Source organism: Nocardia sp. NPDC057227 (assembly GCF_042669725.1).
GTDB lineage: Bacteria > Actinomycetota > Actinomycetes > Mycobacteriales > Mycobacteriaceae > Nocardia > Nocardia asteroides_A.
On sequence record NZ_JBHUXA010000003.1, the window covers coordinates 166,755 to 223,668 of the forward strand.

The following is a 56,914-nucleotide window of genomic DNA, read 5'->3' on the forward strand; positions in this document are numbered from 1 at the left end:
TGGCGTGGTCGCCGGAGAGCAGGATCGGCGGCACTTCGAGATCGCGCCAGATCACCGGCCGGGTGTAGCTGGGGCCCTCGAGCAGTCCGTCGGAGAAGGAATCCTCACGGTGCGACTGCTGGTTGCCGAGCACGCCGGGCAGCAGCCGGACCACCGCCTCGACCATGACCAGGACGGCGGCCTCGCCGCCGATGAGCACGTAGTCCCCGATGCTCACCTCCTCGACCCGCACCCGGCGGGCGGCATCGTCGAAGACCCGCTGGTCGATGCCCTCGTACCGGCCGCAGGCGAACACCAGGTGCCGCTCGGCCGCCCAGCGCTCCGCGGTGGCCTGGGTGAACGGCACGCCCGCCGGGGTCGGCACCACCAGCAGCGCGTCGTCGGGGCAGACCTCGTCCAGCGCGACACCCCACACGGAGGGCTTCATGACCATGCCGGGACCGCCGCCGTACGGCGAGTCGTCCACCGACCGGTGCACATCGTGCGTCCAGTGCCGCAGGTCGTGCACATCGATGGCGATCAGCCCGCGGTCGATGGCCTTGCCGAGCAGCGCGGCGCGCAGCGGCTCCAGGTACTCCGGGAAGATCGTCAGCACATCCAGTTTCACGACGGCCTCATTCCGGATCGAGCAACCCCTCGGGCGGGTCGATCACCACGACACCTTCGGCCACCGAGACGGTCGGCACGATGGCGGTGACGAAGGGGATCAGCAGCTCCCTGCCGTCCTCGGCGCGCACCGAGAGCAGCTCGCCCGCGGCGGAGTGCAGCACCTCGGTGACGGTGCCGACGGCGGTGCCGTCGGTGAGCCGCACCGCGAGCCCCTCGAGTTCGTGGTCGTAGAACTCGTCCGGGTCATCGCCTGGCGGCAGATCGGCGCTGTCCACCAGGAACAGCGTGCCGCGCAGGGCGTCCGCCGCGTCGCGACCGTCCACCTCGCGCAGCCGCACGAGCAGCCGGCCCGAGTGTTCGCGGGCCGACTCCACGGTGAACTCCGTACCACCGGTGCGCGCCCGTGGCGGCCGTCCGAGCAGGACGGTGCCCGGCGCGAACCGGGAGTCCGGATCGTCGGTGCGGATCTCCACGACGAGTTCGCCGCGCACACCGTGCGACTTGGCGACCCGTCCGACGACGAGTTCCATCTAGGCGTCGGTGTCGACCACGTCGACCCGGATGCCGCGGCCGCCGATGCCGGCGACCAGGGTGCGCAGCGCGGTGGCGGTGCGGCCGCCGCGGCCGATGACCTTGCCCAGGTCGTCCGGGTGGACGTGCACCTCGACGGTGCGGCCGCGCCTGCCGGTGATCAGCTCGACCCGGACGTCGTCGGGATTGGCGACGATGCCGCGCACCAGGTGCTCGACGGCATCGGCGACAACGACGCTCATTACTCGGCGGCTTCGGTCGACTCGGCCGCAGCGTCGTCGGCCTTCTTGGCCTTCTTCTTCGGCGTGGTGGCCTCGCCGGAAGACTCGCCGTCGGCGGCGGCCAGCGCGGCGTTGAAGAGGTCGAGCTTGCTCGGCTTCGCGGCCTTGACCTTCAGGGTGCCCTCGGTGCCCGGCAGGCCCTTGAACTTCTGCCAGTCGCCGGTGATCTCCAGCAGCCGCTGCACCTGCTCGGTCGGCTGGGCGCCGACGCCGAGCCAGTACGCCACGCGCTCCGCGTCGATCTGGATCAGCGAGGGCTCTTCCTTCGGGTGGTACGTGCCGATCGACTCGATGGCCCGGCCGTCGCGGCGGGTGCGGGCGTCGGCGACGACCACGCGGTACTGCGGGTTGCGGATCTTGCCCAGGCGGGTGAGTCTGATGCGAACAGCCATGGCTGTGAATTCTGCCTTTCGGTGGTGGCCGCCGCGGGGGCGGCCGAATGGTCACTGCGCGATTCAGCGACCCCGCACGGTCTGCGGGTCCGGTTTCGCGCTCGAAGTGTGTGACCGCCGCGCGGTACGGAACCGGAGACGGGCTGACACGCGTCCAGAAGGACGGTGGATCATTGTGCCAGACGGGTGCGGCCCGCCCGAAATCGGCTCGGTCAGCCCCGCCGGTAGCGCAGCAGCACCACGCCGGAGCGGAAGGCCCGCGACTCGGCGAGCCGCAGCGGCGGCACCCCGGTGGCGTCCGCGAAGAGCCGGGCGCCGGTACCGACCACCACCGGATAGACGAAGAGCCGGTACTCGTCCACCAGGTCGGCGGCGATCAGCGCGTGGCAGAGCCGGATGCTGCCGGTGAGCACGATGTCGCGGCCCGGCCTGGCCTTGATCCCGGCGATCTCCTCGGTGAGCGGACCGCGCAGGATCTCCGAGTTCGTCCAGCCCGGCTCGGTGAGGGTCCGGGAGACCACGTATTTGGTGACGGTGTTCAGGTGTTCGGTGACGCCGGTGGTGTCGCCGGTCCGGGCGGGCCAGTAGCTCCGCATGTCCTCGAAGGTCTGCCTGCCGAAGAGCACCGCGTCCGAGGCGGCGGCCTGCTCCAGCAGCGCGGCGTTGAGGTCGGCGGTGGCCGCCGGGTCGGCATCTGCCCCGGAGAACCAGTCGGCGGCTTCGATCACTCCGTCGACGGTGATGTTCTGGGTCACGACGAGTTCGCGCACGGCTTTCCTTCCGATCGGTGGTGCTTCCACCGATAGCGACGAAGCGGCGGCGCGGAATTCAGCGGTGCGCGGTCACCGGGTCACGGCGCGGGTAGGGCCTGCCGCGCAGGACCACCGCGCGCGGTGCGGTCAGCGCAGCGGGGTCGGTGCGCGGGTCCCGGTCGTAGAGCACGAAGTCGGCGGGGGCGCCCTCCTCGAGCACCGGGCGGCCGAGCCAGCGGCGGGCGTCCCAGGAGGCGGCGCCGAGCGCGTCGTGCGCGGAGAGCCCGGCACCGGCGAGCGCGCCGATCTCGTCGGCGATCCGGCCGTGCCGGATCGAGCCGCCCGCGTCGGTGCCCGCGTAGATCGGCACCCCGGCCTCGTGTGCGCGGCCGACGGTGTCGCGCACCCGGCGGTGCAGGTCGCGCATGTGCGCGGCGTAGACCGGAAACCTGCCCGCGCCGTCGGCGATCCCGGGGAAGGTGTCGATATTGACCAGCGTGGGCACCAGCGCGGTGCCGTGCTCGACCATCAGCGCGACGGTGTCGTCGGTGAGGCCGGTGCCGTGCTCCAGGCAGTCGATCCCGGCGGTGATCAGCCCGGGCAGCGCGTCCTCGCCGAACACGTGCGCGGTGACCCTGGCGCCGTTGGCGTGCGCGGCGTCGATCGCCTCCCGCAGCACCGCGTCGCTCCACAGCGGGCGCAGATCGCCGACCGAGCGGTCGATCCAGTCGCCGACGATCTTCACCCAGCCGTCGCCGAACCTGGCCTGCTCGGCGACGATCTCCGGCAGGTCGCGCTCGTCGTCCAGCTCGATGCCGAGCTCGCGGATGTAGCGCTTGGGCCGGGCGATGTGCCTGCCCGCCCTGATGATCCGCGGCAGCTCCTCGTGCTCGTCGACGAACCGGGTGTCGATCGGCGAACCGGCGTCGCGCAGCAGCAGCGCTCCCGCCTCCCGCTCGGTGACGGCCTGCTCGATCGCGCCGTCCCGGTCCTCGTGGCCGCCGCCGTACCGGATGCCGACGTGGCAGTGCGCGTCCACCAGCCCCGGCACGATCCAGCCGTCGCGCGCGAAGGTCTCGGCACCGGGCACGGGCTCATAGGTGACCAGGCCCTCGTGCACCCAGATGTCGCGCACCTCGGCCTCGGGCAGCACCACGCCGCGCAGATGCACCGCCGACCTCCTTCGCCCCGGACGGGAGAGCCGCTACTGCTTGGGGAACTTCAGCTTCGAGAGGTCGAAACCCTCCAGCCCGGGCGGCAGCTGGTCCAGGCCGGCGGGCATGTTGGAGATGTCGGGCATGCCGGGCGGAAGGCCGGGCATGCCGGGGAACCCGCCGCGCACCTTGGGCGGGGTCGGCCCGCGGCCGCCCTTCTTCCCCTTCTTGCCCTTGCGGTTGTTCCGCCGGTTGGCGCCGGGCATGCCCATCTGCCTGCCCATGGCCGCCATCATTTTCCTGGCCTCGAAGAACCGGTCGACCAGCTGGTTCACGTCGGAGACCTGGACGCCGGAGCCGTTCGCGATGCGCAGCCTGCGCGAGGCGTTGATGATCTTCGGTTCGGCGCGCTCGGCCGGGGTCATGCCGCGGATGATGGCCTGCACCCGGTCCAGCTGCTTGTCGTCGACGGCGGCGAGCGCGTCCTTCATCTGGCCTGCGCCGGGGAGCATGCCGAGCAGGTTGCCGATCGGCCCCATCTTGCGGATGGCGAGCATCTGCTCGAGGAAGTCCTCCAGCGTGAGCTCGCCGCTACCGATCTTGCGCGCCGCATCCTCGGCCTGCTGCTGGTCGTAGACCTGCTCGGCCTGCTCGATGAGGGTGAGCACGTCGCCCATGCCGAGAATGCGGCTGGCCATTCGGTCGGGGTGGAAGACGTCGAAGTCCTCCAGTTTCTCGCCGGTGGAGGCGAACATGATCGGCGCGCCGGTGACGTTGCGGACCGAGAGCGCGGCGCCGCCGCGGGCGTCGCCGTCCAGCTTCGTCAGCACGACGCCGGTGAAGCCGACGCCGTCGCGGAACGCCTCGGCGGTGTTCACCGCGTCCTGGCCGATCATGGCGTCGAGGACGAAGAGCACCTCGTCCGGCTGCACGGCATCGCGGATGCCTGCGGCCTGCTGCATCAGTTCGGCGTCGATGCCGAGCCGGCCTGCGGTGTCGACGATGACCACGTCGTACTGCTTGGCCCGCGCCTCCGCGATGCCGGACTCGGCGACCTGCACCGGGTCGGCGGCGGAGACGCCGAGCTGGTTCTCCCCGCCGAGGCCGGTGCCGGGGTGCGGCGCGAAGACCGGGACGCCCGCGCGCTCGCCGACCACCTGGAGCTGGGTGACCGCGCCGGGGCGCTGCAGATCGCAGGCGACGAGCAGCGGCTGATGGCCCTGGCCGCGCAGCCATTTCGCGAGCTTGCCCGCGAGCGTGGTCTTACCGGCGCCCTGCAGGCCGGCCAGCATGATCACGGTGGGCGGGTTCTTGGCCAGCGCGAGCCTGCGGGTCTCGCCGCCGAGAATGCCGACGAGCTCCTCGTTGACGATCTTGACGACCTGCTGCGCCGGGTTCAGCGCCCCCGACACCTCGGCGCCGTTGGCGCGCTCCTTGATCCGGGCGATGAAACCGCGCACCACCGGAAGCGCGACGTCGGCCTCCAGCAGCGCCAGCCGGATCTCGCGCGCGGTGGCGTCGATGTCGGCCGGTGACAGCCGCCCCTTGCCGCGCAGATCCTTGAGGGCACCTGTCAGCCGGTCGGACAGTGATTCGAACACCGATCGCGCTCCTGGACTCGGGGGGACGACATTTCCCGTCCAGGGTAATCGGCTGACGCGGCGCGGCACGCGGCGGTCGGGAAGTCGACCGCCGCCGCCTCAGCGCCGCGGCCGCGGGCGGGGCCGCTGCGTGCCGTAGTCGTGGTTCTCCACGGCGACGAGGAACACCGCCTCGCGGCCGGTGAGGCCGAGTTCGGCCGCGGCCGCGTCGAGTTCGCCCGCGCCGTCGGCGCCGCCGGTCGCCACCGCCGAGGCGATGGTCATGGCGGTGACGGCCTGCGGTGCGCTGAGGGTGCGGCCGGGCAGCCAGGACACCACCCAGCTCCCGTTGCCGACGCAGCGAGCGATGTGCCTGGTCTCGTCGCTGGTCATCAGCGACGCGGAAACCACCTCCAGCGCCAACGGACCCACCTCTCATCGACGTTTCCGGTCAGCCGATAGTAATCTGCGTCACATTCGATGCGGAAGGCGAATCGCGTCGGACGATCAGCCGACAGCCGAATCCCCCGCCTCCTCCGGCTTCTTCGGGGCGGGCTGCGGCACCACCTCCAGCACGCTCCGCTCCAGCGCCGCCCTGCGCTCCGGCGTGTCCCCGGCGCCGAGATCGAGGCAGAAGGTGTCGACGACCGCCGACCCGAGGGTCACCACCTTGGCCCAGCGCACCGAGGCCGCGGCCTCCGCGAGGACCGCCGCCAGCCGGGTGAGCAGCCCGAGCCGATCCTCGGCGCGCAGCTCCAGGATCACCCGGCCCTCCGACGCCTCCGACCAGAGCACCCGTGGCTGCGCCTGCGCGTACGGGCCGGGGCCAGGCCCGTCGGCGTCGCGCTCCCGCTTGGCCAGCACCGCGCCCGGGTCGAGGTCGCCCGCGATGGCCCGGATGAGTTCCTGGCGCAGCAACCCGGCGTCCGGCGGGCCGCCGAAGCGCGGGGTCACCACGAAGGTGTCGACGGCCGAGGCCCCCTCCACCCCGAGCGCGGCCGAGAGCACCCGCAGCGAGTGCAGCGCGAGCACCCCGGCGGCGTCCGAGAGCAGCCCGGGAGAATCCGGGGCGATCACCGTGACGGTGTAGGTGTGCTTGCCGTCGCCCGGTTGCAGCTCCACGTGTACCCCGCCCGCCGCGGCCTTGGCCAGCAGCTCCGGCGCGATCGGCTCCGGGGCGGGCAGTTCGTCGCCGCGCATGACGGTCCGGCAGCGCCGCACCAGGTCACCGATCAGCGAGGCCTTCCAGTCGCCCCAGACACCGGGGCCGGTGGCCAGCGAGTCCGCCTCGGCCAGGGTGTGCAGCAGCTCCAGCAGCTGGACGTCGCCGTCCAGCGCCGTCACCACGTGCTCGACGGTGGCCGGGTCGGCCAGGTCCCTGCGGGTCGCCGTGTCCGGCAGCAGCAGGTGGTGCCGGACGATGGCGCTGAGCGTGCGCACATCCGACGGCCAGAGCCCGAGCCTGCGCCCGATGTGCGTGGCCAGCTCGGCGCCGACGACGCTGTGGTCGCCCGCGCGGCCCTTGCCGATGTCGTGCAGCAGCGCGCCGAGCGCGAGCAGGTCCGGCCTGGCCACCCTGGTGCTGCCCGCGCCCGCGTAGGCGACGGTCTCCATGAGGTGCCGGTCCACGGTCCAGGTGTGGATGGCGTCCCGCGGCGGCAGGTCGCGCACCGCGCCCCACTCCGGCAGCAGCCTGCCCCAGAGCCCGGTGCGGTCGAGCGCCTCGATCACGCCGATGGCGTTGCGGCCCGCGCCGAGCAGCACGAGCAGGTCGTTCAGCGCGTCCTTCGGCCAGGGCTCGCGCAGCTCCGGCGCGTCCTCGGAAAGCCGATTCAGCGTGGTGGCCGACATCGGCAGCCCGGTGACGGCCGAGGACGCCGCCACCCGCAGGATCAGCCCAGGGTCGCGCTGCGGCCTAGCGTCGCGGGCGAGCACCACCTCGCCCGCGTGCTCGACGACGCCCTCGTCGATCGGGCGGCGCACCGGCATCCGGCGCAGCCGGGCCAGGCCGCGGCGGGGCAGCGCGTTGGCCGCGGTGCGCAGCCCGACGTCGACCGAGTAGCTCACCGTCCGCGCCGAATCGCTGAGCGTCCTGGCCAGGTCGAAGCGGTCGCCGATGCGCAGCGCGGCACCGATCTCGTCGGCGTCCTGCGCGCGCAGCTGGTCGCGGGCGCGGCCGGCCACCCGGTGCAGCTCGGTGCGCACGTCGAGCATTCTGCGGTGCGCGTGCTTCAGCCCGCCGCCGGGCACGTCGGGGCCGAGGCCGGGCATGGCGTCGGTGAGCTGGGCGATGGCGAGCGCGTCGAGCAGCTGGATGTCGCGCAGCCCGCCGCGGCCGTTCTTCAGGTCGGGCTCGGCCCGGTGCGCGATCTCGCCGCTGCGCTGCCAGCGCGTGCGGGTCTGCGCGATCAGGTCGTCGAAGCGGGTTCTGATGCTGGTGCGCCACTCCCTGCGCACCCCGCCGATCAGCAGATTGCTCAGGTCGGCGTCGCCGACGATGTGCCTGGCCTCCAGCATGCCGAGCGCGGCCGGGATGTCGTCGGCGGCGACCCGCAGCGCCTGCGGCACCGTGCGCACGCTGTGGTCCAGCTTGATGTGTGCGTCCCAGAGCGGGTACCAGAGCTGGTCGGCCACCTCGGCCACCCGGGCCGGGTCCACGTCGTCGTGCAGCAGCACCAGGTCGAGGTCCGAGTAGGGCAGCATCTCGCGCCGCCCGAGCCCGCCGACGGCGACCAGCGCCAGCCCGCTGTCCGGCCCGATGCCAAGTTCGGCGCCCTTGCCGGTGAGCCAGAGTTCGAACAGGTCGACCAGCGCCGACCGCAGTGATTCCGCGTCCAGCCGCGGATTGCGCGGATGGCCCCCCTCGAGCAGCTGTGCCCGTGCCCGGACCAGATCGGCAGCCCCGTTGTTCTGATTGTTGCCCATAGTCACCGCCCGTTCCACGCGCGCGACCCCGCTCCGGCCGGTGCTCCGGCCGGAGCGGGGCCGCCGCTCTCTCGTGCTGGATCCGGGGCCGGTCCGTCCACCGGCCCCGGGGTACTACAGTGCGTCGCTGCCGCGTTCGCCGGTGCGCACCCGCACCACGGTCTCGACCGGGGTCACCCAGACCTTGCCGTCACCGATCTTGCCGGTGCGCGCGGCCTCGACGATCACCTCGACGACCTTGTCCACCGAGGTGTCGTCGACGACCACCTCGACGCGCACCTTCGGCACGAAGTCCACCGAGTACTCGGCGCCGCGGTAGACCTCGGTGTGACCCTTCTGCCTGCCGTAGCCCTGCACTTCGCTCACGGTCATGCCGAGGATCCCGGCCTGCTCGAGTGCGCCCTTCACGTCCTCGAGGGTGAACGGTTTGACGATGGCGGTGATCAGTTTCATGCGTCATGCCTCCTTGACGGTGGTACGTGCCGTGCCACCCACAGCAGCGAAATCGTATGCGCTTTCCGCGTGCTCGGACTCGTCCGCGCCGAGCGCCTCGTCCTCCTCGGACACCCGGAGGCCGATGGTGAACTTGATGGCGAAGGCGATGATCGCGGTCGCGACCACCGAGTAGGCCAGCACCGCGAAGGCGCCGACGGCCTGCAGCTTCAGCTGCTCCAGACCACCACCGTAGAACAGCCCGGAGACCGCCGCCGGTGCTTCCGGCGCGGCGACCAGCCCGACGAGCAGGGTGCCGACCAGGCCACCGACGAGGTGCACGCCGACCACGTCGAGCGAATCGTCGAAGCCGAAGCGGAACTTCAGCCCGACGGCGAGGGCGCAGAGCACACCCGCCACGACGCCGATCACCAGCGCACCGACGGTGTTCACCGAGGAACAGGACGGGGTGATGGCGACCAGACCGGCCACGATGCCCGAGGCGGCGCCCAGCGAGGTGGGCTTGCCGTCGCGGATCTTCTCCACCAGGAGCCAGGCGAGCATGGCGGCGGCGGTGGCGATGGTGGTGGTCAGGAAGGTGGCGCCGGCGATGCCGTTGGCGCCGAGCGCGGAGCCGGCGTTGAAGCCGTACCAGCCGAACCACAGCAGCCCGGCGCCGAGCATGACGAACGGCAGGTTGTGCGGGCGGAACGGGGTCTTGGGCCAGCCCCTGCGCTTGCCGAGGACGATCGCGAGCACGAGGCCGGCCGCACCGGCGTTGATGTGCACCGCGGTGCCGCCGGCGAAGTCGATGGCCTTGAGGTTGTTGGCGATCCAGCCGCCCTGCTCGCCGGTGTAGCCGTCGAACGCGAAGACCCAGTGCGCCACCGGGAAGTAGACGACGGTGGCCCAGATGCCTGCGAAGACCAGCCAGGACCCGAACTTGATGCGGTCGGCAACCGCACCCGAGATGAGGGCGACGGTGATGATCGCGAACATCAGCTGGAAGGCGACGAACACCGAGAGCGGGATGGTGCCGAACAGCGGGATACCCGCGGGCGCCTCCGGGTCGGTGGAGGCGAGGTACTCACCGCCGAAGACCTTGGCCAGTCCGAAGTACTGGGTCGGGTCGCCGATCAGGTTTCCCTTGTCCTCGCCGAAGGCGACGGAGAAGCCGTACAGCGCCCAGAGGATCGTGATGAGCCCCATGGCGCTGATGCTCATCATGATCATGTTCAGCACGTTCTTGGCGCGGACCATGCCGCCGTAGAAGAACGCGAGTCCTGGCGTCATCAGCAAGACGAACGCTGCGGCAGCCAGCATCCATGCGGTGTCACCGGCGTCCGGCGCGCCTATCGTGGGAAAATCCACCTTGATGTCCTCCTCATCTCGGGCCCGGCCGACTTCGGCATCAGGACCTGGGAAGAAGAATCCTCACCTGGTGTTTCATCCGGCGATCCACTGTGTTTCACCTACGTGAACGGGTACGCCGGTTGTGTTGCGGCCACGTTTCGTCCGGCCCACAGCGGCCATTCCGGCCGCTGTGGGATCGCCCACGGGGTGATTTCCTCAGCCGAGCAGCGCGTCGACGAAGGCGCCCGGCTCGAACGGGGCGAGGTCGTCCGCGCCCTCGCCGAGGCCGACCAGCTTCACCGGGACGCCGAGCTCGTGCTGCACCTGGAAGACGATGCCGCCCTTCGCGGTGCCGTCCAGCTTGGTGAGCACGACGCCGGTGATCTCGACGACCTCGGCGAAGACCCGCGCCTGCGCCAGGCCGTTCTGGCCGACGGTGGCATCGAGCACCAGCAGCACCTCGTCGACGGCGGCCTTCTTCTCCACCACCCGCTTGACCTTGCCGAGCTCGTCCATCAGCCCGGTCTTGGTGTGCAGCCTGCCCGCGGTGTCCACCAGGACGGCGTCGACGCCGCGCTCGATGCCGACGGTCACGGCGTCGAAGGCCACCGAGGCCGGGTCCGCGCCCTCGCGGCCGCGCACGGTGTCGGCGCCGACCCGCTCGCCCCAGGTCTGCAGCTGGTCGGCGGCGGCGGCGCGGAAGGTGTCGGCCGCGCCGAGCAGCACCCGGCGGCCGTCCGCGACCAGGACCCGGGCCAGCTTGCCGGTGGTGGTCGTCTTGCCGGTGCCGTTCACGCCGACCACGAGCAGGATCGACGGGTGGTCGTCGTGCGGGAGCGCGTGCACCGCGCGGTCCAGCTCCGGGCGCAGCGCCTCGACCAGGACGGTGCGCAGCACCGCGCGGGCCTCGTCGGCGCTGCGCACACTGCGCGCCGCCAGCTCCTCGCGCAGCCGCCGCACGATCACCGCGGTGCTCGCGGTGCCGAGGTCGGCGAGGACGAGGGTGTCCTCGATCTCCTCCCAGGAGTCCTCGTCCAGGTCGCCGCCGCCGAGCAGGCCGAGGAGGCTCTTGCCCATGGCGTTCTGGGAGCGGGACAGGCGGCCGCGGAGGCGGATCAGGCGACCGGAGGTCGGGGCTATGTCCTCGGCGGCGGAGGTGCCCGCGGCGGGGGCCGTGCCCGGCACCGGAGTGGACGGTGCGGTGTCGGCGGTCGACGGGGCCGTCGGGCCGGCGCCCGGCGCGGCCGGGGCAGTGGCCGTGCCGTCCGGAGTGGTGCCCGCGGCGGGCGGGGTGTCTTCGGACGGGGCCGCGGCAGTATCGGCTGTGGTGTCGGCGGGGGCGGCCTGGCCCGCGTCGGGGATGTCCGTTTCGGTCGGTGCGGTAGCGGTGGGATCGCCGGGGTGGGTGACCGTTTCGGACGGCTCCACGTCCGCGTCCGGGAGCCGGACCTCGGTGATCCCGCGCCGGTGCGCGTCGCGCGGGACGGCGGCGTCGTCGCCGACGTGCGGCTGCCCCTCGGTGTCGGTGCGGTCGCGCAGCACCGGCTCCGGTTCCGCGGTGGCGGCACCGCCCCTGCTGAAGCTGAACCCGCCAGCGGCGGTATAACCGCCGGAGCGGTCGGTCAGCTCCTTCTCCTCCGCCGGCGCGGTCAGCGACACCCGGCGGCGCTTGGACAGGACGTAGCCCGCGACCAACACCACCAGCACGACGGCGGCGATCACGGCGATCAGAATCCAGGCTTCGGCACTCACACCGGACATCCTTGCAGAGCCCGGCTGAGCCGCTGGTCAGGGTGCCCGCGAGCCCGCAGACCGGCCATCGAGATTTCTTGTCCTGCGGAACTTCTCGGCAGAGGCCAATAGGATCGGCGGCGTGACCGATCGAAACGTGCTTGGGGGGCCGCTGGAAGAGTGCGGCACCGATCCTCTCACCGGCTTCTACCGTGACGGCTGCTGCAGCACCGGGCCGGAGGATCTCGGCAGCCACACCGTGTGCACCGTCGCGACCGCGGAGTTCCTGGAACACCAGGCCTCCATCGGCAACGACCTGAGCACCCCGCGCCCGGAGAACAACTTCCCCGGCCTGCAGCCGGGCGACCGCTGGTGCGTCGTCGCGGTGCGCTGGCTGCACGCGCACGAGGACGGGGTGGCCGCGCCGGTGGTGCTGGCCGCCACCCACGAGAACGCGCTCGAGGTGATCTCCATGGAGATCCTGCGGAAGTACGCGGTCGACGTCCCGGACGACGTCAGCGACCTGCTCTAGCTCGAGACCGCCGGTGCCGCCCGCTCTCCCCCGGAACGCCGTACTCGGTCACCGTTCCGGAGGGCCTGCCGCGCGCCTGCGGCGGTGCGCCCGCTGCCTGCACGCGGGCGAGCAGTACCGCGCCGGGCGCCCGGTCGCGGGCCGGTGGACCGGCTGCGCGCAGACCGGGCAGGCGGATTCCGGCGCTGCGCTCGGCCCGGTTTCGTCACCCGGTTTCGTCTCGGTGGCGTACAGCGCGTCGAGGATCACGCGGGCGGGCCGGGATATCCCGGGCTCCCGTTGCATCCGCTGCACCGCGATGGCGCCGGTGACGACGGCGAGCGCGTCGGCGGCGTCCAGGTCGGCGCGGACCGCGCCCTGCCGCTGCGCCGCGGCCAGCAGGTCGCCGAACTCGCGCTGGAAGCGGGCGCCCGCGCTGTGCACCAGCGCCTTCGGCCAGCCGTCGTCGGACTGCACCTGCTCGCAGAGCTCCTGCGCCCGCGGGGTGGTGAGCACCAGCTCCCGGCAGACCGCGAAGAAGGCGGCGCCCGGGTCGGCGGCGGTTGCGTGTTTGGCCGCGACCGCGGCGAGGTGGTCGATGCGCTGGTGCACGACGGCCTCGACCAGGTCCGACTTGGCCGGGAAGTGCCGGTAGACGGTCCCCGCACCGACGCCGGCGGCGCGGGCGATCTCGGTCAGCGAGACGCCGGTGCCGCGCTCGGCGAAGGCGCGGCGGGCGGCCGCGAGGACCAGGGCGCGGTTGCGCCTGGCATCGGCCCTTGTGCGTTCGGCGGCCACTTTCGTCACGGCCTTTCGTTCCGGGGGCTGGGCGGGGTTCGGCCCGAATTCTAACCTCGGAAACGGGTCGACCGACCCGATTCCGGGGCGTTCGGCGCCCCCGCAGAGAAGGGCCGTCATGGCTGAACACTCCGATTCCGTGCTCGTCGTCGGCGCCACCGGGCAGCAGGGCGGCGCGACCGCGCGCGGGCTGCTCGCCGCCGGGGTTCCGGTGCGGGCGCTGGTGCGCGATCCCGCCGCGCCCGCCGCCGTCGCGCTGGCCGCCGCGGGCGCGGCGCTGGTCACGGGCGATCTCGACGATCCGCCGAGCCTGGCGGCCGCGGTGGCCGGGGCACGGGCGGTATTCCTGATCCCGCCTTCGGTTTTCGGCGCGGGCGGCTGGGACTCCGCTCGGGAGGCCGAGCGCGGGCGCGCGGTGGTCGACGCGGCGCGCAGGGGCGGGGTCGAGCAGATCGTGTTCAGCGGGGTCGCCCGGACGCCGGGGCACGATTCCCGCGATCTCGACGGCAAGACCGCGATCGAGGAGGCGGTGGCGGAGTCCGGGCTGCGGTACACGCTGCTGCGGCCGGTGCGCTTCATGGAGAACTACCTGCTGCGCGCGTTCGTGGTCGACGGGATCGTGGACGGCGTGAACCGGCACATCTTCCCGGCCGACGAGCCGCTGTCCATGATCGCGCTCGCCGATATCGCCGACTTCGCGGTGCTCGCGCTCACCGACCCGGCGCGCTTCGACGGGCAGGCGCTGCAGCTCGCGGGTGACGCGCCGACGCCGCGCGCCGCGGCCGACGCGATCTCCGCCGCCACCGGGGACGCGGTGCGATATCACGAACTCTCCGAAGCCGAGGCGGACGCCATCGCCCCGATGATCGGCGACGCCTGGCGCGCCGTCCGCCGCACCGGCGGCTGGCGCGCCGACCTCCCAGCGCTGCGCACCCTGCACCCCGGCCTCCGCGACCTGCGGACCTGGCTCAGCACCGGCGGCGCTGCCGCCATCAGCGCTCTCGGCGCGGACACCACGGCGGCGCCATCCACCCTGTAGGCACCGGCGCGGGCGCATACACCCCGCGGCGGCGGTGCGCCCCATGGAGGAGGCAGACGCCTCTCCTACCCCCAGCGGAGGCGGACGCCTCTTCTCCCTCGCGGAGGCGGACCCCTCTCCTACCCCGCGGGGCGGACGCCTCTCCTACCCCGCGGGAGCGGGGGCCAGGTTCTCGCCGCGCAACCGCTGCGAGATCACCTGGGTGATGCCGTCCCCGCGCATGCTGACGCCGTAGAGCGCGTCGGCGATCTCCATGGTCGGCTTCTGGTGCGTGATGACGATCAGCTGACTCTTCTCCCGCAGCTGCTCGAAGAGGCCGATGAGGCGGCGCAGGTTGGTGTCGTCGAGCGCCGCCTCGACCTCGTCCATGACGTAGAACGGCGACGGCCGCGCCCGGAAGATGGCGACCAGCAGCGCCACCGCGGTCAGCGACTTCTCGCCGCCGGAGAGCAGCGAGAGCCGCTTGACCTTCTTGCCCGGCGGCCGCGCCTCCACCTCGATCCCGGTGGTGAGCATGTTCGAGGGATCGGTGAGCACCAGCCGCCCCTCGCCGCCGGGGAAGAGCCGCGCGAAGACCCCGACGAACTCGCGCTCCACGTCGGCGTACGCCTCGGCGAAGACCTGCAGGATCCGCGCGTCCACCTCGGCGACCACGTCGAGCAGGTCCTGCCTGGCGTTCTTGACGTCCTCGAGTTGGGTGGCGAGGAAGTTGTAGCGCTCCTCCAGCGCGGCGAACTCCTCCAGCGCGAGCGGGTTCACCTTGCCGAGCGTGCCGAGGTCCTTCTCCGCCCGGCGCGCCCTGCGCTCCTGGGAGGCGCGGTCGTAGGGCATGGGCTGCGGCGGGGTCACCGCCTCGCCGCGCTCCCGCGCCTGCTCGTACTCGTGCAGCTCCAGCTCGGACGGGGGCAGCGGGACGTCGGGGCCGTACTCGGCGACGAGGTCGTCCAGCGCGATCCCGAACTGCTCGGCGATGGTCGACTCGACCTGCTCGATCCGCAGCGCGGCCTCGGCCTTGGCGACCTCGTCCCGGTGCACCGCGTCGGTGAGCTGGGTGAGCTGCGCGGTGAGCGCCCGCACCCGCTCCTTGACCCGCTCCACCTCGGCGGCGACCTCGGTGCGGCGGCGCACCAGCTCGTCGCGCCTGGCGGCGGCCCGCGCCACCACCCGCTCCAGCTCGCCCGCGACCTGCGCGCCGGACTCCGCGACGGCGGCGGCCACCGCGGCGGCCTTGCGCCTGGCGGCCTGCGCGCGCTCGGCCCGCGCCCGCGCCTCCCGCTCGGCCCGCGCCGCGCGGCGCAGCGAATCCGCCTTGCCGTGCACCGACTGCGCGCGCTCCTCGGCGGTGCGCACGGCGAGCCGCGCCTCCACCTCCATGGTCCTCGCCTCGGCGAGCTCGGCAGCGGCCTCCTCGCGCTCCCGACCTGCGGCCTCGGTGCCCGCCGCACCGTAGCCGTCGGCGTCGATCCTGGCCTGCTCGAGTTCGGCGTTGCGCAGCCGGTCCTCCAGCTCGGCGAGGGTCGCCAGGCTCTGCTCGCGGCCGGTCTCGGCGGCGGCGCGCTGGTCGTAGAGGCGGGCGCTCTCCTTCTCGGCGGTGCGGGTGGTCTCGCCGAGCCTGGCCAGCCGCTCGTACACCGCGACCAGCGCCTGGTCCGATTCGTGCAGCGCGAGCAGGGTGTGGTCGACCGCCTGCCTGCGGTCGGTCTGCTCGTCGAGCGCGCCCGCGAGCGCGGCCTCCAGCTCGGCGGCGCGGCGCTGGGCCGCGGTGAGTTCGGCGGCGGCGGCGTCGATCTCGGCCTGGATCTCCAGCCTGCTCGGCGCGCGCTCGGAGCCGCCGAGCACCCAGCCGGTGCCTGCCAGGTCGCCGTCCCTGGTGACGATGCGCAGCTCGGGGCGGGTGCCGAGGAGCGCGGTGGCGGCGGCGAGGTCGTCGACGACGGCGACCGTCGCGGTCAGCGCGAGCACCGCGGGGGCCAGCTCGTCCGGGTACTCGACCACGGCGGAGAGCGCGGTGGCGCCTGCGGGCAGCGCGGCGGGGGCGACCGCCCGCCCCCCGGTGTGGAACACCAGCCCGACCCGGCCGCCGTCGGCCCCCTTGATGGCGCGCAGCGCGTCGTAGGCGGCGGTCTCGGAGCGGGCGGCAGTGGCGTCGGCGAGCGGGCCGAGCACCGCGGCCACCGCGGCCTCGAAGCCGGGCCGCACCCGCAGCACCCCGGAGAGCGGCCCGAGCAGCCCGGCCGGGCTGTGCTCGGCGAGCCAGGCGGTGCCGTCCTTGCGGGTCAGGTTCATGCCGAGCGCCTCGATGCGGGCGCTCAGCGAGGCCACCCGCTTGGTGGCGTCGCGATCGTCCTGCCGCAGCTCGGCCACGCGGGCATCGGCCAGCTCCAGCGCCGCGACGGCGTGCTCGTGCTGGGCGTCCAGCCCGGCCTCGCCCGCGTCCAGCTCGGCGAGCTCGGCCTGGACGTCGTCGAACTCGGCGCGGGCGGTGTCGGCGCGCCTGCCCGCCTCGGTGATCGCGCCGGAGATCCGGGTGATCTCGGTGTCCGCGGACTGCGTCTTGTGCCGCAGCGTCTCGACCTGTCCGGCGAGCCGGGCCAGCCCCTCGCGGCGGTCGGCGATGGCGCGCACCGCGGCGAGGTGCGCCTGCTCGGCGGCCTTGGCGGCCTGCTCGCGCTCGGCCAGCGCGTCGCGCGCGGCCTCCAGCGTCTCCATCGTCATCTCGACGGTCTCGCGCAGCTCGGCCTCCTCGGCCGCCACCCGGTCGGCCTCGGCCTCCAGCTGCTCCGGGTCGCGGCCGGTACCCGCCTGGGTGGCGGTGTCCAGGTGCCTGGCCCGGTCGCCCGCGATCCGGATGGTGGCGTTGACCCGCTCGGCAAGCGCGGAGAGCTGGAACCAGGTCTGCGCGGCCGCCTCGGAGCTCGGGGTCAGCTCGGCGAGCTGGTGCTCCTGCCCGGCCAGCGCGGCGCCCGCGGCGCCCAGCTCGGCCTGCACGGTGATCTGCTGCTCGCGGGCGTAGGCCTCCTTGCTCTGCCTGCCCGCGAGCTCGCCGCGCCTGGTCACGAGGTCGTCGGCGGCGAGCCGGAGCCGGGCGTCGCGCAGGTCGGCCTGCACGGTGGCGGCGCGGCGGGCCACCTCGGCCTGCCTGCCGAGCGGCTTGAGCTGGCGGCGCAGCTCGGAGGTGAGGTCGGTGAGGCGGGCCAGGTTGGCCTGCATCGCCTCGAGCTTGCGGACCGCCTTCTCCTTGCGCTTGCGGTGCTTGAGCACGCCCGCGGCCTCCTCCACGAAGGAGCGGCGGTCCTCCGGCCGCGATTCGAGGATGGCGGCGAGCTGCCCCTGGCCGACGATGACGTGCATCTCCCGGCCGATGCCGGAGTCGCTGAGCAGTTCCTGGACGTCCATCAGCCGGCAGGTGGAGCCGTTGATCTCGTACTCGCCCGCGCCGTCCCGGAACATCCGCCTGGTGATCGAGACCTCGGCGTAGTCGATCGGCAGCGCGCCGTCGGAGTTGTCGATGGTCAGCGTGACCTCGGCGCGGCCGAGCGCGGCCCGGCCCTGGGTGCCTGCGAAGATCACGTCCTGCATCTTGCCGCCGCGCAGCGCCTTGGCGCCCTGCTCGCCCATCACCCAGGTCAGCGCGTCCACCACGTTCGACTTGCCGGAGCCGTTCGGGCCGACCACGCAGGTGATGCCCGGCTCGAAGCGCAGCGTCGTCGCGGACGCGAAGGATTTGAAGCCCTTCAACGTCAAGCTCTTCAGGTGCACGGCCGGGACCTTTCCGTGGATGAGGCGGGTTTGCTCCGACGACAGCGAGGGGGCGCGGCGAGCAGCCATCGTATCCGCCGCCGGTGACCTCGGTCGCAGGCATCGCTGCGTGCCGGGGCCACCGGTTCACCACAACACCGGTGTGCCCGGCATTAGCCGACGTCACAGCGGTGCTCGCGGGGCTGCCGCGGGGCGGGGATCGCGCCTACGATCCACCTGATCCCGCCTTCTCCCGTCAGGAGCATCGACCCGTGCCTGCGCTGTCGTCCCGCCACGGCACCGCGTTCCGGTTGCTGCGGGTCGGCGCGCTGATCGTCGCCTGCCTGGTGTTCCTCTGGGGGTGCGAGGTGAGCCGCAGTTCGACGCTCGGGGACGTGCCGGAGTACCTGGTGCTCGCCGGGCTGGCCGCGGTGGTCGGGTTCGCCGCCGCCTGGTTCGAGATCCGGGCGGTCCGGGCCGCGCGGCGCACGGTGACCATGGACGACGGGCGGTGGCGGGTGGTCGCGCGGGTCGGCGGCGACGGTGCGCTGGTCTTCGTCGGGCACGACGAGGAGCCGGAGGATTCGGACGACCCCGAGGACGCGCCTTCCGGCTGGGTCTGGACCTTCCCCGCGGACTCGATCGACGCGGTGCGCACTGTGCTCCACACCGCCTGCTTCCCCGGTGAGGACCCGCTCGAGCTGGCCGAACTCGAGCTCCTCGACCTGCTCGGCGAGGCGGCGGTGGTACTCGACCCGGTCGCGCGGGCCGACCCGGGGGCGTGGTTGCACGGGCACGGGGTGCGCGGGGAGCGGCACGAGTGGGGAGTGGATCCGACGCAGACCACGCGCACGCTGCCGATCGTCGGCACACCGCTCGCCGGGCCGGTGCGGAAGGGTGCCGAGCGGCGGGCGGCCGGAGCGCGCAAGCCGGAGCGTCCGTCGGACGAGGCCCGGCACAAGTCCGCCGAGAGCGCGTCCTCGCCGCGTCCGGGGCGCACGAAGGACGGCTCCGCCAAGGGCGCGTCCTCGCCACGTCCCGGGCGCGCGACGGACGGCTCCGCCGGTGCGGTGTCCGAGCGGCATCGGCGCGACGCCGCAGCCGGATCGGACCGGTCGCGCGGCGAGCAGCGGGGAAAGCCTGATCGCGGTGCGCCGTCCGCGGCGGATCGCTGGGATGCGGCGCGGGCTCGGCGCGACACCGAACGTTCGGGTCGGGGGCAACCCGCCGTCCCGGAACGTGCCACCGAGCGGCGGGGAAGCGGACGCGCCGGTCGGGCCGGCCAGAGCGCCGCGGCCGCGCGTTCGGCACAGGACGGCGAAGCCGCGGGTGCGCGGCGCTCGAGCGGGGCCGCACCCCGGCCCGATCACCCGCAGCCTGCGCGCGGACGACAGCCGGTTCCGGTGGAGGACCAGCAGTACAGCGGGCCGATCCGGCGCCGCGGGGTCGGCAGGCAGCAGCGCGAGGACCCGGACAGCTGGTGGGAGACGGCCGACGGCCCGACCGACCGCACCTACCGGGAACCACCCCCGCCCCGCCTCTCGAACCCGCGCAGGCGCGCGGACGAGTGATCAGCCGAGCGCCCGCGCCCCGGCCCCGGAGCGGCAGCCCCGCCCCTCGAACCCGGTGACCACGCGGAACGCGAGCACCGCACCCCACGGCCCGATCACCCAGACCGGCCAGAAGTAGGTGAACTCGCCGACTCCGAGCGAGATCGCCGCCCAGATCACCAGGACGAGCAGGCTCACCCCGGCCCAGCTCGCGAACTCGATCTGCTGCCAGAGCGGCAGCCCCCGCACCCCGCGCCCGCGCGGCTTCGGCTGCGCGGCAGCGGAATCGGCGAGCCGCGGCAGGTCGGCGAGTACCGGGGCGAGGTCGTCGCGGAACCGGGTGGCGTAGACCCGGGCGACCCGCTCGTCGTACTCGCCCAGATCCAGCCGCCCGTCCGCGAGATGCCTGCCGAGCAGCGTCACCACCGCGTCCCGCTCGGCATCGGAGGCGCGGGTACCGGTGGCGATGTCCATGCTCGAGTCCTCTCGGCGGGGAGGGGACTCGGCATCACCCTCCACTGTGGAATAACACCATAATGGTTCTTCCACAGTGGAATGTCAAGGACTCAGAGGATCGCGAACGCCACCACGAGCCCGAGCGCGAAGTGCGCGGCGGCGACGACCAGCACCGCCGGGGTGTACGCCTCGGAGTGCAGCGCCGCGCCGATATCGATGCCGAGCGCCTTCTCGATCACCCGCACCGAGACCACCTGCGCGATGATCCCCACCAGCCCGAAGATCAGCGAGGCGATGAGCCCCTCCAGCAGCTTGCCGGACGCCGCGAAGATCGCGAGCACCACGATGAACGCCATGCTCAGCATGCCCGCCGCCGTCACGACGATGGCGTTCGGCTTGCCCTCGAGCACCAGCTGGCGCAGGTGCCCGGGGGTGGTGAGGTCGATGGCGTAGAAGCCGACGAGCATGAGCACCAGGCCAACGAGGGCGTAGAGCAGGATCGCGCCCACCCCTTCGCCGAGCGAACTCCAGTAGCCCGATTCGAGGGCGACAGCGGCGGTCATCGTGGTCCTTCCGAGGGGTTGATCAGTCGTCGGTGGGGATGCGGTGCGGAACGAAGGCGGAGCCGTCGTCGGTGATCATGCCTGCGGTCTCGCGGATGCCGAGCCCGGCCGAGCTGTCGCCGACGATCCAGGCGCCGAGCACCGGCCGCATGTCGTCGAACTGCGGCAGCGGGTCGAGCAGCTGGTAGACGAAGCCCTCCTCGCCGTACATGCCGCCGGTCGCGGTCTCCATCCCGGCGCCGACGATGGTCATGTTCGCGCCCTCGCGGCCGAGCTTCGGCTTGCGGATGTACTCGGTGAGCTCGTTCGGCTGATCGAGGTAGGCGGGCAGCAGGTTCGGGTGGCCGGGGTACATCTCCCAGAGCACCGCGAGGATGGCCTTGTTGCTGAGCAGCGTCTTCCACAGCGGCTCGATCCACATGGTCTGCGGCAGGCTCGCGACGACCCGCTTGCCGAAGTCGTCGTCGAGCACCCACTCCCACGGGTAGAGCTTGAAGATCGCCCGGATCGGGTCCTCGGCCAGGTCGACGAAGCGCTCCAGCTCGGTGTCGACGCCGACCTCCTCGATCGGCAGCCCGATGGTGTCGAAGCCCGCCTCGGCGGCGGTCTCCTGGATGTAGGCGGTGGTGACGCCGTCCTCGCCGGTCGGCTCGGCGCCGGACCAGCTGAAGTGCAGCTGGTCGCTGGGCAGCAGGTCGCGCAGCTCGCCCCAGCGCTCGACCAGCTTCTCGTGCAGCGAGTTCCACTGGTCGTGGTCCGGGTACAGCGCGGTGAGCCAGTGCCACTGCAGGATCGCCGCCTCCAGCAGCGAGGTGGGGGTGTCGGCGTTGTACTCCAGCAGCTTGGCCGGGCGGCGGGCGTCGTAGCGCAGGTCGAAGCGGCCGTAGACGTGCGGGTCGGCGCGGCGCCAGGATTCCGCGATCGGCTGCCAGCTCCACTCCGGCAGCCCGAAGTCGCGGTACCGCTCGGTCAGCACGACCTGCTCGACCGCCTTCAGGCACATGCTGTGCAGCAGTTCGACATCCGCCTCCAGGGCGAGGATCTCCGGCATGTCGAACTCGTAGTAGACCGATTCGTCCCAGTACGGCCGTGGCTTGCCCTGCGCGTCGCGGCCGGGGGTTCCGTAGACCAGCCCCTGCTCCTCGACGATCTGCTGCCAGCCCCTCCGTGGTTCCACGCGGACCCGTCGCACCGCTAGGAACCTCCGCCGATCTTGCTGCCGAGGCCGCCGCGCTGGACCGTGGTTCCGGTCTTGGTCTTGATCTCGGTGTTCTTCGGCTTCACCGTCGTTCCGCCGGTCGGCTTGCCGCCGATGGCGGTGGAGCCGCCGTAGTAGTAGCGGTACTGCGGCCAGCCCGCCAGCAGGACGACGCCCGCGGTGTCGCCGACGAAACCGGGGCGGCCGGTGCCGCAGTAGGTGTCCTCGACGACGACCTCGTTGCCGTTCTGGTCGGTGGCCACGCAGGACGCGGTCACCGCGTCCGGGGCGGAGAGCGCCAGGTAGGCGAGGTAGCCGCCGCCGACCAGCGCGGCGACGCCGACCACGGCGGCGCCGCCGATGAGCACCCGGTTGCGGGAGCGCTTCTTCGCCGCGGCGGCCTCGGCGGCGGCGCGCTCGGCGTCGCGGGCCTGCTTGCGCGTCTTGTCCCTGGCGCGGGACTCGGCCACCGTCGGCGGGCGGGGCTGCGTCACCCCCGCCCGCTGCTGCTGAACGCGCCCCGCGCGCTTCCCGCTCCCGGGCGGAGTGCCTCCGGGAGGTGGCGCGCCCGCGCCGGGCAGCGAGCCGGGAGGCGGTTGGAAACCGCCCGCCTGCGGCTGGGCACCCGGCCACGGAAAGGGGGGCGGGGCATGCTGCTCCGCCGCCGGAAACGGCTGCGTACCGGGCTGATCCGCCGCGGGGAACGGCTGCGTGCCAGGTTGCCCCGCCGCCGGAAACGGTTGCGTGCCAGGTTGCCCCGCCGCCGGGAACGGCTGCGTACCGGACTGATCCGCGCCGGGCGCAGGACGCGTACCCGGCTCGTCCGCGGGCGGCTGCGGACCGGAAGCGCCGGTCGGCGAACCGGATCCCGCGCCGGGCGCGGGGACGTTCGCCGCCGAACCCTCCTCGTAGACCGGCCCGCTGGGCGCGGCGGTCCCCTCTTCCCACTGCGGCCTGCCGCCGTCGTTCGATTCCGCTCCCGGACGGTGTTCGTCTCTGCTCACGCCCTACCGCTCCTCGAATCCGGACAGATCGCCCCGCGCGGGCTCCCAGCTTTCCACAACAAGACTGACCCGGCCAGGCGTATCGGGCGAGCGGAGCAGGGTGAGCAATCGCTCGGCGGCCTGCCGCGGCCCCTCGGCGACCACGTGCACCCGCCCGTCGGCGGTGTTGGTGGCGTGCCCGGCGAGCCCGAGTTCCAGCGCGCGCGACCGGGTCCACCAGCGGAATCCGACGCCCTGCACCTGCCCGTGCACCCAGGCGGAGAGCCGCTCGGCCTCGGCCACTACAGCTCCACGTCGAAGGAGAGCGTCACCTTGCTCCCGGACTTGAGCGTCCGGCCGACGGTGCACACCTTGTCGACGGCACGCTGCACGCTCACCAGCAGCCGCTCCCGCTCGACCTCGGAGAGCTCGCTGAGGTCGAGCTCGAAGACCTCGTCGATCTCCGGGTAGACCTCGTTCTCCCGGTCCGGGTCGCCGGAGACCCGGATGGTGGCGTCGAAGTGCTCGCCGAGCTTGCGGGAGAGCGAGAAGTCGGCGCTCAGCCCGGAGCACGCCGCGACCGCGATCTTCAGCAGCTCGCCGGGGGTGAAGGCCTCCGGGGTGCCCGCGGAGGCGATGCGCACCACCGCGTCCCGCTCGTTGCGGCCGGTGTAGGCGCGGGTGCCGGTGCGCTCCACCCGGAGCGCCGACGTGTTCTGCTCGGACATGGTCACGATCCTGCCATTCGCCGGGACGGTCGTGCCGGGCAACACCGCGCGGGGCGGCGGCATTCCGCTCACTCCTGGAACCGGTACCCCATGCCCGCCTCGGTGAGCAGGTGCCTCGGGTGCGCCGGGTCGTCCTCCAGCTTGCGCCGCAGCTGCGCGAGATAGACGCGCAGGTAGTGGGTTTCGGTGGCGTAGGAGGGGCCCCACACCTCGCGCAGCAGCTCTTTGCGGCCGACCAGCTTGCCCCGATGCCGCACCAGCATCTCGAGCATCCCCCACTCGGTCGGGGTGAGGTGCACCGGTTCGCCGTGCCTGGTGACCCGCTTGGCGGCGAGGTCGACGGTGAACGAGTCGGTGATCACCACCGGCTCGCCGCCGGTGTCGGCGCCCGCCCGCCGCACCGCGGCGCGCAGCCGGGCGAGCAGCTCGTCCATGCCGAACGGCTTGGTGACGTAGTCGTCGGCGCCCGCGTCCAGCGCCTCCACCTTGTCGGCGGAGTCGGTGCGGGCGGAGAGCACGATCACCGGCGCCGTGCTCCAGCCGCGCAGCCCGGCGAGCACCTCGGTGCCGTCCATGTCCGGCAGCCCGAGGTCGAGGATCACCACGTCCGGGTGCCGGTCCGCGGCGGCGCGCAGCGCGGCGGCGCCGGTGCCCGCGGTGACCACGTCGTAGCCGCGCACCGAGAGGTTGATCCGCAGTGCGCGCACGATGTGCGGCTCGTCGTCGACGACGAGCACGGTCGTCGCCGCGGGGACCGGATCACTCATGCGCGCTCCCGTGCCGCGCCGGGCGGGCCGACGGCGAGCACCGTCGGCGGCGGGGCCGGATCGGTCATGCTGGCTCCTCGGCTGCGGGCAGGTCGACGAGCATGGTCAGCCCGCCGCCCGGGGTGGTCTCGGCGTGCACGGTACCGCCCATGGCCTCGGCGAAGCCGCGCACCACGGAGAGCCCGAGCCCGACGCCGGTGGTGTTGTCCCGGTCGCCGCGCCGCTGGAAGGGCTCGAACACCTGCTCCTCGGCGCCGCGCGGGATGCCGGGGCCGGTGTCGGCCACCGCGACGGTCACCCGGTCGCCGTCGCGCTGCGCGCTGACCCGCACCGGGGCGTCGCGCGGGGCGTGCCGCAGCGCGTTGTCCACCAGGTTGGCCAGCACCCGCTCCAGCAGCCCCGGGTCGGCGGCGACCGCGATCTCGCCGACCTCGACCTCGACCCGTTCCATCGATGCCCGGCGCAGCCCGCGGGTGCCCATGCCGATGCCGACGAGCGCGCGGTGCACCGCTTCGTCCAGGTACACGGTGAGCACCCGGGGCGCGATCACGCCCGCGGCGAGCCGGGAGGAGTCGAGCAGGTTGTCCACCAGCGCGGTGAGCTGGTCCACCGACTCCTCGACGGTCTCCAGCAGCTCCTCGGTGTCCTCCGGGGAGAACTCGACGTCCTCGCTGCGCAGGCTGGAGACGGCGGCCTTGGCGCCGGCCAGCGGGGTGCGCAGGTCGTGCCCGACGGCGGAGAGCAGCGCGCGGCGCAGCCGGTCGGCCTCGCGCAGCGCCGCCGCGGCCCCGGCCTCCTCGGTGAGCCTGGCCTGGCGCACCAGCCCGGCCGCCTGGTTGGCGACGGCGGCGAGTACCGGCCGGTCGGCGGCGGCGAGCGGCCGCCCGGCGAGCGCGAGCACCAGCTGCCCGTCCCCGGACTCGACCACCGTGTCGGCCGCGGCGGGCCGCGCGGGCGGATCGGCCCCGACCGCGGCGACGACGGCCTCGCCGTCCAGCACGGCGGCCCAGCGCTGCGCGTAGGTCTCCCTGAGCTGCTCCAGCAGCCGGGGCAGGTCGGCGCCGTGCAGCACCGCGCCGGCGAACTGGGTGAGCAGCTCGGCCTGGCGCGAGGCCCGGCGCGCCTGTTCGGCCCGCGCCGCGGCGATGTCGACCAGCGCGGCCACCGCCACCGCGACCACGAGCAGCACCACCACCGCGACGAAGTTGTCCGGCTCGGCGACCGTGAGGCTGTAGCGCGGGGCGGCGAAGAACCAGTTCAGCAGCAGCCCGGAGAGCAGCGCCGAGACCGTCGCGGGCAGCACCCCGCCGAAGAGCGAGACGGCAACCACCCCGACCACGAAGACCGAGGAGAGCCCGGGCAGGTCGAGCACCCCGTCCAGCAGCCAGGCGCAGAGCGCGCAGACCAGCAGCGGCACCAGCACCGCGGCGGGCCATGCGGCGGCCGGGCGCCGCGGGCGCAGCGCCGCGCGCCGCAGCGGGCGGTGGGTCTCCTCGTGGGTCACCATGTGAATGTCGATCTTGCCCGACCGCCGGACGACGGCGGCGCCGATCCCCTCGTCGAGCAGCCGCGCCCAGCGCGAGCGGCGCGAGGTGCCGAGCACCACCTGGGTGGCGTTGACCTCGCGGGCGAAGCCGAGCAGCGCGGCCGGGACGTCCTCGCCGGTGACGGTGTGCAGCGAGGCGTCCAGCGCGCCGGCCAGCTCGCGCAGCCGGGCCAGCCGCGCGGCCGAGACCCCGGCGAGGCCGTCGCCGCGCACCACGTGCAGCACCGCCAGCTCGGCGCCGGCCCTCCCGGCGATCCGGGCCGCGCGGCGCACGATCGTCTCCGACTCCGGGCCGCCGGTCACCGCGACCACCACCCGCTCGCGCGCCTCCCAGGTCGCGGTGATCCGGTGCTCGGAGCGGTACTTCGCGAGCGCGGCGTCCACCTGGTCGGCGAGCCAGAGCAGCGCGAGCTCGCGCAGCGCGGTGAGGTTGCCCGGCCGGAAGTAGTTGCGCAGCGCGGCATCGGCCCGGTCGGCGGCGTAGACGTTGCCGTGCGCGAGCCTGCGCCGCAGCGCCTCCGGGGTGATGTCGACCAGCTCCACCTGCCCCGCCCCGCGCACCACCGCGTCCGGCACCGTCTCCCGCTGCTCGATCCCGGTGATCTGCTCGACCACGTCGTTCAGGCTCTCCAGGTGCTGCACGTTGACCGTCGACACCACGTCGATCCCTGCCTCGAGCAGCTCGTCCACGTCCTGCCAGCGCTTGCGGTTGCGGCTACCGGGCGCGTTGGTGTGCGCGAGCTCGTCCACCAGCGCGATGCCGGGCGCGCGGCGCAGCACCGCGTCCACGTCGAGCTCGTCCAGCACGGTGCCGCGGTACGGCACCCGGCGCGGCGGGATGCGCTCGATCCCGTCGAGCAGCGCGGCCGTCTGCGCCCGGCCGTGCGTCTCGACGACCGCGGCGACGACGTCGCGGCCGCGTTCCCGGCGGCGGTGCGCCTCGGCGAGCATGGCGTAGGTCTTGCCGACGCCGGGCGCCGCGCCGAGGTAGATCCGCAGTTCGCCGCGGTTCACCGCCCGCGGTCGTGCCGCCACCATGCCGCCGCGTAGGTCGCGGCCATGCCGCACAGGAAACCGGCCACCGCGGTCACCACCACCTTCATCGTTCCTCCGAATTCTCGATCACTCTGCTCGCGCGGAGCGCCGCGCGCGGGCGTCTTTACGGTTCGTTGACGGCGGCGCCGCCTTTCCTGACGCTTTCGTATCGCGTTGTACCGCAGGAACGTTCACGTCGCGCGTCGAGACCGGCGAGCGCTCCGCGTCAACAAACCGTCAAGGCGGGCCGCCACCCCGCCAAGAAGCCGTAAGGAGCGGCGGAAATGCCGAGCGGAGGTCGTTCACTCGAACGAGCGTGCTCCACCGCGGAGCAGCTCGAGGAGGTTCGACCCGATGTCCGTCGTCGTGTTCACGGTGCTCACCGTGGCCGTGTTCGCCCTGTTGGGCCTGGTCCAGCGCGGGGTGGAGCGGCTGTGATCGCGAATATCGCCGGCCTGGCGCTCGCGGTGCCGGTCGCGCTGCTCGCGCTGGCCGCCCTGCTCTTCCCCGAGAGGTTCTAGGTGAACGACACGGTCAGGGCGGTGCTGCTGGTCGGCTCGCTGGTGGCGGCGCTCGCGCTGGTGCACGTGCCGCTCGGCGACTACATGTACCGGGTCTACTCGGGGACGAAGCACTCGCGCGCCGAGCGGCTGATCTACCGGGTGATCGGGGTGCGCCCCGAGGTCGAGCAGAGCTGGCCGGTCTACGCCCGCAGCGTGCTCGCCTTCTCGGCGGTGGGCGTGCTCGCGCTCTTCGCCTTCCAGCTGGTGCAGCGGGTGCTGCCGCTGCACCTGAACGATCAGGGCACCGAGCTGACCCCCGCCCTGGCCTGGAACACCGCGGTCAGCTTCGTGACCAACACCAACTGGCAGAACTACGCGGGCGAGAGCACCCAGGGGCACCTGGTGCAGATGGCCGGGCTGGCGGTGCAGAACTTCGTCTCCGCCGCGGTCGGCATGGCGGTCGCGGTCGCGCTGGTGCGCGGCTTCGCCCGCACCCGCACCGGTGCGCTCGGCAACTTCTGGGTGGATCTGGTGCGCGGCACCGTGCGCATCCTGCTGCCACTGGCCTTCGCCGGCGCGGTGCTGCTGCTGATCGGCGGCGTGGTGCAGAACTTCCAGCTGCACGACCAGGTCGCGCAGACGCTCACCGGTGCGGCGCAGCCGATTCCGGGCGGGCCGGTGGCGAGCCAGGAGGCGATCAAGGAGCTCGGCACCAACGGCGGCGGCTTCTTCAACGCCAACTCCGCGCACCCGTTCGAGAACCCGTCCGCCTGGACCGACTGGGTGGAGATCTTCCTGCTGCTGGTGATCTCGTTCTCGCTGCCGCGCACCTTCGGCCGGATGGTCGGCAGCCCGAAGCAGGGCTACGCCGTCCTCGCGGTGCAGGCCGTGCTCGCGCTCTCCGGCATCGCGCTCACGGTGTTCTTCCAGCTGCGCGCGGACGGCACCGTGCCGACCGCGATCGGCGCCGCCACCGAGGGCGTGGAGCAGCGCTTCGGGGTAGTGGACTCGGCGGTCTTCGCAGCGAACACCACGCTCACCTCGACCGGCGCGGTGAACTCGTTCCACGATTCGTACACCAGCCTCGGCGGCATGATGACGATGATCCACATGCAGCTCGGCGAGGTGGCGCCGGGCGGCGTCGGCTCCGGGCTGTACGGGATCCTCGTGCTCGCGGTGATCACCGTGTTCGTCGCCGGGCTCATGGTCGGCCGCACCCCGGAGTACCTGGGCAAGAAGATCACCCCGCGGGAGATCAAGCTGGCCGCCGCCTACATCCTGGTGACGCCGCTGGTGGTGCTGATCGGCACCGCGCTCGCGGTGGCGCTGCCCGGCCAGCGGGCGAGCATGCTCGCCACCGGGCCGCACGGCCTCTCCGAGGTGCTCTACGCCTTCACCTCGGCCGCCGCCAACAACGGCTCGGCCTTCGGCGGTCTCTCCGGCAACACCGAGTGGTTCAACACCGCGCTCGGGCTCGCCATGCTGTTCGGCCGGTTCCTGCCGATCGTGCTGGTCCTCGCGCTGGCGGGGTCGCTCGCCGCGCAGGGCCGGACCCCGGAGTCGGCGGGCACGCTGCCCACCCACCGCACCCAGTTCATCGGCATGGTCGCCGGCGTGACCGTGGTCCTGGTCGCGCTCACCTTCCTGCCCGCCCTCGCGCTCGGCCCGCTCGCCGAAGGAATCGGTTCATGACCTCCACGCTCTCCTCCCCCGCCCCGGCCACCCCCGCCCCGGAGCCGCGCCGCCCCGGCGCTGTGCGCGCGGGCGTGCTCGACCCGGCCATGCTGCTCACCTGCCTGCCGCAGGCGCTGCGCAAACTGGACCCGCGCACGCTCTGGCACAACCCGGTCATGCTCATCGTCGAGGTCGGCGCGGCCTGGTCCACCGTGCTCGCGGTGGCCGACCCGAGCTTCTTCGCCTGGGCGGTCGTGGCCTGGCTCTGGCTCACCGTGCTCTTCGCCAACCTGGCCGAGGCGGTCGCCGAGGGACGCGGCCGCGCGCAGGCGGACTCGCTGCGCAGGGCCCGCACCGACACCGTCGCCCGCAGGCTCGGCGCGGACGGCGCCGAGCAGCGGGTGCCGGCCCCCGAGCTGCGCCGCGGCGATCGGGTCGTCATCGAGGCGGGCGAGGTGGTGCCCGCCGACGGCGACGTGGTCGACGGCATCGCCTCGGTCGACGAATCGGCGATCACCGGCGAATCCGCGCCGGTGATCCGGGAATCCGGCGGCGATCGCTCGGCCGTCACCGGCGGCACGACGGTGCTCTCGGACCGGATCGTCGTCGAGATCACCCAGGAGCCGGGCGCCGGCTTCATCGACACGATGATCGCCCTGGTCGAGGGGGCGAAGCGGCAGCGGACGCCGAACGAGATCGCGCTGAACATCCTGCTCGCCGCGCTCACCGTGGTCTTCCTCTGCGCGGTGGTGACGCTGCAGCCGATGGCGATCTACGCGCGCGGCAACGACACCGGGGTGGCCGACACCCTCGCGCTCACCGCCGAAGGCATCTCCGGCATCGTGCTGGTAGCGCTGCTGGTCTGCCTCATCCCGACCACGATCGGCGCGCTGCTCTCGGCCATCGGCATCGCCGGGATGGACCGGCTGGTGCAGCGCAATGTGCTTGCCATGTCCGGCCGCGCGGTGGAGGCGGCGGGCGACGTGAACACGCTGCTGCTGGACAAGACCGGCACCATCACGCTCGGCAACCGCCGGGCCTCGGAGTTCCTGCCCGCCCCCGGCGTCACCGCGGCCGAGCTGGCCGACGCGGCGCAGCTCGCCAGCCTCGCCGACGAGACCCCAGAGGGGCGCTCGATCGTGGTGCACGCGAAGGAGGCGCACGGCCGCCGCGCGCGCACCACCGGCGAGCTGGCAGGCGCCACCTGGGTGCCGTTCACCGCGCAGACCAGGATGTCCGGCGTCGACCTCGCCGACGGCCACCGGCTGCGCAAGGGCGCCGCCGCCGCGGTCGTGGAGTGGGTTCGCGCGGCGGGCGGTTCGGTGCCGGACGAGATCGGCGCGCGGGTCGAGCGGATCGCGGGCGCGGGCGGCACCCCGCTGGTCGTCGGCGAGGTGCGCGCCGGCACCGCGCGGGTGCTCGGCGTGCTCGCCCTGGTCGACGTGGTCAAGGACGGCATGCGCGAGCGCTTCGACCAGATGCGCCGGATGGGCATCCGCACCGTGATGATCACCGGCGACAACCCGGCCACCGCCGCCGCCATCGCCGCGCAGGCCGGGGTGGACGACTTCCTCGCCGAGGCCACCCCGGAGGACAAGCTCGCGCTGATCAGGAAGGAGCAGGAGGGCGGGCGGCTGGTCGCCATGACCGGCGACGGCACCAACGACGCCCCCGCGCTCGCCCAGGCCGACGTCGGGGTCGCCATGAACACCGGCACCTCCGCGGCCAAGGAGGCGGGCAACATGGTCGACCTCGACTCCGACCCGACCAAGCTGATCGAGATCGTGGAGATCGGCAAGCAGCTGCTCATCACCCGCGGCGCGCTCACCACCTTCTCCATCGCGAACGACATCGCCAAGTACTTCGCGATCATCCCGGCGCTGTTCGTCCCGCTCTTCCCCGGCCTGGCCGCGCTGAACGTCATGCGGCTGGCCAGCCCGCAGTCGGCGATCCTCTCGGCGATGATCTTCAACGCGGTGGTGATCGTCGCGCTGATCCCGCTGGCGCTGCGCGGGGTGCGGTACCGGCCGAGCGGCGCCTCCGGGCTGCTCGGGCGCAACCTCGCGATCTACGGCCTCGGCGGTATCGCGGTGCCGTTCCTCGGCATCAAGCTCATCGACCTGTTCGTCCACCTTCTCCCCGGGATGTCCTGACATGCGTACGACCACCTGGATCCGGCAGCACCTGGCCGCGGTGCGCGCGCTCGCCGCGCTCACCGTCGTCACCGGGCTCGCCTACCCGCTCGCGGTGACCGCGGTCGGGCAGCTGCCCGGGCTGCACGAGCGCGCCGACGGGTCGGTGCTCACCGTCGACGGCACGGTGGCGGGCTCCCGGCTGCTCGGCCAGTCCTTCACCGCCGCGGACGGTTCCGCGCTGCCCGCGTACTTCCAGAGCCGCCCCTCCGCGGCCGGCGACGGGTACGACACCCTCGCCAGCGGCGCGAGCAACCGCGGCCCGGAGGACATCGTCGACACCGCCGCCGCGCCGAGCCTGCTGACCCAGGTCTGCGCGCGGAGCAGAGAGGTCGGCGACCGCGAGGGGGTCGACGGCTCCCGCCCGTTCTGCACCGCCGACGGCGTCGGGGCGGTGCTCGCCGTCTTCGGCCCGCGCGGCGCCGACGGCACGGTGACCACGCCGGTGCGGGTGGTGAGCGTGAACCAGCCGTGCCCGGCCCGCCCCTTCCTGGACGGCTACCGCGGCGTTCCCGTGGAATGTGCTGCGGAGCAGGAGGATTGGTCCGCGGCCCGGCTGGTCCCGGTGCGCGGACCGGCGAGCGCCGCCCCGGCGGTGCCCGCCGACGCCGTCACCGCGAGCGGCAGCGGGCTGGACCCGCACATCTCCCCGGAATACGCCGCGCTGCAGCTGCGCCGGGTGGCCGCGGCCCGCGGCGTGCCGGAGGAGCGGGTGCGCGCCCTGGTCGACGCGCACACCGACGGCCGCGTGCTCGGCTTCCTCGGCGAGCCGACGGTGCACGTGCTGGAGCTGAATCTGGAACTGGACCAGCGCTATCCGGCGCCGTAGCAGAACGCGGCCGCCGCCAGGTACTGGCGGCACTCGGGGCCGTGGCCCGCGTGCATGCTGCAGATGAAGCGGGCCCGGTCGGTGTCGAGCGGGACGGTGGGCTCGGCGGCACAGTCGCTGTGCTGCGAGCTCCACAGGTCCCTGGTGTCCAGCGAGGTCTGCATGGTCGCGCCTCTCGGTGTTCGGTTATCGGGGGGAGTTCACTCCGCGATCAGCTTCCACTCGTCCGGCAGCCGGACCTCGGCGACCTCGTCGCCCTTGGCCTGCACGTCGACGGTGACGCCGCCGAGCCGCAGCGCGGAGAGCGTCACCGTCCCCCAGGAGGCGGGCAGCCGCGGCCGCACGCCGAGCGTGCGCTCCGGCACATTGGGCTCCAGCCCGAGGAAGGAGCGCACCAGCAGCATCGGGGCCGCACTCGCCCACGCCTGCGGCGAACACGAGGTCGGGTAGGGAACCGGCGCCGCGAAGCGGGAACGCGGGAAGCCGCAGAACAATTCGGGAAGCCGGCCACCGAAGGCGGCGGCCGCGTCGAGCAGCCCGCTCGCCAGCCGGGTCGCCAGCTCGACCGCACCGGGCACGTGCTCGTAGCGCAGCAGCCCGGCCACCGCGAGCGCGGTGTCGTGTGGCCAGATCGAGCCGTTGTGGTAGCTCATCGGGTTGTAGGCGCCCATATCGGAGCCGAGCGTGCGCAGCCCGAAGCCGCTGTCCATCTCCGGGCCGCCGAGCCGCCGCACGATCTGCTCGGCGTGCTCGTCGGTCGCGATGCCCGCCCAGAGACAGTGCGCGACATTGCTGGTCAGCGCGGTGACCCGGCGCTTGTCCCGGTCCAGCGCGACGGCGTACCAGCCGCGCTCGGGCAGCCAGAACTTCTCCGCGAAGTTCTGCTTCATCTCGGCCGCCTTGTCGCGCAGCTTGGCCGCCACCCGCACCTCGTCGAAGGCCTCGGCGAGTTCGGCGCGGGCCAGCACCGCGGCGTAGGTGTAGCCCTGCACCTCGCAGAGCGCCAGCGGCGCCTCCGGCAGGTGCCCGCTCGCGTCGTTGATGCCGTCGAAGCTGTCCTTCCAGCCCTGGTTGATCAGGCCGCGGTCGGTGGCGCGACGGTACTCGACGAAGCCGTCGCCGTCCCGATCGCCGTAATCGCGCAGCCAGCGCAGCGCGGCGTCGGCGGCGGGCAGCAGCGCCTCCACCGCCTCCCGGTCGGCGCCCCAGCGGTGCGCCTCGTTCAGCAGCATGACGAAGAGCGGGGTGGCGTCGGCGGTGCCGTAGTAGATGTTGCCGCCGAGCACCTGGCCGCTGGCCGGGCCGCGGCGCATCTCGTGCATGATCCGCCCCGGCTCCTCCTCGGTGAGCGGATCCACCCGGCGGCCCTGCAACTCGGCGAGCTGCTGCAGGGTGCCGACCGCGAGGTCGACCTCCAGCGGCAGCGCCATCCACGCGGTCAGCAGGCTGTCCCGGCCGAAGAGCGTCATGAACCAGGGCGCGCCCGCGGCGACGAACGGGCGGCCGTCGCCGTGCTCGTCGTGGATCTGCAGCGCGCCGAGATCGCTCTCGGTGCGGCGCAGCACCTGGGCGAGCACCGGGTCGTCGGCGCGCACGTCGGTGGCGGAGTCGCGCCAGGCCTCGATCTTGCGGCCCGGCGCGCTGATTCCGTAGTTCTCCGACTGGACGCGCTGGTTGCCGACGGTGGGCTGGGCGATGATCTCGGTCTGCCAGAGCTCGCCGGGCGGGACCACCACCCGCCACACCAGGGTGCCCGGCAGCACCACCGGCTCCACCGTCGACGACACCGAGAGCCCGCGCATCCGCTCGGCCCGGTCGTGCAGCAGCAGCTCGCCGTCGGTGACGGTGACCTCGGCCCTGGTATGCCCGGCCCGGCCCTCCTTGACCGCGAACAGGTCGACGAAGTCCGCGTCGACGTGCAGCTCCAGCGTGACCGCGGTCGGTTCGCGGCCCATGTTCTCCAGCGTGACGGTCTCGTGCATGCCCTCGGCCACCAGCCGCTCCCTGACCACGAGCAGGGTGCTGTCGGCGATCCCGGCCTGCGGTGGACGGCGCAGCACGAACCTGGCCGCGAACGCCTCCGGGCTCAGCACGGAGAGCGAATCGGCGGGTTTGCCGTCCACCAGCAGCTCCCAGCGGGAGATGACGCGCGCGTCCCGGTAGAACAGGCCGTGCGGCAACCCCGGCGCGATATCGCCGAGCCGGTTGGACAGGCAGAAGGTGCCGCCCTCCACCAGGGTCACCGAGGCCCCGCAGCCACCGAGACCGGTGGGTTCGCCTGCGTTGAGCGGGGCGGGCGCGTCGGCCGTCATGCCCGGCCGCTCGTCGCGAAGGTCAGCGCGGTCGAGCCGGCGAAACGAACGGCGCGCTCGCGCAGCAGCTTCCGGTAGACGTCCTCGTAGCCGCGGCCGAGCGTCTCGGCGCCGAAGTTGGCCGCCACGTGCGCCCGGCAGGCCGCCGGGTCGTAGCCGCGCACCTCGGCGATGGCGGCGGGCAGCTCGGCGGGGTCGTCGCAGATCCGCCCGGTCACCCCGTCCACCACGACCTCGGGCACCGCGCCGCCGCGCAGCGCCACCACCGGGGTACCGCAGACCATCGCCTCGATCATCACCATGCCGAACGGCTCCTCCCACCGCACCGGGAACAACAGGCAGCTCGCCTCGGAGAGCAGCCTGCGCTTGGCGGTGGCATCGGCCATCCCGAAGACGTGGTCCTGCTCGCCGAGCAGCGGGCGGACCTTCTCCTCGAAGTAGTTCTGCTCCGCCGGTTCGCTGCACTTGCCCGCGAGTACCAGGGGGATACCCGCTTCGTGGGCCGCTTGAACCGCCAGATGTGGCGCTTTGTCCTCGGTGTAGCGGCCGAGGAAGAGCGCGTACTCCTTCTTCTCGGCGCGGAACGGCCATTCGTCCACGTGCAGGGCGTTGTGCACCCGCCCGACCCAGTTCAGGTCGGGGGCGAGCGCGCGCTGCCGGTCGCTGATCGCGACCAGCGCCACCTCGTCGCCCATCTCGCGGTAGTAGCGGTAGCTGTCGTCCTGCACCGGGCCGTGCACGGTGACGACGGTGGGCAGCCCGAGCCCCTCGTAGGCGGGGGCGTTGAGCGGGCCCGCGAAGGTGTGGTCGTGCACCAGGTCGACCCCGTCGGTCCCGGCGAGCCGCTCGATCGCGCGGCGCACCCGCAGTGCGTGCACCACCTCGGGGAACGGCTCGCCGAGCCGCTCCGGGACCGCGCGGTCCCACAGCGGCAGGAAGTTCGCCTTGGTTCCGGGCTCACCCGCACCGAGCAGGGTCACCTCGTGGCCCCGGCCGACGAGCGAATCCACCAGGTCGGCGACGACCGCCTCGACCCCGCCGTACGCCTTGGGCGGCACGTCGAAGTACGGGGGCACCACCATGGCGATCCGGAACCGATCGGGACGACGACCGAGCGACAGCAGATCCGCGGTATCGAGCTGCGCCGGGATCGGCGCTGACAGCCCTGCGCTCATGACCCTCCTTCCAGGGGAACAACCTTGGAGCACATCCACCCGGCACACCGGTGTACCGGGCGCAGAAAGATGGCCGCCGCGGCGGAGGTGAAGACCGAGCAGCACCGCCGTCCATGGGGCAGGTCGGCCTGGGAGGGGTGCGGAACGCCAGGAGAAGTTCCCAGGGGGGCCGCCGACAACATAGCCCACTTTCGGCGCTCGAAACCTCGAAACCGAGAGTCGACGGCGCGTCGGCGAATCCTCAGCGCACGATGGAAATTGCCCCTTCCCCGTCAGGAATCAGGAATTTAAGCGTTCGCTCGGCCTCTTCGCGGATCGCAGCATCATCCGAGTTACCGATCGGGTACCAGGGCTCGACGCGCAGCGTGCTCCCTGCCAGCGACCACCGGCCGTGCACGAAACCGTCCACCAGGTACACCGGCACGCCCGCCGACGCCTCGGCCGCGGTGCGCCGCCGGTCGGTCTCGCTCACGATGCGGCGCCGGTCCTTGTAGCCGAGCACGGCGTTGTCGAAGGCGGGCAGGAAGCGCACCGGCACCGGGGTCTCCGGGTCGGCGAGCACCGCGTCCGGCAAGTCGAAGAGTTCGCGGCCGTCCGGGTCGCGCAGCACCCGCAGCTCCGGGCGCAGCGCCGCGAAGACCGGGGCCAGCCGGGTCGCGCCGGACCACGCCTGCGCGTCGGCGACGGTCGCCGGGCCGAAGGCGGCCAGGTAGCGCCGCACCAGCGTCGCCGGCTCCGGCGCGGGGGCGAGCGGGCCGAGCCGCGCCTCCGCCAGCCCGACCGTGACGTAGCGGTTGCGCCAGCGCCCCCACTCGCCGCACTCCGGGCCGTGTACCAGCGGCACCATGACCTCGACCGCCTCGGCCAGCCTGCGCACGTGCCGCCCCGGAAACCGCTCCGCCAGCGCGGTTCCCAGCTCCCTGCGGGTGAGCAGCCGGTCGCCGAGCAGCTCCCGGCCCGCGGCCGCGAGCGCGGCATGGTCGATGCCGTCGAGCTCGTCGCGGTAGTACGCCGAGCGCACCGCGCCCGCGACCAGCTCGTGCAGGGTGGGGCGGAGCCAGCGGAAGTCGGCGGCGGTGGTCAGGTGCACGGTGCGGCGCAGCGTGGTCGAGCGCACCACCTCGCCCGCGATCAGCGCGGCTGCCAGATCGGCGCGGTCGAACCGCCGCAGCCGATTCCAGAGCCCGAGGTACGGCCAGTTCGGCTCCTGCCCCTGCACGGCGACCAGCTCCGCGATCAGCGCCGCCGGGGTGAGCGGGGCGGGTTCGATCAGGTGCTGGCGGGTGAGCAGGGTGCGGTTCAGGGCGCGCAGCGAGAGGTCGGGCACCGCTCCATCATCGCGGGTGGCACCGACATTCAGCCGCTGTCGCCGCAGCGCGCGGGGTTCGGCAGGTCGCGGCAGGGTTCGGTGCCGTGCGCGCGCAGGACGTCGCTGCCTGCCTCGTCGGTGAGGTAGCGCAGGAACGCGGCGGCCGGGGAGCCGGGCGGGGCGGCGCCGTAGCTGTAGGCGAACTCGATGCCCCACAGCTCGTAGCGCCCGGCGAGCGCGGCCTGCCGGTCGGGGGCGACGCCGTTCAGCGCGGGGGTGCGCAGCCCGGCCCTCGTCGCCTCGCCGAACTCGCTGTACCCGATGGCGCCCCTGGTGTTCCGCACGGTCTGCAGCAGGTCGCCGGTGACCTCGGCGGTGCAGCGGGTGGGGCCGGAGAGTTCGCGGCCCTGGATGGCGAGGCAGCTGGTGTGCGGCACCGCGGGCTGCGACCCGCCGAGCACCCGCTGCTCGAACACCGCGCGCGTCCCCGAGCCGGGCGCCCGCTCCACCAGCACCACCGGCAGCGGCGGGCCGCCGAGCTCGGCCCAGTCGGTCACCCGCCCGGCGTAGATGTCGCGCAGCTGCGCGGTGGTGAGCGAGGGCAGGTCGAGCTCGGGGTGGGTGACGACGGTGAACACCGCCACCGCCAGCGAGCGGCGGTCCAGCTTCGGGTAGTTGGCGCCGATCGGGTTGTCGCCGATGGCGATCAGCGTGCCGTCGGTGGAGGCCGCCCTGGTCAGCCGGTCCAACCCGCGCTCGGTGCCCTCGAAGGCGAAATCGAAGCGGAGGTCGCGGCATTCGGTGCGGTACCGCTCCGCGGCGTCCTGGATCACCGGCCGCAGCGCGGACGACCCGACCACGGTGAGGTCACCGGCGACACAGCCGCGCGGCGGCCGGTCCCCGCGGACCACCCCGACCACCAGCTGCGCCGCCACCACCAGCACCAGGAACCCGACCAGCAGGAACATCCCGCGCGATGTCCCGGTCCGGCTGCGCGTCTCCAGCAGCCGCCCGCCCTTGATCCCGCCGCGCAGCTCGGGCTCCGGATCCGCGCCGGACCGGCCCTGGCGCCGCAGGATGACGAGCACCTTGTAGTGGTCGCCGCGGTTCAGCGGCACCTTGGGCAGGTCGACCACCCCGCGGCCCGCGCTCGCGTCCCAGCGATGCGCGATCCCCGAGCGGGCGTCGAGGCACTCGGCGAGGCCGGGGTGGCTCAGCTCGGTCACCGCCATGCCGATCACCCGGCGCTGCGGGAAGTGCACGTGCAGCCCGGCCCTGCCGTTCTCGAGGGTCTGGTAGTCACTGGTGTCGATGGTGGTGGCGCCGGAGTTCTCGATCCGGACGAGCACCACCGAGAGGTCCTTCAGATCGGTGGCGCCGTCCGGTGATTCGGGCCGCAGGCGGGTTAGCACGCCGGGGAACACCGATTCGATCTCGCCGGTGACCGGGGTGTCCATCTGCACCCGGTAGCCGAGCCTGCGCCTGCCGACCACGACGAATTCCCAGAGGAACGCGCTGATCGGCACCGCGATACCGATCAGCGCGAGGACGATCTCGATCGGAAACCCGTCCACGCTCCCGCGCTCCCCCCGTATTCGGTTGCCGTGAGCACAGTTTCGACGGCGGGGCCGGGGACCGACACCCGGGGCGGGACAGTTCGCCGAGTGTTCCCCTCGGGTTCAGCGCCCGGTGGTCCAGGCCAGCAGCTCGGCCAGCGGCCAGGTGTTGACCACCCGCTCCGGCGGGACCCCGTTCGCCAGCGCGCGCTCGCAGCCGTAGCCGAGCCAGTCCAGCTGGCCGGGGGCGTGCGCATCGGTGTCGATCGAGAACAGGCACTCCATCTCGACGGCGAGCCGGAGCAGCCGGGCGGGCGGGTCGCGCCGCTCCGGGCGGCTGTTGATCTCCACCGCGGTGCCGTAGGCGCGGCACGCCTCGAAGACCACCTCGGCGTCGAACTGCGACTCCGGCCGGGTGCCGCGGTTGCCTTCGACCAGCCGCCCGGTGCAGTGCCCGAGCACGTCGACATGCGGGTTGGCGACGGCGTAGACCATCCGCTCGGTCATGGCGGCGCTGTCCTCCCTGAGCCGGGAGTGCACGCTGGCCACCACCACGTCGAGCTCGGCGAGCAGCTCGGGCTCCTGGTCCAGCTCGCCGCCTGCCAGGATGTCGACCTCGATCCCGGTGAGCACCCGGAAGGGCGCGATCTCCGCGTTCAGCTCGGCGACCACGTCGAGCTGGCGGCGCAGGCGCTCGGCGGAGAGCCCGTTGGCGACGGTGAGGCGCGGCGAGTGGTCGGTGAGCGCGCAGTACTCGTGCCCGAGCGCGGCGGCCACCGCCATCATCTCGGCGATCGGGCTGCCGCCGTCGGACCACTCCGAGTGGGTGTGCAGGTCACCGCGGAGCCGCTGCCGCAGCGCGGCCCCCGCCGGACCGATCGGCGCGGCCGCCTGCCGCAGCTCGGCGAGGTACCGCGGCACCTCCCCCGCCTGCGCCTCGGCGATCACCGCCGCCGTCTTGGGGCCGATCCCGGCCAGCTCGCGCCACGAGTCCGCCGCCGCGCGCTCGGCGAACTCGTCCCCGGGCAACCCGCCGACCACGTCGGCGGCACGCCGGTACGCCTTGACCCGGTGCGTCTCGGCGCGCGAGCGCTCCAGCCAGAAGCCGATCTCGCGCAGCGCCTCGACCGGGCCGGGCGCGGTCACGGGCGCAATGCGGCGTATTTGAGGAAGGCGACCCCGTCGGCGAAGACCCGGCTGGTGACCACCCGGAAGCAGGCGGGCTCCGGCAGCCGCGAACCGGCGCCGAAGAGCGGGCGGCCCGCGCCGAGCACGATCGGGTACAGCTTGAGGAACACCTGGTCGATCTCGGGCAGCAGCGCCTGCGCCAGCTCGCCGCCGCCGCACAGCCAGATACCGAGGCCGTCCTCGCGCTTGAGCGCCCGCACGGCCGCGACCGGGTCGCCCGCGATGAGCTCGACGTCCGGGTCCGGGTTCTCCGGCAGCGTGCCGGAGACGACGTACTGCCGCAGGTGCGAGTACGGGCTGGCGGTACCGGTGCGCACGCCGAAGTCGTGCGTGCGCCTGCCCATCACGACGGTGTCGAAGGTCTGGTTCGGCTTGTCGACGCCGAGCGCCTCGCGGACCTTGGTCGGCAGCGTCTCGGGGTAGTGGCTGTTGATGTAGGGGCCGTGGTCGCCGCCGACCGGGAAGAAGTCGACCGAGCCGTCCTCGGTCGCGATGAAGCCGTCGATGGTCGAGGCCACGTAGTAGGTGAGCTTGCGCATGCGTCCTTCCCTCTCAGGCGCCGGTGCTCACACGGTAACGCGCTTTCCGGCGCGGGCACGCGGCTTCGGCTGGCAGCGCGGGCAGGAGAAGGACGACCGGTTCATGAACTTCTCCCGCACCATCGGCGCACCGCAGCGGCGGCACGGCTCGTCGACCCGGCCGTAGGCGTCCAGCGAGCGCTCGAAGTACCCGGAGTTGCCGTTCACATTGACGTACAGCGCGTCGAAGGAGGTGCCGCCCGCGGCGAGCGCGGCGGTCATCACGTCGGTGGCGGCGTCCAGCAGGGTGCGCAGCGCGGGGCGGGTCAGCCCGGCGGCGATCCTGGTGCCGTGCACGCGGGCGCGCCAGAGCGCCTCGTCCGCGTAGATGTTGCCGATCCCGGAGACCACGCCCTGGTCCAGCAGCAGCCGCTTGATCTCGGTCTGCCTGGCGCGCAGCGCGGTGACCGCGACCTCCAGGTCGAAGCGGGGGTCGAGCGGGTCGCGGGCGATGTGCGCGACCGGCGCCGGCAGCGGCGTCCCGTCGACGGTGACCAGCGGGGCCAGCGCCCAGCCACCGAAGGTGCGCTGGTCGACGAAGCGCAGCTGGGTGCCGTCGCTCAGCCCCGCGGTGATGTGCGCGTGCTTCTGCCGCGGCGCTGCGCCTGGCTGCACCAGCATCTGCCCGCTCATCCCGAGGTGCACGACGAGCGCGAGGTCCGGTTCGTCGAAGGTGAGCCAGAGGAACTTGCCGCGGCGCTCGGCGCTCGCGACGGTCAGCCCGGAGAGCCGGGCGGCCAGGTCGGCCGCGCCGGCCAGGTGCCTGCGCACCGAACGCTCGTGCGTGACGGTGACCGACTCGATCACCCGGCCGACCACGTGCTCGGCCAGGCCGCGCCGGACCACCTCGACCTCGGGGAGCTCCGGCACGTCAGGCGTCGGCGGCGGCTTCGGCGGTCAGCGCCTGGTAGGCGGTGCCCGCGGCCTTCTGCTCGGCTTCCTTCTTGGAGCGGCCGACCCCGGTGCCGTAGGGCCGCCCGGCGATCACCGTCGTCGCGGTGAACTCCTTGTCGTGGTCGGGGCCGGTGGAGCTGATCTCGTAGCTGGGCACGCCGAGGCCGCGCTCGGCGGTGAGCTCCTGCAGGCTGGTCTTCCAGTCCAGGCCCGCGCCCATCCGCGGGCCGCGCTCGAGCAGCTCCGCGAAGAGCCGAAGCACCACGGTGCGAGCCACCTCGATGCCGTGCTCCAGGTGCACCGCACCGAGCAGCGACTCCATGCCGTCGGCGAGGATGCTCGGCTTGTCCCGGCCGCCGGTGAGCTCCTCGCCCTTACCGAGCAGCAGGTGCGTGCCGAGCCCGCCTGCGCCGAGCGCCCGCGCCACCTCGGCCAGCGCGTGCATGTTGACCACGCTGGCGCGCAGCTTCGCGAGTTCGCCCTCGGATTTCTCCGGGTGCTCGTGGTAGAGCGCCTCGGTGATGCTGAGCCCGAGCACCGAGTCGCCGAGGAACTCCAGGCGCTCGTTGGTGGGCAGCCCGCCGTTCTCGTAGGCGTACGAGCGATGCGTCAGCGCGAGCCGCAGCAGCTCCGGCTGCAGTTCGACGCCGAGCGCGGCGAGCAGGCTCGCATGGTCACCGGAGGCGTGGGCGCCGTCCCTACTGGATGTCACGTCGATACGAGGGGCTCGCTCAGACGGCGGCGGTGACCTGGCGGCCCCGGTACGTGCCGCAGTTCGGGCAGGCGATGTGCGGCAGCGTCTTCTCGCCGCAGGCCCGGTTCGGGCAGGTGATGAGGGTGGGCGCGACAGCCTTCCACTGGCTGCGCCGCGACCTGGTGTTGGAACGGGACATCCGGCGCTTCGGAACGGCCACGACTACTTCTCCTCTGTACGCGAGCGTGCCTGGTCGGCAGCACGATCTGACGGTGGGTGGTCCTGGGGACCGGGGGACGCGACATCCGCATCGGAGGCGAACTTCGCCAGTCCGGCCCAGCGAGGATCGAGTATCTCATGCCCGTGCCCGGAACCCGCAATCGCCATCCGGACACCGCACTCGGGGCAGAGCCCGGCGCAGTCCGGGGTGCAGAGCGGCTGCAGCGGCAGCTCCAGCCCGATCGCGTCGATGACCACCGGCTCCAGGTCGATGAGGTCGTCGACCAGCCGGTGGACGTCGTCCTCCTCGGTGGTCTGCTCGGTGGCGCTGTCCGGGTAGGCGAACAGCTCGGTGATCGACAGCTCGACGGCGTCGGTGAACGACTCCAGGCAGCGCGAGCACTCGCCGGCCACCGGCGCCGAGACGGTGCCGGTGACCAGCACGCCCTCGGAGACGGCCTGCAGCGTGAGGTCGAGATCGATGGTCGCGCCCTCGGGGATGTGCACGAGGTCGAGGCCGATCCGCTCGGTGGCGGTGACCTCGCGGCGCAGCTCCCGCATGGTGCCGGGACGACGCCCGAGACTGCGGGCATCCAGTACGAAGCCGCCGACCTGAAGCCCGTGCGAAGCCGGGCGACGGCGCGCGGCGGAACCGGCGGACATCACGAATTCACTCCGATACTGAAGGGGGATGGGCAACCACCCCACAGTACGCGACGGGCAGCTCCGCGCCCCAATCGCGGTCAGCGCCGGTAATCGGTGACGTACTCCGGGGCCGGGTACTCGGCGGCGTAGTCGGGGGCCTTCCCGGCCTCGGCGCGCAGCTGGTGCCTGCCCCGGACGACGGTGCGCAGCGTGCTGTTCAGCGTCTCCTCGAAGTCGGCCAGCTTGCCGTCGACGTAGTGATCGCACTCGTCGCGCATGCGGTCGGACTCCCCGTGCGCGGCATCGATCACCCGCGCCGACTCGGCGTGCGCGGCGCGCACCACCTCGGTCTGCGCCACCAGCCGGGCCCGCTCGGCCTCGCCCTCGGCGACCGAGCGCTCGAAGGAGGCCTTGCCCGCCTCGATCATCCGCTCCGACTCGACCCTGGCCCTGCCGGTGACCGCGTCGTACTCGGCATTGGCGTCGGCGACCAGCCGCTCCGCCTCGGCCTGGGCACCGGTGACCAGGTGGTCGGCGTGCGCGTTGGCCTCGGCCACCATCCGGTCGGCGTGCGCCTTGGCCTCGGCCAGGATGCGGTCGGCCTCGGCGCTCGAGGACTCGAGGGTGCTCCGCGCCTGCTCGTCGGCGCCGGTGACGGTGGCCTCGGCGGAGGTGCGGGCATCGGTGACGATCTTGTCCCGGTGGTCGAGCACGTCCTGCGCGTCGTCGAGCTCACCGGGCAGCGCGTCCCGCACGTCGTCCAGCAGCTCCAGCACCTCGCCGCGGGGCACGATGCAGTTGCGGGTGGGCGGGATGCCGCGCGCCTCCTCGACGATCGCCACGAGCTCGTCGAGCGCTTCGAATACGCGATACATGCTGTCACCCTCCTCGGCACACACTTCGCCTGTGCTCCAGTCTGCCCGGAGCGGCGGGGTTGACCCCGGCACGCGGCCGGTGTGTCGAGCGGTTGCGGGAAATCACAGGATTCCCTCAGGAGCAAGTGGAGAGCAAACCTCCGGTTGATGTAGAATACTCGCGGAGGTCGACAAGATCTTCGCAAGCGAATCGCAGGCTCCACCCAGGATTCTGCGGATAGGCAGCCGCCGTGCCGAGCACCCGCCCTCGGGCGGGCAGCGGGAATCCCCCGCGACGCCCGGTGCCAGGCTCTCGCGATCGGAACGCGTATGACCGTCCTGCACCCGCGCACCGCGGTGATGTCGCACCTCACCACCCTCATCGCGCCGTGGACGCCGATGACCGCCGCCGCTCGCGGCCCCGCGGGCGACCCGGCGGAGACAGGTGCCGACGACCGGGTCAGGCGGCAGCCGAGGCGGAGCAGGCGGGTCACCAGGCTGCGTGCGGCAGGTGGGGCCGCGCTCGTGCGGGCCACCCAGCGCAGCCGCGCCGGGCTGGTCACCCTGCTCACCTACCTGCGCGGCGACCGCGCCCCCGCGCAGCTGGTGCGGTTCGCCATGGTCGGGATGGCGAGCAATGTCGTGTACGTGGCGCTGTTCCTCGCGCTGCTCGGGTCGGGGACGCTGCCCGCGAACATGGTCGGCTCGATCGCCAGCACCATCGTCGCCAACGAGCTGCACCGCAGGCTCACCTTCCGGGCCGCGGATCGGGTCGGCTGGTTCACCGCGCAGTGGGAGGGCGGCGGGCTCGCCGTCGCCGGGCTGCTCATCACCTCCGCCGGCCTGGCCGCGCTCGAGGTGGCCTCCCCCGGGCTCGGTGGCCTCGGCCAGGCCGCCGCCGTGCTCGCGATCACCGCCGCGGTCGGCACGCTGCGCTTCCTCGCGCTGCGCGGCTGGGTCTTCTAGCCCTGCTCGGCGAGCCGGGCCAGCAACGCCTTGTGCACGACGGGCGGCAGCATGTCGGCGACGTCGCCGCCGAACCTCGCGACCTCCTTGACCAGTGAACTCGAGAGGTGGATGAACGCCGGGTCGGCGGCGATGAAGAAGGTGTCGACCCCGGCGAGCTTCTTGTTCATCAGCGCCATCGGCAGCTCGTAGCCGAAATCGCCGGGATCGCGCAGCCCCTTCACGATGGCGGTGACGCCCTGCTCCCTGGCGAAGTCGACGGTCAGCCCCTGCCACGATGCGATCCGCACGTTCGGCAGGTCGGCGGTGGTCTCGCGGAGCAACTCGATGCGCTCCGGCACGGTGAACATGCCCTGCTTCTTGGGGTTCACATTGACGGTCACGATCACCTCGTCGAACTGCGCCGCCACCCGCTGGAAGACGTCGAGGTGTCCGTACGTCACCGGGTCGAACGAGCCCGGGCACAACGCTCCTGCCATGCCGCAGACGCTAGCAGCCGGTTGCGGTGTGGCTCAGCCGGGAGCGGCGAACTCGGCCAGTTCCAGGCGGGTTTCGCCGTAGCGGCGTTGCTTCTCGGCGCGAAAACCGTTCGGCCAGGTGAGCTCGGCCCCGCGCGCCGAGCGCTCGACCACCACCAGCGCCTCCGGCGCCAGCCAGCCGCGCGCGAGCGCGGTGAGATCGCCCTCGACGGCGGCGACGCCCAGGTCGTAGGGCGGGTCGGCGAAGACGAGGTCGAACGGCTCGGCGGGCGGCGTCGCCAGCACGGCGCCGACACTGCCCGCCCGCAGCTCCGCGCCAGGCAACCCCAGCTCGGCGATATTGGCCCGGATCACCGCTCCCGCCTTCCGATCCGACTCCACCAGCAGGGCGAAGCCCGCCCCCCGGGAGAGCGCCTCCAGCCCGAGCGCCCCCGACCCGGCGTAGAGGTCGAGCACCCGCACCCCGTCGAAGTCGAGCCGGGCGGCGAGCGCGCTGAACAGCGCCTCGCGCACCCGATCCGAGGTCGGCCTGGTCCCCGCGGGCGGCACCCGGAGCCGCCGCCCGCCGGCCACCCCGGCGACGATCCGCGTCATTCCGCCGCGGACTCCCGCCCGGCGAGCTCGAGCAGCAGGTCGCCGCCCTCGACCTGCTGGACGGTGCTGATCGCGATCCGCGCGACCGTGCCCGGCCGCGGCGCGGTGATGGCGGCCTCCATCTTCATGGCCTCGATGGTGCCGATGGCGTCGCCTGCCGCGACGGTGTCGCCCTCGCTCACCGTCAGCGTGACCACGCCCGCGAACGGCGCCGCCACGTGCCTGGAGTCGTTGCGGTCGGCCTTCTCCGCCGACTTCACCTCGCCCGCGATCGAGCGATCCCGCACCGCCACCGGCCGCAACTGCCCGTTGAGGATGCACATGACCGTGCGCATCCCGCGCTCGTCCGGCTCGGAGATCGCCTCCAGCCCGATCAGCAGCGTGACGCCCTTCTCCAGCTGCACCCGGTGCTCGTCCCCGCGGCGCAGGCCGTAGAAGAACTGGTTCGCCGACAGCCCCGAGGTGTCACCGTAGGTCTCCCGGTGGGCGAGGAACTCTCCGGTCGGGCCAGGGAACAGCAGCCGGTTCAACGTGCCGCGACGCTCCAGGGATTCGCCGTCGAGCGCCTTCTCTTCCTCGTCGCTGAGCGGGGTCACCGGCTTCGGGTCGGTCCGGCCCTCCAGCGCGCGGGTCCGGAACGGTTCGGGCCAGCCACCGGCCGGGGTGCCGAGCTCGCCGCGCAGGAAGCCGATCACCGAGTCCGGGATGTCGTAGCGCGCCGGGTCGGCGGCGAACTGCTCGGCGTCGACCCCGGTGCCCACCAGCGCAAGGGCCAGGTCACCGACGACCTTGGAGGACGGGGTGACCTTGATCAGCCTGCCCAGCATCCGATCCGCCGCCGCGTAGGTCGCCTCGACCTCCTCGAACCGGTCGCCGAGCCCGAGCGCGATGGCCTGCTGCCGCAGATTCGACAGCTGCCCGCCCGGGATCTCGTGGGTGTAGACGCGCCCGGTCGGCGCCGGAAGCCCGGACTCGAACGGCGCGTACACCTTCCGCAGCGCCTCCCAGTACGGCTCCAGATCGCACACGGCCTGCAGGTTCAGCCCGGTGTCGAACTCCGAATGCGCCGCCGCGGCGACGATCGCCGACAGCGCGGGCTGCGAGGTGGTCCCTGCCATCGCGGCCGAGGCGCCGTCGACGGCGTCCGCGCCTGCCTGCCAGGCGGCGAGGTAGGTCGCGAGCTGCCCGCCGGGGGTGTCGTGGGTGTGCACGTGCACGGGCAGGTCGAAGTTGGAGCGCAGCGCGGTCACCAGCTTGGTCGCGGCCGGTGCGCGGAGCAGCCCGGCCATGTCCTTGATCGCCAGCACGTGCGCGCCAGCTTCCACGATCTGCTCGGCGAGGCGCAGGTAGTAGTCGAGGGTGTAGAGCGTCTCGTTCGGGTTCGCGAGGTCACCGGTGTAGGAGAGCGCGACCTCGGCCAGCGCCGTGCCGGTCTCGCGGACCGCGTCGATCGCGGGACGCATCTGGTCGACGTTGTTCAGGGCGTCGAAGATGCGGAAGATATCGATCCCGGTCGAGGTGGCCTCGGCGACGAAGGCGCGGGTCACCTTCTCCGGGTACGGGGTGTAGCCGACGGTATTGCGCCCGCGCAGCAGCATCTGCAGGCAGATGTTCGGGATCGCCGCACGCAGCGCCGCAAGCCGCTCCCACGGATCCTCGTAGAGGAACCGCAGCGCCACGTCGTAGGTGGCCCCACCCCAGCACTCCACCGACAGCAACTCCGGCGTCGACCGCGCCACATGCCCGGCCACCCCCAGCAAACCGTTGGTCCGCACCCGGGTGGCCAGCAGCGACTGATGCGCGTCGCGGAAGGTGGTGTCGGTGACGCCGACCGCCTTCTGCTCCCGCAGCGCCTTCGCGAAGCCCTCCGGCCCGAGCGCGCGCAACCGCTGCCGCGACCCGTCCGGCGGCGGAACCGAGAGATCCAGCGCGGGCAGCTTGTCGTGCGGGTACACCTGCGTCGGCCGCTCCCCGTGCGGCTTGTTCACCGTGACGTCGGCGAGGTAGTTCAGGATCTTGGTCCCACGGTCGCCGGACTCCGGCAACCGCAGCAGCTGCGGCCGCTCGTCGATGAACGACGTGGTCACCCGCCCCGCCCGGAAATCGGGGTCGTCCAGCACGGCGAGCAGGAACGGAATGTTCGTGGTCACGCCGCGGATCCGGAACTCCGCGAGCCCCCGCCGCGCCCGCGCCACCGCGAGCTCGAAATCCCGGCCCCGACAGGTCAGCTTGACCAGCATGGAGTCGAAGTAGGCGCCGATCTCCGCGCCCAGGTTCGCCCCGCCGTCCAGCCGGATGCCCGCGCCGCCCGGCGTCCGGTAGGCGGTGATCCGCCCGGTGTCGGGCCGGAACCCGTTCGCCGGGTCCTCGGTCGTGATCCGGCACTGCAGCGCCGCACCGCGGATCGTCACCGCGTCCTGGCTCAGCCCGAGGTCTTCGAGGGACTCCCCCGCCGCGATCCGCAGCTGCGACTGCACCAAGTCCACATCGGTGATCTCCTCGGTCACCGTGTGCTCGACCTGGATCCGCGGATTCATCTCGATGAAGACGTGGTTCCCGCGCTCGTCCAGCAGGAACTCCACCGTCCCCGCGCACGAATAGTCGATCTCGCGGGCGAAGGCCACCGCGTCCGCGCAGATCCGCTCCCGCAACTCCGGCGACAGATTCGGCGCCGGCGCCAGCTCGATCACCTTCTGATGCCTGCGCTGCAGCGAACAGTCCCGCTCGAACAGGTGCATCACATTCCCGTGCTGATCGGCCAGGATCTGCACCTCGATGTGGCGCGGGTTCACCACCGCCTGCTCCAGGAACACCGTCGGATCCCCGAACGCCGACTCCGCCTCCCGCGACGCCGCCTCGATCGCCTCGCGCAGCCCCTCCGGCTCGGCCACCCGCCGCATCCCGCGCCCACCACCACCGGCGACCGCCTTCACGAACACCGGGAACGCCAGCTCGCGCGAGGCCGCGACCAGCTCCTCCACATCCGCCGACGGCGCGCTCGACTTCAACACCGGCAGCCCGGCGGCGCGGGCCGCGGCCACCGCGCGGGCCTTGTTCCCCGCCAGCTCCAGCACCTGCGCCGACGGCCCGATGAAGGTGATGCCCTCGGCCGCGCAGGCGGCGGCCAGGTCCGGGTTCTCCGACAGGAAGCCGTAGCCGGGATAGATGGCGTCGGCGCCCGCGGTCTTGGCGGCGTCGATGACGGCCTCGATCGAGAGGTACGCCCGGACCGGGTGGCCCTCCTCGCCGATCTGGTAGGACTCGTCGGCCTTGAGCCGGTGCACCGAGTTGCGATCCTCGTAGGGGAAGACCGCGACCGTCCCGATCCCGAGCTCGTAGGCGGCGCGGAAGGCCCGAATAGCGATCTCACCACGATTGGCGACCAAGACTTTCGAGAACATCAGCCCAACGTACCGAACCCGGCGAGCTGGGCGAACACCGATTCCCGTATTCGGAACTTCTTCACAACCGACCCTCGCAGGGTTGCGAAGTCCCGTTCATACGGATGTCACATGACGCCGCTCGCGGCCGGGCGAAGTGGGCGTGACAGCCACCCCGGCTTTAGAGTGGCGACTCTCCGGCCGCGCACCCTTCGCACGCTACGCAGCAGCGCAGGGGCCTGAAAGACCTTGCGGTATCGAAATTCCGCGTGTCGAACCGAGCCATTCTGCGATGATTGCGAAGGCGAAGGTCTACCATCTGCCGGGTGCGCAAGATGTACGCGGGCGCCCGGCTGCGGCGGCTGCGCGAGGAACGCAGGATGACCCAGGCCGCGCTGGCCAAGTCGCTCGACCTCTCACCCAGTTACCTGAACCAGCTGGAGCGGGATCAGCGCCCGCTCACCATCCCGGTGCTGCTCAAGCTGAACTCGACCTTCGACCTGGACGTCCAGTTCTTCGCCACCGACTCGGACGCCAGGCTCGTCTCCGACCTGCACGAGGTGCTGGTCGACGCGGCGGGCGGGGACACCGCGCCGGTCACCGAGGTGGAGGAGCTGGCGACCAGGCTGCCCGAGGTGGCCCGGCTCGTGGTCGGGATGCACCGGCGGCTGCGCGCCGCCACGGATCAGCTCGATCTGCTCTCCTCCCGGATGGACGCCCCGGCGGGCGCCCCCGGCGCGCCGATGCCCTACGAGGACGTGCGCGACTTCTTCTACGACCACCACAACCACATCCCCAGCCTCGACCAGGCCGCCGAGCAGCTCTTCGAGCAGTCCGGGCTGACCGTCGGCTCCCTCGACCGGCAGCTGGCCCGGGTCGCCGAGGACCGGGCGGGCGTCACCGTGCTGGTCCGCGGCGACGGCGCCGACCCGGCCATTCCCAAGCGGCAGTACGACCCGGAGAGCCGCACGCTCACCCTGGCCCGCCGGCTGCGGCCGGGGCAGCGCGCCTTCCAGATCGCGGCCACGCTCGGCTTCCTGCTGCACGGCAGGGAGATCGACGCGGTGCTCGCGGAGACCCCGTCGCTCACCGGCGAATCCCGGTCGCTGGCCCGGATCGGGCTGGCGCACTACTTCGCCGGGGCGCTGGTGCTGCCCTACGGCCGCTTCCTGCGCTCGGCGGAGGAGCTGCGCTACGACATCGACCTGCTCGGGCTGCGCTTCGAGGTCGGGTTCGAGACGGTGTGCCACCGGCTCTCCACGCTGCAGCGGCAGGGCAGGCGCGGGGTGCCGTTCTTCTTCGTCCGCACCGACCGGGCCGGCAATATCTCGAAGCGGCAGTCCGCCACCGCGTTCCACTTCTCCCGGGTCGGCGGCTCCTGCCCGCTCTGGGTGGTGCACGAGGCGTTCGCCAACCCGGGGCGGATCCTCACCCAGATCGCCGAGATGCCGGACGGGCGCCGCTACCTCTGGATCGCCCGCACCGCCGCCCCCGGCCCGCGCGGGTACGGGGCACCGGCCAAGGATTTCGCGGTCGCGCTCGGCTGCGACCTGGAGCACGCGGAGCGCACGGTGTACGCCCGCGGGCTGCGGCTGGACGACCCCGATGCCGCGGTGCCGATCGGCGCCGGGTGCAAGGTCTGCGACCGCGCGAGCTGCACCCAGCGCGCGTTCCCGCAGATCGGGGCCCCGCTGGCGCTGCCGGAGCACGTCAGCACCGACCTCCCCTACCCCCGGCTGGGTCGCGGGTAGCGCGCGTCAGGATTTCGCCAGGTACTCCAGGCGCTCGCCGTCGACGGCGGCGCGCATCATGGCCGCCAGGCCGGGGTGCGCGTCGAGGCCGGGGTCCGCCTGCACCACCGTGCGCGCGAAATCCTTCGCCGCGCTGATCGTTTCGAGATCGTCGAGGAGCGAGAGCAGCCGCAGCGAGCGCGCGGTCCCGCTCTGCGCGGAGCCGAGCACGTCGCCCTCGCGGCGCTGCTTCAGGTCGAGCACCGCCAGCTCGAAGCCGTCGGTGGTGGCGGCGACCGCCGTCAGCCGGGCCATCGCGGTCCCGCCCGGCGCGGCATCGGTGACCAGCAGGCACAGGCTCGCGTGCGCCCCGCGGCCGATCCGCCCGCGCAGCTGGTGCAGCTGGCTGACGCCGAACCGGTCGGCATCCAGGATCACCATGACGGTGGCGTTCGGCACGTCCACCCCGACCTCGACCACGGTGGTGCAGACCAGCACGTCCACGCTGCCCGCGTTGAACGCGCGCATCACCTCGTCCTTCTCGTCCGCGGGCAGCCTGCCGTGCAGCAACCCGACCCGGAGCCCGGCCAGCGCCCCGGCCCGCAGCTCCTCGTAGACGTCGAGCACCGCCTGCGTGTTCGGCGGCTCCTTCTCGGCGGCCTTCTTCCCCTTCTTCGGTTTCTCCTCGTCGTCCCCGATGCGCGAACACACCACATAGGCCTGCCGCCCGGCCCGCACCTCCTCGGTGATCCGCTCCCAGGCCCGGTCCACCCAGCCGGGGTGCTGCCTGCGCGGCACCACCCTGGAGGCGATGGGCGAGCGCCCGCGGGGCAGCTCGGTGAGCGTGGAGGTCTCCAGATCGCCGAGCGTGGTCATGGCGATGGTGCGCGGGATCGGGGTCGCGGTCATCACCAGCAGGTGCGGGCTGATGCCGCCCTTCGCCTTGGCGCGCAGCGCGTCCCGCTGCTCGACGCCGAAGCGGTGCTGCTCGTCCACCACCACCATGCCGAGGTCGAAGAACTCCACCGCGTCCTGGATCAGCGCGTGCGTGCCGATCACGATCCCGGCCTCGCCGGTGACCGCGGCCAGCAGCGCCGCCTTGCGCGCCGCGGCGGGCATCGAGCCGGTGAGCAGCACCACCCGGGTGGCGTGCTCGGCCGCGCCGAGCTCACCCGCGGCCGCCAGCTCGCCGAGCATGGCGCGCAGCGAGCGGTGGTGCTGCGCGGCGAGCACCTCGGTGGGGGCGAGCAGCGCGCACTGCTTGCCCGCGTCGACGACCTGCAGCATCGCGTGCAGCGCGACGATGGTCTTGCCGGAGCCGACCTCGCCCTGCAGCAGGCGGTGCGTGGGGCGCTCCCGGCTCAGGTCGGCGGAGATCTCGTCGATCACCTGCCGCTGTCCGGCGGTGAGCTCGAAGGGCAGCTTCGCGGCGAAGGCGGCGGCGATGCCGTCCCGGCGCGGCGGGCAGGGGTGCGCGGTGCGGCCCTCGACCTCGTGCCTGCGCTCGGCGAGCACCAGCTGCAGCGCCAGCGCCTCGTCGAAGCGCAACCGGTCCCTGGCGCGGTCGATGTCGGCGCGGTGCTCGGGCAGGTGGATGAGGCGCAGCGCCTCGGTGATCTCCAGCAGGCCGCGCTCCGCGCGCACCGGCTCGGGCAGCGGGTCGTCCAGCGGGTCGAGCTGCTCGAGCACCTGCCGGACGCAGGCGAGCAGGTCCCAGCTCTGCACCTTCGCGGTCGCCGGGTAGACCGGGACGAACTCGCGCTCGAAGAACGCGGTGTCGACGCCGTCGGCGCCCTGCGCGCTGCGCGCCAGCCCGGCCAGGTCGCCCGCGCCGCGCACGGTGGTCAGGGTGGCGGGCTCGTCCTCCTCGGGCAGAATCAGGTAGCCGGGGTGGTTCAGGCTCCACTGGCCCGGCCGCCAGTAGTTGACGGTGCCCGACATCATGGCCCGCACCCCCTGCTTCACCGCGTACTTGACCTTGTCGCCGTTGAAGAAGGTGACGTCGACCGGGCGGCCCGAGCCGGTGTCCAGCGCGACCTTGAGCAGCGAGCCGCGGCGGTTGCGCATGGGCCGCAGGTCGGCCTTGGTGATCCGGCCGATCACGGTGATGTGCGCGCCGTCCGCCGGCTCCTCCTCGGTGAGCGGCTGGCCCTGGGTGGCGTAGCGCAGCGGGTAGTGCCGGAGCAGGTCCTCTGCCGTCCGCATGTCGAAGGCGTCGGCCAGCGAATCCGCCGCCTTCACGCCGAGCAGGTGATCGAGCCGATCGCCGAGTGTCGCCATTGTCTACTCCACACCTATCTGCACCAGGTCCTCCGGCTGCCCGCCGGTGTAGACCGCGACCTCGATTCCGGAGAATCGCTCCTCGATATGCCCGGTCAGCGCGGCGGCCAGCCCGTCCGGGGCCGCCGCGCCCATGAGCAGCGTCACCAGCTCGCCGCCGAAGGCGAGCATTCGATCGAGCAGCACGATCCCGGCGGTCGCCGGGTCGCGCTCGATCACCACCACGTCCAGCCCGGCCAGGCCGAGCCCCTCGCCCGGCTCGCAGGTGCCGACCATGGTGAGCGCGCGCTGCCCGGCCACCCGCAGCGCCCCCCAGCGGGTGCCCGCCGCCGCCTCGGACATGGCGAAGGCGTCGTCCACCGCGATCCGGCCGCGGTCGTGCACCGCGAGCGCGGCCATGCCCTGCACCATCGAGCCGCTCGGCAGCAGCAGCACGTCGCGGTCGGCGTCGCGCGCGGCGATGCCGACGGCGACCAGCTCGTGCGCGGGCAGCGCGCCGTTCGGCAGCACGAGCACCTCGCGGTTCGGCATCCGGCGGATGGCGCCGAGCAGCTCGCTCGCGGTGATCGTGCCCGCGCCGCCGGGAAGCACGATCGCGCCGGCCGTGCGGAACAGCGCGGCGGCGCCGTCGCCCGCGGCGACGGCGAGGATGCCGCGGTCGGCGGGGCCGCTGGTGCGCACCGGGGCATGTGTGCCCACCGCGGTGATCACGAAGCTCTCGATGCGGATGTCGCGCACGGCGCCCGCCGCCATACCCGCCTCCACCGCGGCGCCGGCGTCCGCGCAGTGCACGTGCGCGGACCAGGTCTGCTCGCCGTCGCCGACCACGACGACGGAGTCGCCCAGCTCGCCGAGCCGATCCCGCAGCTGCTTGACCCTGGTCTCGTCGGTGCCGCTCAGCAGGTACATGACCTCGAAGCAGGGCGCGTGCTTCGCGCCGGGTGCTTGGCCGACGATGTCGGCGACCGCGCTCCCCGGCCGGCCGGGCGGCGGTGCGCAGGCGGCGGCGCGCGGCGGCTGCCCGGGCAGGGGGTCGGGCTCGAGGACGTCGAGCGCGGTGGCCGCACCGGGGGCGGGGCGGTAGTCGGGGCGGCGCGGCGCGGCGCCGCCGGTCACCTCGACCAGCGCGTCCAGCAGGACGAGCAGCCCGCGGGCCCCGGCATCCACCACCCCCGCCTCGCGCAGCACCCCGAGCTGGTCCGGCGTCTGCCCGAGCGCGTCCGCCGCACCCTCCGCCGCCGCCACCGCGACCGCCACCGGGGTGTGCTCGGCGCACGCCCCCGCCGCGGCCGCCGCGGCGTCGAGCACGGTGAGGATGGTCCCCTCGACCGGCGTGCTCAGCGACTCCCGCACCAGCGCCGCCGCCCTGGCCAGCGCGGCCCGCAGCACCGCGGCGTCCACCGGGACCGGCCGGTCGCCCTCCGGCCGCACCGCGTCCGCGATTCCGCGCAGCACCTGCGACAGGATGATCCCGGAGTTGCCCCGCGCCCCCGCGGTCGCGCCCCTGGCCATGGCCGCCGCGACCGCGTGCACATCGGCGCCCGGCGCCCCACCCGCTGCCACCATGGCGGCCCGCATGGTGGCGAGCAGATTCGTCCCGGTGTCCGCGTCGGCGATGGGAAAGACGTTGAGCGCGTTGATCTCCGAGCGGGTACGCTCCAATCCGGCGAGGCAGAGCCTGCCCCAGCGCAGCAGCGCGGTACCGTCCATTCCGTCCCGCACTCCGGGCACCAGCCACCCTCTCCGTCGTCCGTGGACCCCCACCCCGCCGCCGCACGCCAGGTTAGCGGGCCGCGGCGCACCGGCGGGACCCGGTTTGGTGGATCACCGGGGCTCCCGATACCCTTGCAGGGTTGCCTCGCGCGGCCACCTCGTTCGTTCCCATTCGACGAGCGGTTCGCGCAGGCCGGTACTCCAGGTCCGGCGAGGCAGTGACGACACGGTTTCCGGATGTCCCGCGTTCCCCGCGGGCGTCCCCACATGACATGAAGGAGCTCGCGACTATGGCTGCCGTCTGCGACGTCTGCGCCAAGGGCCCCGGCTTCGGTAAGTCGGTCTCGCACTCGCACCGGCGCACGAACCGTCGCTGGAACCCGAACATCCAGACCGTTCGGGCGCAGGTGGCGCCGGGCAATACCCGGCGGATGAACGTCTGCACCTCCTGCCTCAAGGCGGGCAAGGTCGTTCGCGGCTGAGTCCGTCCGGCCGAACCGGACTTCGCGCCCCGGCACCCGCAGGGTGATCCGGGGCGCTGTCGTCGGTGCCGCCCCATCGTGACGATCGTTCCGATGGCGCCCGAGCACGCGCAGGCGGTCACCGACTGCCACGTGTGCTGCTGGCGCGAGGCGCACGCCGACCTGCTTCCGCCGCACCTGCTCGACGCGCTGCGCACCGGGCGGGGGGCGAACCGCTGGCGCCGGGTGGCGGGTGACCCGCTGATCGAGACCCGGGTGGCGCTCGCCGACGACGGCGTGCTCGGCTTCGCCTCGGTCGGCCCCGCCCGCGATGCCGTCGCGCCGACCGCTCTGGAGCTGCACGCCCTCTACGTGCGGGCCGCCGAGCACGGCACCGGGCTCGCCGACGCGCTGCTCGGCAGCGCCCTGCCCGCCGATGCACCGTGCTCGCTCTGGGTACTGGCCGCGAACCCGCGGGCCCGCGCCTTCTACCGGCGGCACGGCTTCCGCGACGACGGCGCGCGCGGGCTCGATCCGTTCGCGTTGCTACCGACCCTCCGGATGGTCCGCGGCGCGCTCGCATAGGGTGCCAGTCATGTCTTCCGAGTATGTGGAAACCGTCGACGGCGTCCTGCAGATCACCATTGCCACTCCCGCGAACGGGACTTCCCTCGATTTCACCGGGGTCAACGCGGGCAGCGCCGCGCTGCGCGACCTCGATCCCGGCATCGGCGCCGTGCTGCTGCAGGGCACCGGCGGCAACTTCTGCGCGGGCGGTGACGTGCGCGGATTCGCGGCGGCCGCGGATCGCGGCGCGCACATCCGCGGGCTCGCCACCGACCTGCACGAGTTCGTCCGGCTGCTCGACGCCGCGCCGGTGCCGGTCGTCGCCGCGGTGCACGGCTGGGCCGCGGGCGCGGGCATGAGCCTGGTGCTGGCCGCCGATATCGCGCTCGGCGGGCCGAAGACGAAGCTGCGCCCCGCCTACCCCGGAATCGGCCTCTCGCCCGACGGCGGCATGTCCTGGACGCTGCCGCGGATCGTCGGGGCGGGCCGGGCCCAGGAGATCCTGCTCACCGACGCCGTGCTGAGCGCCGACGAGGCCGTGCGGATCGGCATCCTCAGTCGCCTCGTCCCGGACGAGGAGGTGCACAGCGAGGCCCTCCGCCTCGCCCGCACCCTCGCCGCGGGCCCGCGCGCGGCCCACGCCACCATCAAGTCCCTGCTGCTGAGCTCGCGCACCGCGAGCCTCAGCGACCAGCTCGACAGCGAGACCGAAGCCATCGCCGCCTCGGCGAACAGCCCCGCCGGGCGCGAGGGTGTGGACGCTTTCGTCGAGAAGCGTCGGCCCACCTTCCCCTGAGGGCTAGCGGGCGATGCTCGCCACGAAGTCGGCGACCGCGTCCGTGAAGGCGTCGTTGTCGTCGCCTGCGGCGGTGTGGGCGGCGTCGCCGATCTCGGCGAGTTCCGCGTGCGGAACGAGCTCGAGGAAGTTGGCGGCGCCCTCCTCGCTGACGACGTCGGACTGCCCGCCGCGCACCAGCAGCACCGGAATGGTGACGGCGCGCGCGGCGGCCTCCATCTGGTCGGTCATGTCGAGCGCGTCCTCGACCCGCCCGGACATCATCGCCGGGTCCCAGTGCCAGTACCAGCGGTCTCCGCGCTTGCGCAGGTTGCGCAGCAGCCCGTCGGTGCTGCGCGGGCGCGGGCGGTGCGGCAGGTAGGCGGCGACGGCGTCGGCCGCCTCGTCCAGGGTGGCGAAGCCGTCGGTGTGCTTGCCGAGGAAGTCGAGCACCCGCTCGACGCCCGCCCGCTCCGGCCGGACCACGATGTCGACCAGCACCAGCGCCCGGATCAGCTCGGCGCCGGGCGCGGCGGTGGCGAGCAGCCCGGTGATCCCGCCCATGCTCGCCCCGACCACAACGGCGGGGCCGCCCAGCGTGCGCAGCACCGAGTGCAGGTCCTCGACCATGCGGTTCCTGCCGTAGTCGCCGTCCGGCGCCCACTCGCTGTCGCCGTGGCCGCGGGCGTCGAGGG

General features: G+C 73.1%; 51 protein-coding genes (2 of these 51 only partly in view). 11 read left to right on the forward strand and 40 right to left on the reverse strand.

Features of this window, described 5'->3' with window-relative positions:
- The 12 genes from trmD to ftsY form a co-directional block, all read right to left on the reverse strand.
- Window positions 1–607, reverse strand: partial view of a tRNA (guanosine(37)-N1)-methyltransferase TrmD gene (gene trmD / locus ACFUJ1_RS06660; RefSeq protein ID WP_378643326.1) — the 5' portion only. Its footprint begins 98 nt before the window's first position; the window shows 607 of its 705 coding nt (coding positions 1–607); it begins with the start codon at window positions 605–607; its stop codon lies beyond the left edge, outside the window.
- A gap of 7 nt (window positions 608–614) precedes the next feature.
- Window positions 615–1,139, reverse strand: a complete 525-nt coding sequence (rimM, locus tag ACFUJ1_RS06665) for a ribosome maturation factor RimM (RefSeq protein ID WP_378643328.1) — start codon at window positions 1,137–1,139, stop codon at window positions 615–617.
- Entirely contained in the window at window positions 1,140–1,382 is a 243-nt protein-coding gene (locus tag ACFUJ1_RS06670) for an RNA-binding protein (RefSeq protein ID WP_233019760.1), read from the reverse strand. It abuts the gene before it with no gap.
- Window positions 1,382–1,813 carry a 30S ribosomal protein S16 gene (rpsP, locus tag ACFUJ1_RS06675; protein WP_378643331.1) on the reverse strand — a complete coding sequence of 144 codons (432 nt, stop codon included), beginning with the start codon at window positions 1,811–1,813 and terminating at the stop codon, window positions 1,382–1,384. Before rpsP ends, ACFUJ1_RS06670 begins: the two co-directional genes overlap by 1 nt.
- Window positions 1,814–2,025: 212 nt before the next feature.
- Complete coding sequence (locus ACFUJ1_RS06680; RefSeq protein WP_378643334.1) at window positions 2,026–2,583, reverse strand: dihydrofolate reductase family protein; 558 nt, start codon at window positions 2,581–2,583, stop codon at window positions 2,026–2,028.
- Between the two features lie 58 nt (window positions 2,584–2,641).
- Complete coding sequence (locus ACFUJ1_RS06685) at window positions 2,642–3,736, reverse strand: amidohydrolase family protein (RefSeq protein ID WP_378643337.1); 1,095 nt, start codon at window positions 3,734–3,736, stop codon at window positions 2,642–2,644.
- Between the two features lie 33 nt (window positions 3,737–3,769).
- Window positions 3,770–5,320: a signal recognition particle protein gene (ffh, locus tag ACFUJ1_RS06690; RefSeq protein ID WP_378643339.1), complete on the reverse strand. Its 1,551-nt coding sequence runs from the start codon at window positions 5,318–5,320 to the stop codon at window positions 3,770–3,772.
- 99 nt (window positions 5,321–5,419) lie between these two features.
- Window positions 5,420–5,731, reverse strand: a complete 312-nt coding sequence (locus ACFUJ1_RS06695; RefSeq protein WP_378643342.1) for a hypothetical protein — start codon at window positions 5,729–5,731, stop codon at window positions 5,420–5,422.
- Window positions 5,732–5,806: 75 nt separating this feature from the next.
- Window positions 5,807–8,224 (reverse strand): [protein-PII] uridylyltransferase, encoded by a 2,418-nt coding sequence (locus ACFUJ1_RS06700; RefSeq protein ID WP_378643344.1) that lies wholly within the window; start codon window positions 8,222–8,224, stop codon window positions 5,807–5,809.
- A 114-nt stretch (window positions 8,225–8,338) separates the two neighbouring features.
- Window positions 8,339–8,677, reverse strand: coding sequence for a P-II family nitrogen regulator (locus ACFUJ1_RS06705; protein WP_378643347.1), 339 nt, complete (start codon window positions 8,675–8,677; stop codon window positions 8,339–8,341).
- 3 nt (window positions 8,678–8,680) lie between these two features.
- On the reverse strand, window positions 8,681–9,979 hold the full coding sequence (locus tag ACFUJ1_RS06710; protein WP_378643769.1) for an ammonium transporter: 1,299 nt from the start codon (window positions 9,977–9,979) through the stop codon (window positions 8,681–8,683).
- A 246-nt stretch (window positions 9,980–10,225) separates the two neighbouring features.
- Entirely contained in the window at window positions 10,226–11,761 is a 1,536-nt protein-coding gene (gene ftsY, locus ACFUJ1_RS06715; RefSeq protein WP_378643350.1) for a signal recognition particle-docking protein FtsY, read from the reverse strand.
- Window positions 11,762–11,882: 121 nt separating this feature from the next.
- Here ftsY and ACFUJ1_RS06720 point away from each other — a divergent pair, with 121 nt between their 5' ends.
- Window positions 11,883–12,272 carry a DUF2237 family protein gene (locus ACFUJ1_RS06720; RefSeq protein WP_233019769.1) on the forward strand — a complete coding sequence of 130 codons (390 nt, stop codon included), beginning with the start codon at window positions 11,883–11,885 and terminating at the stop codon, window positions 12,270–12,272.
- Between the two features lie 48 nt (window positions 12,273–12,320).
- On the opposite strand, the gene ACFUJ1_RS06725 is transcribed toward ACFUJ1_RS06720, so the two are convergent.
- Entirely contained in the window at window positions 12,321–13,058 is a 738-nt protein-coding gene (locus ACFUJ1_RS06725) for a TetR/AcrR family transcriptional regulator (RefSeq protein WP_378643353.1), read from the reverse strand.
- A 109-nt stretch (window positions 13,059–13,167) separates the two neighbouring features.
- Between ACFUJ1_RS06725 and ACFUJ1_RS06730 the strand changes: the two genes are divergently transcribed.
- On the forward strand, window positions 13,168–14,088 hold the full coding sequence (locus ACFUJ1_RS06730; protein ID WP_378643356.1) for an NmrA family NAD(P)-binding protein: 921 nt from the start codon (window positions 13,168–13,170) through the stop codon (window positions 14,086–14,088).
- A 144-nt stretch (window positions 14,089–14,232) separates the two neighbouring features.
- Here the strand turns inward: ACFUJ1_RS06730 and smc are convergent, their stop codons facing one another.
- Window positions 14,233–17,847 (reverse strand): chromosome segregation protein SMC, encoded by a 3,615-nt coding sequence (gene smc, locus ACFUJ1_RS06735; protein WP_378643359.1) that lies wholly within the window; start codon window positions 17,845–17,847, stop codon window positions 14,233–14,235.
- A gap of 251 nt (window positions 17,848–18,098) precedes the next feature.
- Between smc and ACFUJ1_RS06740 the strand changes: the two genes are divergently transcribed.
- Complete coding sequence (locus tag ACFUJ1_RS06740) at window positions 18,099–19,397, forward strand: hypothetical protein (protein WP_378643361.1); 1,299 nt, start codon at window positions 18,099–18,101, stop codon at window positions 19,395–19,397.
- Here ACFUJ1_RS06740 and ACFUJ1_RS06745 read toward each other — a convergent pair whose 3' ends face one another.
- From ACFUJ1_RS06745 to ACFUJ1_RS06780, 8 genes are all read right to left on the reverse strand, one after another.
- Window positions 19,398–19,850 carry a DUF1707 domain-containing protein gene (locus tag ACFUJ1_RS06745; RefSeq protein WP_378643364.1) on the reverse strand — a complete coding sequence of 151 codons (453 nt, stop codon included), beginning with the start codon at window positions 19,848–19,850 and terminating at the stop codon, window positions 19,398–19,400.
- Between the two features lie 92 nt (window positions 19,851–19,942).
- Window positions 19,943–20,395, reverse strand: a complete 453-nt coding sequence (locus ACFUJ1_RS06750; RefSeq protein ID WP_378643367.1) for a DUF350 domain-containing protein — start codon at window positions 20,393–20,395, stop codon at window positions 19,943–19,945.
- Between the two features lie 22 nt (window positions 20,396–20,417).
- A complete protein-coding gene (locus ACFUJ1_RS06755) occupies window positions 20,418–21,587 on the reverse strand; it encodes a glutathionylspermidine synthase family protein (RefSeq protein WP_378643369.1) in 1,170 nt (389 codons plus the stop codon).
- Window positions 21,588–21,589: 2 nt separating this feature from the next.
- Window positions 21,590–22,087 (reverse strand): hypothetical protein, encoded by a 498-nt coding sequence (locus tag ACFUJ1_RS06760; protein WP_378643372.1) that lies wholly within the window; start codon window positions 22,085–22,087, stop codon window positions 21,590–21,592.
- 513 nt (window positions 22,088–22,600) lie between these two features.
- Window positions 22,601–22,879: an acylphosphatase gene (locus tag ACFUJ1_RS06765; RefSeq protein ID WP_378643374.1), complete on the reverse strand. Its 279-nt coding sequence runs from the start codon at window positions 22,877–22,879 to the stop codon at window positions 22,601–22,603.
- Window positions 22,879–23,304 carry an OsmC family protein gene (locus ACFUJ1_RS06770; RefSeq protein ID WP_233019779.1) on the reverse strand — a complete coding sequence of 142 codons (426 nt, stop codon included), beginning with the start codon at window positions 23,302–23,304 and terminating at the stop codon, window positions 22,879–22,881. Before ACFUJ1_RS06770 ends, ACFUJ1_RS06765 begins: the two co-directional genes overlap by 1 nt.
- A gap of 68 nt (window positions 23,305–23,372) precedes the next feature.
- Window positions 23,373–24,071 (reverse strand): response regulator, encoded by a 699-nt coding sequence (locus ACFUJ1_RS06775; RefSeq protein ID WP_378643378.1) that lies wholly within the window; start codon window positions 24,069–24,071, stop codon window positions 23,373–23,375.
- A gap of 64 nt (window positions 24,072–24,135) precedes the next feature.
- The gene (locus ACFUJ1_RS06780; protein ID WP_378643380.1) at window positions 24,136–26,655 is read right to left on the reverse strand and encodes an ATP-binding protein; all 2,520 of its coding nucleotides are present in this window, start codon (window positions 26,653–26,655) and stop codon (window positions 24,136–24,138) included.
- Between the two features lie 518 nt (window positions 26,656–27,173).
- Here ACFUJ1_RS06780 and kdpA point away from each other — a divergent pair.
- From kdpA to ACFUJ1_RS06795, 3 genes are read left to right on the forward strand one after another with little or no spacing between them, the layout of a single operon-like run.
- Complete coding sequence (kdpA, locus tag ACFUJ1_RS06785; protein ID WP_378643383.1) at window positions 27,174–28,847, forward strand: potassium-transporting ATPase subunit KdpA; 1,674 nt, start codon at window positions 27,174–27,176, stop codon at window positions 28,845–28,847.
- Window positions 28,844–30,982: a potassium-transporting ATPase subunit KdpB gene (gene kdpB / locus ACFUJ1_RS06790; protein WP_378643385.1), complete on the forward strand. Its 2,139-nt coding sequence runs from the start codon at window positions 28,844–28,846 to the stop codon at window positions 30,980–30,982. Before kdpA ends, kdpB begins: the two co-directional genes overlap by 4 nt.
- 1 nt (window position 30,983) lies before the next feature.
- Window positions 30,984–31,850: a potassium-transporting ATPase subunit C gene (locus tag ACFUJ1_RS06795; RefSeq protein ID WP_378643387.1), complete on the forward strand. Its 867-nt coding sequence runs from the start codon at window positions 30,984–30,986 to the stop codon at window positions 31,848–31,850.
- Here ACFUJ1_RS06795 and ACFUJ1_RS06800 read toward each other — a convergent pair.
- From ACFUJ1_RS06800 to ACFUJ1_RS06855, 12 genes are all read right to left on the reverse strand, one after another.
- Complete coding sequence (locus tag ACFUJ1_RS06800; RefSeq protein WP_233019784.1) at window positions 31,835–32,014, reverse strand: hypothetical protein; 180 nt, start codon at window positions 32,012–32,014, stop codon at window positions 31,835–31,837. The genes ACFUJ1_RS06795 and ACFUJ1_RS06800 overlap by 16 nt on opposite strands.
- Window positions 32,015–32,050: 36 nt before the next feature.
- Window positions 32,051–34,162 carry a glycogen debranching N-terminal domain-containing protein gene (locus tag ACFUJ1_RS06805; RefSeq protein ID WP_378643390.1) on the reverse strand — a complete coding sequence of 704 codons (2,112 nt, stop codon included), beginning with the start codon at window positions 34,160–34,162 and terminating at the stop codon, window positions 32,051–32,053.
- The gene (locus ACFUJ1_RS06810) at window positions 34,159–35,244 is read right to left on the reverse strand and encodes a glycosyltransferase family 4 protein (protein ID WP_378643771.1); all 1,086 of its coding nucleotides are present in this window, start codon (window positions 35,242–35,244) and stop codon (window positions 34,159–34,161) included. Before ACFUJ1_RS06810 ends, ACFUJ1_RS06805 begins: the two co-directional genes overlap by 4 nt.
- Before the next feature lie 334 nt (window positions 35,245–35,578).
- On the reverse strand, window positions 35,579–36,664 hold the full coding sequence (locus tag ACFUJ1_RS06815) for a winged helix DNA-binding domain-containing protein (RefSeq protein ID WP_378643392.1): 1,086 nt from the start codon (window positions 36,662–36,664) through the stop codon (window positions 35,579–35,581).
- A gap of 29 nt (window positions 36,665–36,693) precedes the next feature.
- On the reverse strand, window positions 36,694–38,220 hold the full coding sequence (locus ACFUJ1_RS06820) for a substrate-binding domain-containing protein (RefSeq protein WP_378643395.1): 1,527 nt from the start codon (window positions 38,218–38,220) through the stop codon (window positions 36,694–36,696).
- Between the two features lie 105 nt (window positions 38,221–38,325).
- Window positions 38,326–39,348 (reverse strand): PHP domain-containing protein, encoded by a 1,023-nt coding sequence (locus tag ACFUJ1_RS06825; RefSeq protein WP_378643397.1) that lies wholly within the window; start codon window positions 39,346–39,348, stop codon window positions 38,326–38,328.
- A complete protein-coding gene (locus ACFUJ1_RS06830) occupies window positions 39,345–39,929 on the reverse strand; it encodes a dihydrofolate reductase family protein (protein WP_233019789.1) in 585 nt (194 codons plus the stop codon). The genes ACFUJ1_RS06825 and ACFUJ1_RS06830 overlap by 4 nt, the downstream gene beginning before the upstream one ends.
- Window positions 39,930–39,956: 27 nt before the next feature.
- On the reverse strand, window positions 39,957–40,838 hold the full coding sequence (mutM, locus tag ACFUJ1_RS06835) for a bifunctional DNA-formamidopyrimidine glycosylase/DNA-(apurinic or apyrimidinic site) lyase (RefSeq protein ID WP_378643399.1): 882 nt from the start codon (window positions 40,836–40,838) through the stop codon (window positions 39,957–39,959).
- A gap of 1 nt (window position 40,839) precedes the next feature.
- Window positions 40,840–41,574, reverse strand: a complete 735-nt coding sequence (gene rnc, locus ACFUJ1_RS06840; RefSeq protein WP_378643401.1) for a ribonuclease III — start codon at window positions 41,572–41,574, stop codon at window positions 40,840–40,842.
- Between the two features lie 19 nt (window positions 41,575–41,593).
- Window positions 41,594–41,776 (reverse strand): 50S ribosomal protein L32, encoded by a 183-nt coding sequence (rpmF, locus tag ACFUJ1_RS06845; RefSeq protein WP_067658664.1) that lies wholly within the window; start codon window positions 41,774–41,776, stop codon window positions 41,594–41,596.
- 2 nt (window positions 41,777–41,778) lie between these two features.
- Window positions 41,779–42,438, reverse strand: coding sequence for a YceD family protein (locus ACFUJ1_RS06850; RefSeq protein WP_378643404.1), 660 nt, complete (start codon window positions 42,436–42,438; stop codon window positions 41,779–41,781).
- A gap of 80 nt (window positions 42,439–42,518) precedes the next feature.
- Complete coding sequence (locus ACFUJ1_RS06855; RefSeq protein ID WP_378643406.1) at window positions 42,519–43,295, reverse strand: DivIVA domain-containing protein; 777 nt, start codon at window positions 43,293–43,295, stop codon at window positions 42,519–42,521.
- Window positions 43,296–43,604: 309 nt separating this feature from the next.
- Here ACFUJ1_RS06855 and ACFUJ1_RS06860 point away from each other — a divergent pair, with 309 nt between their 5' ends.
- Window positions 43,605–44,240, forward strand: coding sequence for a GtrA family protein (locus tag ACFUJ1_RS06860; RefSeq protein ID WP_378643409.1), 636 nt, complete (start codon window positions 43,605–43,607; stop codon window positions 44,238–44,240).
- On the opposite strand, the gene coaD is transcribed toward ACFUJ1_RS06860, so the two are convergent.
- From coaD to ACFUJ1_RS06875, 3 genes are read right to left on the reverse strand one after another with little or no spacing between them, the layout of a single operon-like run.
- On the reverse strand, window positions 44,237–44,719 hold the full coding sequence (gene coaD, locus ACFUJ1_RS06865) for a pantetheine-phosphate adenylyltransferase (protein ID WP_378643410.1): 483 nt from the start codon (window positions 44,717–44,719) through the stop codon (window positions 44,237–44,239). The two genes, ACFUJ1_RS06860 and coaD, sit on opposite strands and share 4 nt — an antisense overlap.
- Before the next feature lie 33 nt (window positions 44,720–44,752).
- Window positions 44,753–45,313 carry a 16S rRNA (guanine(966)-N(2))-methyltransferase RsmD gene (gene rsmD / locus ACFUJ1_RS06870; RefSeq protein ID WP_378643413.1) on the reverse strand — a complete coding sequence of 187 codons (561 nt, stop codon included), beginning with the start codon at window positions 45,311–45,313 and terminating at the stop codon, window positions 44,753–44,755.
- Window positions 45,310–48,714, reverse strand: a complete 3,405-nt coding sequence (locus ACFUJ1_RS06875; protein ID WP_378643415.1) for a pyruvate carboxylase — start codon at window positions 48,712–48,714, stop codon at window positions 45,310–45,312. The genes rsmD and ACFUJ1_RS06875 overlap by 4 nt, the downstream gene beginning before the upstream one ends.
- 314 nt (window positions 48,715–49,028) lie before the next feature.
- On the opposite strand from ACFUJ1_RS06875, the gene ACFUJ1_RS06880 reads away from it, so the two are divergent.
- Complete coding sequence (locus tag ACFUJ1_RS06880) at window positions 49,029–50,444, forward strand: short-chain fatty acyl-CoA regulator family protein (RefSeq protein ID WP_378643772.1); 1,416 nt, start codon at window positions 49,029–49,031, stop codon at window positions 50,442–50,444.
- A gap of 6 nt (window positions 50,445–50,450) precedes the next feature.
- Here the strand turns inward: ACFUJ1_RS06880 and recG are convergent, their stop codons facing one another.
- Complete coding sequence (recG, locus tag ACFUJ1_RS06885) at window positions 50,451–52,703, reverse strand: ATP-dependent DNA helicase RecG (protein WP_378643417.1); 2,253 nt, start codon at window positions 52,701–52,703, stop codon at window positions 50,451–50,453.
- A gap of 3 nt (window positions 52,704–52,706) precedes the next feature.
- Entirely contained in the window at window positions 52,707–54,413 is a 1,707-nt protein-coding gene (locus ACFUJ1_RS06890; RefSeq protein ID WP_378643774.1) for a DAK2 domain-containing protein, read from the reverse strand.
- A 293-nt stretch (window positions 54,414–54,706) separates the two neighbouring features.
- Between ACFUJ1_RS06890 and rpmB the strand changes: the two genes are divergently transcribed.
- The 3 genes from rpmB (at window position 54,707) to ACFUJ1_RS06905 (ending at window position 56,240) form a co-directional block, all read left to right on the forward strand.
- Window positions 54,707–54,898: a 50S ribosomal protein L28 gene (gene rpmB / locus ACFUJ1_RS06895; RefSeq protein ID WP_011210730.1), complete on the forward strand. Its 192-nt coding sequence runs from the start codon at window positions 54,707–54,709 to the stop codon at window positions 54,896–54,898.
- A 78-nt stretch (window positions 54,899–54,976) separates the two neighbouring features.
- On the forward strand, window positions 54,977–55,462 hold the full coding sequence (locus ACFUJ1_RS06900; RefSeq protein WP_378643419.1) for a GNAT family N-acetyltransferase: 486 nt from the start codon (window positions 54,977–54,979) through the stop codon (window positions 55,460–55,462).
- 10 nt (window positions 55,463–55,472) lie between these two features.
- Window positions 55,473–56,240 (forward strand): enoyl-CoA hydratase/isomerase family protein, encoded by a 768-nt coding sequence (locus ACFUJ1_RS06905; RefSeq protein ID WP_378643421.1) that lies wholly within the window; start codon window positions 55,473–55,475, stop codon window positions 56,238–56,240.
- 3 nt (window positions 56,241–56,243) lie between these two features.
- On the opposite strand, the gene ACFUJ1_RS06910 is transcribed toward ACFUJ1_RS06905, so the two are convergent.
- Window positions 56,244–56,914: the 3' portion of an alpha/beta fold hydrolase gene (locus tag ACFUJ1_RS06910; protein ID WP_378643423.1), read on the reverse strand. The gene runs 190 nt beyond the window's last position; 671 of the gene's 861 nt are visible here — the last part of the coding sequence; its start codon lies beyond the right edge, outside the window; the stop codon is at window positions 56,244–56,246.

Coding starts and splice junctions, on each gene's coding strand:
- rimM (WP_378643328.1), bottom strand. CDS start 1,139: ATGGAACTCGTCGTCGGACGGGTCGCCAAGTCGCACGGTGTGCGCGGC.
- ACFUJ1_RS06880 (WP_378643772.1), top strand. CDS start 49,029: ATGTACGCGGGCGCCCGGCTGCGGCGGCTGCGCGAGGAACGCAGGATG.
- ACFUJ1_RS06800 (WP_233019784.1), bottom strand. CDS start 32,014: ATGCAGACCTCGCTGGACACCAGGGACCTGTGGAGCTCGCAGCACAGC.
- ACFUJ1_RS06775 (WP_378643378.1), bottom strand. CDS start 24,071: ATGAGTGATCCGGTCCCCGCGGCGACGACCGTGCTCGTCGTCGACGAC.
- ACFUJ1_RS06860 (WP_378643409.1), top strand. CDS start 43,605: ATGACCGTCCTGCACCCGCGCACCGCGGTGATGTCGCACCTCACCACC.
- ACFUJ1_RS06730 (WP_378643356.1), top strand. CDS start 13,168: ATGGCTGAACACTCCGATTCCGTGCTCGTCGTCGGCGCCACCGGGCAG.
- ACFUJ1_RS06780 (WP_378643380.1), bottom strand. CDS start 26,655: ATGGTGGCGGCACGACCGCGGGCGGTGAACCGCGGCGAACTGCGGATC.
- recG (WP_378643417.1), bottom strand. CDS start 52,703: ATGGCGACACTCGGCGATCGGCTCGATCACCTGCTCGGCGTGAAGGCG.
- ACFUJ1_RS06805 (WP_378643390.1), bottom strand. CDS start 34,162: ATGACGGCCGACGCGCCCGCCCCGCTCAACGCAGGCGAACCCACCGGT.
- coaD (WP_378643410.1), bottom strand. CDS start 44,719: ATGGCAGGAGCGTTGTGCCCGGGCTCGTTCGACCCGGTGACGTACGGA.
- ACFUJ1_RS06745 (WP_378643364.1), bottom strand. CDS start 19,850: ATGGACATCGCCACCGGTACCCGCGCCTCCGATGCCGAGCGGGACGCG.
- ACFUJ1_RS06830 (WP_233019789.1), bottom strand. CDS start 39,929: ATGCGCAAGCTCACCTACTACGTGGCCTCGACCATCGACGGCTTCATC.
- ACFUJ1_RS06710 (WP_378643769.1), bottom strand. CDS start 9,979: ATGCTGGCTGCCGCAGCGTTCGTCTTGCTGATGACGCCAGGACTCGCG.
- ACFUJ1_RS06855 (WP_378643406.1), bottom strand. CDS start 43,295: ATGTATCGCGTATTCGAAGCGCTCGACGAGCTCGTGGCGATCGTCGAG.
- ACFUJ1_RS06905 (WP_378643421.1), top strand. CDS start 55,473: ATGTCTTCCGAGTATGTGGAAACCGTCGACGGCGTCCTGCAGATCACC.
- rsmD (WP_378643413.1), bottom strand. CDS start 45,313: ATGACGCGGATCGTCGCCGGGGTGGCCGGCGGGCGGCGGCTCCGGGTG.
- ACFUJ1_RS06705 (WP_378643347.1), bottom strand. CDS start 8,677: ATGAAACTGATCACCGCCATCGTCAAACCGTTCACCCTCGAGGACGTG.
- ACFUJ1_RS06700 (WP_378643344.1), bottom strand. CDS start 8,224: ATGGGCAACAATCAGAACAACGGGGCTGCCGATCTGGTCCGGGCACGG.
- ACFUJ1_RS06875 (WP_378643415.1), bottom strand. CDS start 48,714: ATGTTCTCGAAAGTCTTGGTCGCCAATCGTGGTGAGATCGCTATTCGG.
- kdpB (WP_378643385.1), top strand. CDS start 28,844: ATGACCTCCACGCTCTCCTCCCCCGCCCCGGCCACCCCCGCCCCGGAG.
- ACFUJ1_RS06770 (WP_233019779.1), bottom strand. CDS start 23,304: ATGTCCGAGCAGAACACGTCGGCGCTCCGGGTGGAGCGCACCGGCACC.
- ACFUJ1_RS06750 (WP_378643367.1), bottom strand. CDS start 20,395: ATGACCGCCGCTGTCGCCCTCGAATCGGGCTACTGGAGTTCGCTCGGC.
- ACFUJ1_RS06850 (WP_378643404.1), bottom strand. CDS start 42,438: ATGTCCGCCGGTTCCGCCGCGCGCCGTCGCCCGGCTTCGCACGGGCTT.
- ACFUJ1_RS06670 (WP_233019760.1), bottom strand. CDS start 1,382: ATGAGCGTCGTTGTCGCCGATGCCGTCGAGCACCTGGTGCGCGGCATC.
- ACFUJ1_RS06890 (WP_378643774.1), bottom strand. CDS start 54,413: ATGGACGGTACCGCGCTGCTGCGCTGGGGCAGGCTCTGCCTCGCCGGA.
- rpmB (WP_011210730.1), top strand. CDS start 54,707: ATGGCTGCCGTCTGCGACGTCTGCGCCAAGGGCCCCGGCTTCGGTAAG.
- ACFUJ1_RS06795 (WP_378643387.1), top strand. CDS start 30,984: ATGCGTACGACCACCTGGATCCGGCAGCACCTGGCCGCGGTGCGCGCG.
- rpsP (WP_378643331.1), bottom strand. CDS start 1,813: ATGGCTGTTCGCATCAGACTCACCCGCCTGGGCAAGATCCGCAACCCG.
- ACFUJ1_RS06810 (WP_378643771.1), bottom strand. CDS start 35,244: ATGGTGGTGCCCCCGTACTTCGACGTGCCGCCCAAGGCGTACGGCGGG.